General features: G+C 30.2%; 59 protein-coding genes and 2 pseudogenes (1 of these 61 running past the window's edge). 48 read left to right on the forward strand and 13 right to left on the reverse strand.

Going from position 1 to position 57,671, the window contains the following annotated elements:
• Window positions 1–84: 84 nt before the first annotated feature.
• Both JHL18_RS23580 and JHL18_RS23585 read right to left on the reverse strand, forming a co-directional pair.
• A complete protein-coding gene (locus JHL18_RS23580) occupies window positions 85–990 on the reverse strand; it encodes a carbon-nitrogen hydrolase family protein (protein WP_200273875.1) in 906 nt (301 codons plus the stop codon).
• A gap of 68 nt (window positions 991–1,058) precedes the next feature.
• A complete protein-coding gene (locus JHL18_RS23585) occupies window positions 1,059–1,571 on the reverse strand; it encodes a hypothetical protein (RefSeq protein WP_200273877.1) in 513 nt (170 codons plus the stop codon).
• Between the two features lie 403 nt (window positions 1,572–1,974).
• Here JHL18_RS23585 and JHL18_RS23590 point away from each other — a divergent pair, with 403 nt between their 5' ends.
• The 10 genes from JHL18_RS23590 (at window position 1,975) to JHL18_RS23635 (ending at window position 8,349) form a co-directional block, all read left to right on the forward strand.
• The gene (locus JHL18_RS23590) at window positions 1,975–2,478 is read left to right on the forward strand and encodes a GNAT family N-acetyltransferase (RefSeq protein WP_200273879.1); all 504 of its coding nucleotides are present in this window, start codon (window positions 1,975–1,977) and stop codon (window positions 2,476–2,478) included.
• Between the two features lie 85 nt (window positions 2,479–2,563).
• Window positions 2,564–2,740 carry a hypothetical protein gene (locus JHL18_RS23595; RefSeq protein WP_200273881.1) on the forward strand — a complete coding sequence of 59 codons (177 nt, stop codon included), beginning with the start codon at window positions 2,564–2,566 and terminating at the stop codon, window positions 2,738–2,740.
• Window positions 2,741–2,895: 155 nt separating this feature from the next.
• Complete coding sequence (locus tag JHL18_RS23600) at window positions 2,896–3,969, forward strand: GGDEF domain-containing protein (protein ID WP_200273883.1); 1,074 nt, start codon at window positions 2,896–2,898, stop codon at window positions 3,967–3,969.
• A 219-nt stretch (window positions 3,970–4,188) separates the two neighbouring features.
• Window positions 4,189–4,545 carry a hypothetical protein gene (locus tag JHL18_RS23605; protein WP_200273885.1) on the forward strand — a complete coding sequence of 119 codons (357 nt, stop codon included), beginning with the start codon at window positions 4,189–4,191 and terminating at the stop codon, window positions 4,543–4,545.
• 53 nt (window positions 4,546–4,598) lie between these two features.
• Entirely contained in the window at window positions 4,599–4,808 is a 210-nt protein-coding gene (locus JHL18_RS23610) for a hypothetical protein (protein ID WP_200273887.1), read from the forward strand.
• Window positions 4,809–4,847: 39 nt separating this feature from the next.
• Complete coding sequence (locus tag JHL18_RS23615) at window positions 4,848–5,075, forward strand: hypothetical protein (protein ID WP_207753100.1); 228 nt, start codon at window positions 4,848–4,850, stop codon at window positions 5,073–5,075.
• Window positions 5,076–5,292: 217 nt separating this feature from the next.
• Window positions 5,293–5,631, forward strand: a complete 339-nt coding sequence (locus JHL18_RS23620) for a hypothetical protein (RefSeq protein ID WP_200273891.1) — start codon at window positions 5,293–5,295, stop codon at window positions 5,629–5,631.
• A 400-nt stretch (window positions 5,632–6,031) separates the two neighbouring features.
• Window positions 6,032–6,193, forward strand: a complete 162-nt coding sequence (locus JHL18_RS23625) for a hypothetical protein (RefSeq protein WP_200273893.1) — start codon at window positions 6,032–6,034, stop codon at window positions 6,191–6,193.
• Window positions 6,194–6,290: 97 nt separating this feature from the next.
• Complete coding sequence (locus JHL18_RS23630) at window positions 6,291–6,974, forward strand: helix-turn-helix domain-containing protein (protein ID WP_200273895.1); 684 nt, start codon at window positions 6,291–6,293, stop codon at window positions 6,972–6,974.
• Between the two features lie 505 nt (window positions 6,975–7,479).
• Entirely contained in the window at window positions 7,480–8,349 is an 870-nt protein-coding gene (locus JHL18_RS23635; RefSeq protein ID WP_200273897.1) for an alpha/beta hydrolase, read from the forward strand.
• Between the two features lie 210 nt (window positions 8,350–8,559).
• On the opposite strand, the gene JHL18_RS23640 is transcribed toward JHL18_RS23635, so the two are convergent.
• Window positions 8,560–10,161 (reverse strand): recombinase family protein, encoded by a 1,602-nt coding sequence (locus JHL18_RS23640; RefSeq protein ID WP_200273899.1) that lies wholly within the window; start codon window positions 10,159–10,161, stop codon window positions 8,560–8,562.
• Between the two features lie 279 nt (window positions 10,162–10,440).
• On the opposite strand from JHL18_RS23640, the gene JHL18_RS23645 reads away from it, so the two are divergent.
• The 13 genes and pseudogenes from JHL18_RS23645 to JHL18_RS23705 all read left to right on the forward strand — a co-directional run bounded on the left by JHL18_RS23645 (window position 10,441) and on the right by JHL18_RS23705 (window position 19,833).
• The gene (locus tag JHL18_RS23645; RefSeq protein ID WP_200273901.1) at window positions 10,441–10,626 is read left to right on the forward strand and encodes a hypothetical protein; all 186 of its coding nucleotides are present in this window, start codon (window positions 10,441–10,443) and stop codon (window positions 10,624–10,626) included.
• 144 nt (window positions 10,627–10,770) lie between these two features.
• Window positions 10,771–10,974, forward strand: a complete 204-nt coding sequence (locus JHL18_RS23650) for a hypothetical protein (protein WP_200273903.1) — start codon at window positions 10,771–10,773, stop codon at window positions 10,972–10,974.
• 192 nt (window positions 10,975–11,166) lie between these two features.
• Window positions 11,167–11,427, forward strand: a complete 261-nt coding sequence (locus tag JHL18_RS23655; RefSeq protein WP_207753101.1) for a sigma factor-like helix-turn-helix DNA-binding protein — start codon at window positions 11,167–11,169, stop codon at window positions 11,425–11,427.
• 187 nt (window positions 11,428–11,614) lie between these two features.
• Window positions 11,615–11,764 (forward strand): annotated as a pseudogene (locus JHL18_RS23660) (DNA adenine methylase); the annotation flags it as partial.
• 406 nt (window positions 11,765–12,170) lie between these two features.
• Window positions 12,171–12,650, forward strand: coding sequence for a hypothetical protein (locus JHL18_RS23665; RefSeq protein WP_200273906.1), 480 nt, complete (start codon window positions 12,171–12,173; stop codon window positions 12,648–12,650).
• A gap of 87 nt (window positions 12,651–12,737) precedes the next feature.
• Entirely contained in the window at window positions 12,738–13,055 is a 318-nt protein-coding gene (locus JHL18_RS26645) for a tyrosine-type recombinase/integrase (protein ID WP_207753110.1), read from the forward strand.
• A gap of 374 nt (window positions 13,056–13,429) precedes the next feature.
• Window positions 13,430–14,023, forward strand: a complete 594-nt coding sequence (locus JHL18_RS23675) for a hypothetical protein (RefSeq protein ID WP_200273908.1) — start codon at window positions 13,430–13,432, stop codon at window positions 14,021–14,023.
• 133 nt (window positions 14,024–14,156) lie between these two features.
• Window positions 14,157–14,846 carry a hypothetical protein gene (locus tag JHL18_RS23680; protein ID WP_200273910.1) on the forward strand — a complete coding sequence of 230 codons (690 nt, stop codon included), beginning with the start codon at window positions 14,157–14,159 and terminating at the stop codon, window positions 14,844–14,846.
• Window positions 14,847–15,635: 789 nt separating this feature from the next.
• On the forward strand, window positions 15,636–15,773 hold the full coding sequence (locus tag JHL18_RS23685) for a phage holin family protein (RefSeq protein WP_200274364.1): 138 nt from the start codon (window positions 15,636–15,638) through the stop codon (window positions 15,771–15,773).
• 143 nt (window positions 15,774–15,916) lie between these two features.
• Window positions 15,917–16,615 carry an N-acetylmuramoyl-L-alanine amidase gene (locus tag JHL18_RS23690; protein WP_243278148.1) on the forward strand — a complete coding sequence of 233 codons (699 nt, stop codon included), beginning with the start codon at window positions 15,917–15,919 and terminating at the stop codon, window positions 16,613–16,615.
• Between the two features lie 199 nt (window positions 16,616–16,814).
• Window positions 16,815–17,753: a hypothetical protein gene (locus JHL18_RS23695; RefSeq protein ID WP_200273912.1), complete on the forward strand. Its 939-nt coding sequence runs from the start codon at window positions 16,815–16,817 to the stop codon at window positions 17,751–17,753.
• Between the two features lie 17 nt (window positions 17,754–17,770).
• On the forward strand, window positions 17,771–18,424 hold the full coding sequence (locus JHL18_RS23700; RefSeq protein ID WP_200273914.1) for a hypothetical protein: 654 nt from the start codon (window positions 17,771–17,773) through the stop codon (window positions 18,422–18,424).
• A gap of 53 nt (window positions 18,425–18,477) precedes the next feature.
• Window positions 18,478–19,833 carry a PD-(D/E)XK nuclease domain-containing protein gene (locus JHL18_RS23705; RefSeq protein WP_200273916.1) on the forward strand — a complete coding sequence of 452 codons (1,356 nt, stop codon included), beginning with the start codon at window positions 18,478–18,480 and terminating at the stop codon, window positions 19,831–19,833.
• A gap of 99 nt (window positions 19,834–19,932) precedes the next feature.
• On the opposite strand, the pseudogene JHL18_RS23710 reads toward JHL18_RS23705, so the two are convergent.
• Window positions 19,933–20,187 (reverse strand): annotated as a pseudogene (locus JHL18_RS23710) (ABC transporter substrate-binding protein); the annotation flags it as partial.
• A 353-nt stretch (window positions 20,188–20,540) separates the two neighbouring features.
• Here JHL18_RS23710 and JHL18_RS23715 point away from each other — a divergent pair.
• From JHL18_RS23715 to JHL18_RS23725, 3 genes are all read left to right on the forward strand, one after another.
• Window positions 20,541–20,930 (forward strand): bacteriohemerythrin, encoded by a 390-nt coding sequence (locus JHL18_RS23715; RefSeq protein ID WP_200273920.1) that lies wholly within the window; start codon window positions 20,541–20,543, stop codon window positions 20,928–20,930.
• A gap of 246 nt (window positions 20,931–21,176) precedes the next feature.
• Window positions 21,177–21,848: a manganese catalase family protein gene (locus tag JHL18_RS23720; RefSeq protein ID WP_200273922.1), complete on the forward strand. Its 672-nt coding sequence runs from the start codon at window positions 21,177–21,179 to the stop codon at window positions 21,846–21,848.
• A 228-nt stretch (window positions 21,849–22,076) separates the two neighbouring features.
• Window positions 22,077–22,274, forward strand: a complete 198-nt coding sequence (locus JHL18_RS23725; protein WP_183276670.1) for an alpha/beta-type small acid-soluble spore protein — start codon at window positions 22,077–22,079, stop codon at window positions 22,272–22,274.
• Window positions 22,275–22,607: 333 nt separating this feature from the next.
• On the opposite strand, the gene JHL18_RS23730 is transcribed toward JHL18_RS23725, so the two are convergent.
• Window positions 22,608–22,946 (reverse strand): spore coat protein, encoded by a 339-nt coding sequence (locus JHL18_RS23730; protein WP_200273924.1) that lies wholly within the window; start codon window positions 22,944–22,946, stop codon window positions 22,608–22,610.
• Between the two features lie 11 nt (window positions 22,947–22,957).
• Window positions 22,958–23,167, reverse strand: a complete 210-nt coding sequence (locus tag JHL18_RS23735; protein WP_200273926.1) for a hypothetical protein — start codon at window positions 23,165–23,167, stop codon at window positions 22,958–22,960.
• Window positions 23,168–23,362: 195 nt separating this feature from the next.
• On the opposite strand from JHL18_RS23735, the gene ppaX reads away from it, so the two are divergent.
• Window positions 23,363–24,010 carry a pyrophosphatase PpaX gene (gene ppaX / locus JHL18_RS23740; protein ID WP_200273929.1) on the forward strand — a complete coding sequence of 216 codons (648 nt, stop codon included), beginning with the start codon at window positions 23,363–23,365 and terminating at the stop codon, window positions 24,008–24,010.
• A gap of 22 nt (window positions 24,011–24,032) precedes the next feature.
• On the opposite strand, the gene JHL18_RS23745 is transcribed toward ppaX, so the two are convergent.
• A complete protein-coding gene (locus tag JHL18_RS23745; RefSeq protein ID WP_200273931.1) occupies window positions 24,033–24,611 on the reverse strand; it encodes a flavin reductase family protein in 579 nt (192 codons plus the stop codon).
• A gap of 433 nt (window positions 24,612–25,044) precedes the next feature.
• Complete coding sequence (locus JHL18_RS23750) at window positions 25,045–26,322, reverse strand: D-alanyl-D-alanine carboxypeptidase family protein (protein WP_243278150.1); 1,278 nt, start codon at window positions 26,320–26,322, stop codon at window positions 25,045–25,047.
• 308 nt (window positions 26,323–26,630) lie between these two features.
• Between JHL18_RS23750 and JHL18_RS23755 the strand changes: the two genes are divergently transcribed.
• Complete coding sequence (locus JHL18_RS23755; protein ID WP_200273933.1) at window positions 26,631–27,245, forward strand: NUDIX hydrolase; 615 nt, start codon at window positions 26,631–26,633, stop codon at window positions 27,243–27,245.
• A 96-nt stretch (window positions 27,246–27,341) separates the two neighbouring features.
• Here JHL18_RS23755 and JHL18_RS23760 read toward each other — a convergent pair whose 3' ends face one another.
• Window positions 27,342–28,310, reverse strand: a complete 969-nt coding sequence (locus JHL18_RS23760; RefSeq protein ID WP_200273935.1) for a YbgA family protein — start codon at window positions 28,308–28,310, stop codon at window positions 27,342–27,344.
• 423 nt (window positions 28,311–28,733) lie between these two features.
• Here JHL18_RS23760 and JHL18_RS23765 point away from each other — a divergent pair, with 423 nt between their 5' ends.
• Window positions 28,734–29,492, forward strand: a complete 759-nt coding sequence (locus tag JHL18_RS23765) for a polysaccharide deacetylase family protein (protein ID WP_207753102.1) — start codon at window positions 28,734–28,736, stop codon at window positions 29,490–29,492.
• 57 nt (window positions 29,493–29,549) lie between these two features.
• Here JHL18_RS23765 and JHL18_RS23770 read toward each other — a convergent pair whose 3' ends face one another.
• From JHL18_RS23770 to JHL18_RS23780, 3 genes are read right to left on the reverse strand one after another with little or no spacing between them, the layout of a single operon-like run.
• A complete protein-coding gene (locus JHL18_RS23770) occupies window positions 29,550–30,278 on the reverse strand; it encodes a type 1 glutamine amidotransferase (RefSeq protein WP_200273939.1) in 729 nt (242 codons plus the stop codon).
• 11 nt (window positions 30,279–30,289) lie between these two features.
• A complete protein-coding gene (locus JHL18_RS23775; protein ID WP_338025507.1) occupies window positions 30,290–31,636 on the reverse strand; it encodes a MurT ligase domain-containing protein in 1,347 nt (448 codons plus the stop codon).
• Between the two features lie 54 nt (window positions 31,637–31,690).
• Window positions 31,691–32,557, reverse strand: coding sequence for a hypothetical protein (locus tag JHL18_RS23780; RefSeq protein WP_200273941.1), 867 nt, complete (start codon window positions 32,555–32,557; stop codon window positions 31,691–31,693).
• Window positions 32,558–32,725: 168 nt separating this feature from the next.
• Here JHL18_RS23780 and JHL18_RS23785 point away from each other — a divergent pair, with 168 nt between their 5' ends.
• The 6 genes from JHL18_RS23785 to JHL18_RS23810 all read left to right on the forward strand — a co-directional run bounded on the left by JHL18_RS23785 (window position 32,726) and on the right by JHL18_RS23810 (window position 39,684).
• Entirely contained in the window at window positions 32,726–34,579 is a 1,854-nt protein-coding gene (locus JHL18_RS23785; protein ID WP_200273943.1) for a tetratricopeptide repeat protein, read from the forward strand.
• A gap of 232 nt (window positions 34,580–34,811) precedes the next feature.
• Entirely contained in the window at window positions 34,812–35,789 is a 978-nt protein-coding gene (gene manA / locus JHL18_RS23790; protein WP_200273945.1) for a mannose-6-phosphate isomerase, class I, read from the forward strand.
• A gap of 220 nt (window positions 35,790–36,009) precedes the next feature.
• Window positions 36,010–36,858, forward strand: a complete 849-nt coding sequence (locus JHL18_RS23795; protein WP_200273947.1) for an undecaprenyl-diphosphate phosphatase — start codon at window positions 36,010–36,012, stop codon at window positions 36,856–36,858.
• Window positions 36,859–37,065: 207 nt separating this feature from the next.
• Window positions 37,066–37,509 carry a hypothetical protein gene (locus JHL18_RS23800; RefSeq protein WP_200273949.1) on the forward strand — a complete coding sequence of 148 codons (444 nt, stop codon included), beginning with the start codon at window positions 37,066–37,068 and terminating at the stop codon, window positions 37,507–37,509.
• Between the two features lie 153 nt (window positions 37,510–37,662).
• Entirely contained in the window at window positions 37,663–38,760 is a 1,098-nt protein-coding gene (locus JHL18_RS23805) for a 6-phosphofructokinase (protein WP_200273951.1), read from the forward strand.
• Between the two features lie 144 nt (window positions 38,761–38,904).
• Window positions 38,905–39,684 carry a serine hydrolase gene (locus tag JHL18_RS23810; RefSeq protein ID WP_200273953.1) on the forward strand — a complete coding sequence of 260 codons (780 nt, stop codon included), beginning with the start codon at window positions 38,905–38,907 and terminating at the stop codon, window positions 39,682–39,684.
• A 278-nt stretch (window positions 39,685–39,962) separates the two neighbouring features.
• On the opposite strand, the gene adhE is transcribed toward JHL18_RS23810, so the two are convergent.
• Window positions 39,963–42,569, reverse strand: a complete 2,607-nt coding sequence (adhE, locus tag JHL18_RS23815) for a bifunctional acetaldehyde-CoA/alcohol dehydrogenase (protein WP_200273955.1) — start codon at window positions 42,567–42,569, stop codon at window positions 39,963–39,965.
• Window positions 42,570–43,056: 487 nt separating this feature from the next.
• On the opposite strand from adhE, the gene JHL18_RS23820 reads away from it, so the two are divergent.
• The 13 genes from JHL18_RS23820 to JHL18_RS23880 form a co-directional block, all read left to right on the forward strand.
• Window positions 43,057–45,990 (forward strand): sigma 54-interacting transcriptional regulator, encoded by a 2,934-nt coding sequence (locus JHL18_RS23820; RefSeq protein ID WP_200273957.1) that lies wholly within the window; start codon window positions 43,057–43,059, stop codon window positions 45,988–45,990.
• 75 nt (window positions 45,991–46,065) lie between these two features.
• Window positions 46,066–46,527: a PTS sugar transporter subunit IIA gene (locus JHL18_RS23825; RefSeq protein ID WP_200273959.1), complete on the forward strand. Its 462-nt coding sequence runs from the start codon at window positions 46,066–46,068 to the stop codon at window positions 46,525–46,527.
• A 36-nt stretch (window positions 46,528–46,563) separates the two neighbouring features.
• Window positions 46,564–46,842 carry a PTS sugar transporter subunit IIB gene (locus tag JHL18_RS23830; protein ID WP_200273961.1) on the forward strand — a complete coding sequence of 93 codons (279 nt, stop codon included), beginning with the start codon at window positions 46,564–46,566 and terminating at the stop codon, window positions 46,840–46,842.
• A gap of 82 nt (window positions 46,843–46,924) precedes the next feature.
• Window positions 46,925–48,196, forward strand: a complete 1,272-nt coding sequence (locus JHL18_RS23835; RefSeq protein ID WP_200273963.1) for a PTS galactitol transporter subunit IIC — start codon at window positions 46,925–46,927, stop codon at window positions 48,194–48,196.
• Between the two features lie 51 nt (window positions 48,197–48,247).
• Window positions 48,248–49,288 carry a galactitol-1-phosphate 5-dehydrogenase gene (locus JHL18_RS23840; RefSeq protein WP_200273965.1) on the forward strand — a complete coding sequence of 347 codons (1,041 nt, stop codon included), beginning with the start codon at window positions 48,248–48,250 and terminating at the stop codon, window positions 49,286–49,288.
• A gap of 15 nt (window positions 49,289–49,303) precedes the next feature.
• Window positions 49,304–50,335: an alcohol dehydrogenase catalytic domain-containing protein gene (locus tag JHL18_RS23845; protein ID WP_200273967.1), complete on the forward strand. Its 1,032-nt coding sequence runs from the start codon at window positions 49,304–49,306 to the stop codon at window positions 50,333–50,335.
• A gap of 21 nt (window positions 50,336–50,356) precedes the next feature.
• Window positions 50,357–51,175: a transketolase gene (locus tag JHL18_RS23850; protein ID WP_200273969.1), complete on the forward strand. Its 819-nt coding sequence runs from the start codon at window positions 50,357–50,359 to the stop codon at window positions 51,173–51,175.
• Window positions 51,171–52,106, forward strand: coding sequence for a transketolase C-terminal domain-containing protein (locus JHL18_RS23855; protein ID WP_200274368.1), 936 nt, complete (start codon window positions 51,171–51,173; stop codon window positions 52,104–52,106). The genes JHL18_RS23850 and JHL18_RS23855 overlap by 5 nt, the downstream gene beginning before the upstream one ends.
• Before the next feature lie 44 nt (window positions 52,107–52,150).
• On the forward strand, window positions 52,151–52,822 hold the full coding sequence (gene rpe, locus JHL18_RS23860) for a ribulose-phosphate 3-epimerase (RefSeq protein ID WP_200273971.1): 672 nt from the start codon (window positions 52,151–52,153) through the stop codon (window positions 52,820–52,822).
• A gap of 132 nt (window positions 52,823–52,954) precedes the next feature.
• Window positions 52,955–53,401: a ribose 5-phosphate isomerase B gene (gene rpiB, locus JHL18_RS23865; protein ID WP_200273973.1), complete on the forward strand. Its 447-nt coding sequence runs from the start codon at window positions 52,955–52,957 to the stop codon at window positions 53,399–53,401.
• A 153-nt stretch (window positions 53,402–53,554) separates the two neighbouring features.
• The gene (locus JHL18_RS23870; RefSeq protein WP_200273975.1) at window positions 53,555–55,099 is read left to right on the forward strand and encodes a phosphohexomutase domain-containing protein; all 1,545 of its coding nucleotides are present in this window, start codon (window positions 53,555–53,557) and stop codon (window positions 55,097–55,099) included.
• 118 nt (window positions 55,100–55,217) lie between these two features.
• The gene (locus tag JHL18_RS23875) at window positions 55,218–55,901 is read left to right on the forward strand and encodes a ribulose-phosphate 3-epimerase (protein ID WP_200273977.1); all 684 of its coding nucleotides are present in this window, start codon (window positions 55,218–55,220) and stop codon (window positions 55,899–55,901) included.
• A gap of 514 nt (window positions 55,902–56,415) precedes the next feature.
• On the forward strand, window positions 56,416–57,671 hold the 5' portion of the coding sequence (locus tag JHL18_RS23880) for a sigma 54-interacting transcriptional regulator (protein WP_200273979.1). 1,615 nt of this gene lie beyond the right edge of the window; 1,256 of the gene's 2,871 nt are visible here — the first part of the coding sequence; it begins with the start codon at window positions 56,416–56,418; its stop codon lies beyond the right edge, outside the window.

Genomic DNA, 57,671 nt, shown 5'->3' on the forward strand with positions numbered 1-57,671 from the left:
TGCAAAGATTCTACTTTTAAATGATTTCTACCCATAATTCAACCACCTTTCTCCGTATGTTTAGTATTTGAAGAAAAATTGTGGTTATTCAGTATAACTTAAACTTAGACCTAGGATACCTATAGTGGCATTCAATAATTCAGAATAGGCTTTTATCTTACGAAAAGTATTGCCCATCATTTCGTGCTTTCTATAGGTTCGTATTTTTTCTAAATCAAAGTCTGCTATAAACACATCTTCTGTTTCAGCATCTGCAAGGATGATTGTATTGTCGATAGGTATGCCGTTCTCATCCCAAGTTATTGGACTAAAAGCGCAGGAGCAGCCTGCGTTTTTTCTTGGTGGGTTTGCCATCGCAACTCCAACCATATTTTCATAAGCTCTAGTTGATAGAGTTTGGATTCTTGGCTTCATGGACTCACAATCGTTTGGCACTAGTATTAATTCTGCCCCTTTTAACATAAGTATTCTTGCACTTTCAGGATATTCTCTATCGTAGCATATCATTACCCCAAGTTTGACTCCTTCGAATTCACATACCTTAAACTCATCACCTGACTCTATCATTCTCTCATCAGCGAAATCACAGGTATGCACTTTACTGTATTTCATTATTATTTCACCATCTCTATTTATAACGAATGCTGAGTTTTGAGGCTTTTTTACCCCTTTCGTGTAGGCTGTAATTACAATGCCTATATTTAAAAGTTTAGCAGCCTTACAAAATGTTTGAATATGCTCATTGTTCTCATCGATAGCTAAGTTATTCCATTCTTTAAATTCTGAGGTTTTCATAATTTCTTTAGTGGAAAGGTTTTTATTTACTTTAGGAAACTCATATCCAGTAATCCAGCATTCAGGAAATAAAACAAGATCAGCCCCAAGCTCCTTTGCTTTTTTCACTGCGCTTAAACCCTTATTTGTATTTAAGGTAATGTTATAAGGATCACGAGTTTCTTGTACAATTGCAATTCTAAATATTTTAGTCATGTTATAGCCCCCAATATAGCAAAAAGTTTTGTCAGATAAAATACTACATGTTGTGATATTCAGTAGAACTATATTGAATTATAGTAAACTACTAAATCAGATTCTAATTTATGCATATTATTGAATTTGTATATAGATACAAAGATACTACCTACTAAGATTAAAACAAAGAGTGTAATATATACCTTTTTTTGCGATTCATTCATCTTTGATTGTTTATCCAATATATTAGGAATCATATTGAATAGAAGCACTAAAGCTATAAGAGCATTAGATATAAGTGTTATTTTAGAGAGTTTCAATAATACAATTGACTTTTGAAAACCGAGTAAAGTTTCTTCATTAATTTTATTTTGTTGTATGTTCTTTTTAGTCTCTTTTTCAGATAATGAAATATCATAGACAGGATGTTTAATGCCTGATTCCCCAACAAAGTCAAGCTTAAAGTAGTGCTTTCCAGTTTTTATTGTGGTTGCATTACCTTCTCTAGTTTCAATATGGAGTGAAAAAAAGCTGGAAGTAAAAAAAGCAACTGCAATAATAATAATTGATATTAATGATCTAATTCTAAATTTATTCATTTTTTCTCCTTAGCAATAATTATAATGTCATTTGAAAATTACCTTAGTTATTTCTTATTGGTTAATACATATACCACAATAGCAGCTATTACATTGGGTCCCCAATAACGCAATTTATTTGTAATAATTTACTTTTATGTATAAGTATATTATATAGAAGATGATGATAGTTGTACATAATAATGTTGCTTATAATATAAAAGTGATTAAAAAGACTAGGAATAATTAATATTTTTATATTTATTAGAAGCAGAATTTTAACTACATATGCTATAATTTTATATAAGATTTTAAGAAGAAAAGATAGCTATAAAAAACTTATTTTTCATATGCTCAAAATATGAAAGTTTTAGTGAGAATAGCATGGTGTAAAAATATTTGCATAAGAAAAAGGAGAATTAAAGTGGAATTTCGTAGAACGGTTGAAGCAGATATAAGCAGTATAATGAATATTATAAAACAGGCACAAACTTACTTTAAGGAAAATGGAATAGATCAATGGCAGAATGGTTATCCAAATGAAGAGGTAATAAAAAATGATATTGAAAATGAGCATAGCCATGTGCTTTTAAAGGATAATAATGTAGTTGGTACCGCAGCTATATCTTTTGATGGAGAGAAAACTTATGATAATATCCATGAAGGACAATGGTTGAGTAACGATGCTTTTGCTGTGATACATAGAATAGCAGTAGATAATGAATATAAGGGGCTTGGGCTTTCGGCTATAATAATTAAAGCTGTAGAAGAGCTTTGCATAAATAAAGGAGTTCATAGTATTAAAGTAGATACACATGAAGAGAATTTATCTATGCAGAGATTACTTAAGAAAAATGGATTTCAATATTGTGGAATAATTTATTTAGAAGATAAAAACAAACGAGTTGCTTTTGAAAAGGTGATATAATTATTTTGTAAATATATGGTCTAAACTGATGGGTGAGTTTATTAGGACAAGGTAATTTAGAAGTTATTTAAAAGGGGAGATAGTTATGAGAAAGAGAGATATTCTAGCTGTAGCAGCCACAGCATTTTCAATGGGAGTGGTTTTGGGAGTTTTGATTTCACCAGCGAAGAATGGGTTTGGCAACAACACTTGGAATACTACAAATACTACTAATAATTATGGTGGAGCTAGGGTACAGAATATAAAGAATAAAACTAAGTAGTGATAAACATAGGAGGAAGTATGGAGTTCGTAAAGTCTATTTTCTTTAGTTTATGCTTCATAAATTACGTATTATGTGATGATTGCATTAAATGTTAATCATAAGCAAATGATATTAGTATATTTACTATACTAAAGTCATTTGAGGTGCTTATTTTGTGGAGGGATTTATTTATTAATGTATGTATACTTGTTACAATACTCTTTACTGTAAGCCAAATATTTAAAGATACAGGAATTAACCCTAAATCACCAATAAAACTTAGAATTTTATTAGGACTAATAGGTGGTGGCTCTACTTATATAATAATTAATTTTAGTTTTCATGTAACAAATAAAGTTATTTTAGATTTTAGGCACTTAATAGAAATTTTGGTGGCAGTGTTTGGGGGGATTATTCCAGCGCTTATTACTGGTATAATTACTTCAACTTATAGACTTGTATATATAGGAATAAGCTATGAATCTATTATATCTTCTATTGCTATACTGATGGTTTCTATAGGTTGTGGATTTATTTCTATGAGTAAAACAAATATGCACTTGAAGCCAACTGCTATGTTTATATACTCATTAGTTGTAAGAAGTACTGTTCTTTATTTACTTATACCAAATAAAAATTATGCTTTTCAAGTAATAATAATGTTATATATATCTTCAATAATAGCAGGCCTGTTAATAGGATATCTAGTTAAATACCTAGTTACATCTCATAATATGATACTTCGATTGAAATATGAGGCTAACAGAGATTTTTTAACAGGGCTAAACAATACAAGATACTTTGATACTAAATATAATGATTTAATAAAAGAGGCTGTCAAAAAGAATAATAGCATAGCTATGTTTATTATAGATATAGATCATTTTAAAAGCGTAAATGATACCTATGGACATAATGTAGGTGACGAAGTATTGAGAAGTATTGGAACATTACTAATTAATAGATCTGAAGCCATAGATATTGTATCTAGAATCGGTGGAGAAGAGTTTGTAGTAATTATTAATAATATAAAAGTAAACAGAGCTATTGAAATTGCTGGTTATATAAGAAAATCAGTGGAAGAAACAAAATTCTTTCTATCTTGTGGGAAGTATATAAATATTACAGTTTCAATTGGCGTTGCTATTTATCCTGATACAGAGAAAAATATTGAGAATCTAAAAGATACAGCAGATACAAAACTGTATGAGGCAAAACATACTGGAAGAAACAAGGTTTGCATATAGAGAATTTCACGTTACAGTGCTATTTCATTTGAAGTACTGTAATTTTTTTATAGTCATAATTTAATGTAGCATAATAGATAAAGGAAATAAAAGTATAATTATTACAATATATGTTATAATCAATGGAGAAGTAAAAGATAGTATCTAGTAGTTTTATACACTTGATGAAACATAAGTCTAGTAGTATTAAAAATGAATAGTTAAAAGGGAGGAATATAAGTGAAAAAAAGGACAAAGTATATTTTAATTGTCTTTGCAATCGTACTTTTAATGATAGCATGTTACGTGTTTTTTATACGAATTGATAAATATACTTATAATAGGGATACAAATACAATAGAAAAGGACGGCATTGAATATGTTCGTTCTAATAGTTTACCAAGTAGATTTCTTGATAAAGAAAATAAAACAATTGGCAAAATAAAAGGTAGTGATTTTGAATCTCAAGAAAGGTGGGTAGTAAAAATAAAGGGTATTGATGAACACGAAATGTTTCTTGTAACAGGTTTAATGAATCAGGAATTATTTATTAGATCAGATAAGGTTGAGGAGTTTAACAAAACCTTACTAAAGTAATTATAAATCGTAAAATTTTTAGCGAGAAACAATTTCGGAAATGAGGAAGATAATTGAAAAAAATAAAACTTATCTTAATAGGATTTATACTAATAAGTATTTCACTTGGGATTTTTGCATACGTTAAACAAAAGAATAGTAATGATGCACAAATTAGGCTAGCAGATAGTAAGTTTAGGGACAGTCTATCATTAGCTAGCACTGGTTTTGCAATTGATTATGACAAAATAGATGACGAAAGTAAGGTGCAATACTACATATAAACATCTTCCAGTCTTTATACGGCAATAAATATTATTGATATGACATCCTATAAAGAGGCCAAAAATAGAAATGCGTTAGGAGAAGCAATATATAATTTATATTTATGTATGACACGTGATTATTCAAGAAAAGAAATACTTAGAGATAATAATATGACTATTATCTTTAAGTGTCTAGCAAAAATATCTAATGATCCTGAAGATGAAGAAGACTGTAAGAGGATTTCTAAGCTTACAGGTGATTTATATTTTAACAATAATAAGTAGGTCTCGATATGAAAATATTTCGACTTAACTTGTGAAACTTAGAATACGAACAATGCTTTTTGAAAACTTAATGATGCGGTGTAGAAAATAATATTAAACCCTTCAAGTAGCTATATAAGGCATGGAATAACTTGGTTATAGGTGGTATAATTACAAGTATTTAAGTCAAGATAAGTAAGTTACTGTTTATCAAAATAATTATGATGGAGATGATTTAATGGTACTTTTTCGCCCTGTCGGTAAAGCAGAGTTGGAATTGATAGAAAAGGCTAATTATACTGAATTTCCACCCAGATTACCTCAACAACCTATCTTTTACCCAGTTCTTAATCAGAAATATGCAGAGGAGATAGCTCAACGATGGAATACAGGAGATATAAATTCCCAATACAAGGGATATGTTCTGAAATTTGAAATTGATGATACATACATTTCTCAATTTGAAGTACAAACTGTAGGTAATAGGCATCATCAAGAACTATGGATTCCAGCAGAGGAATTAGAAAACTTTAATAACTATATTATTGGAAAAATTCAGGTTGTTAATGAATTTTAGTAACTTGTTTCAAGTGGTTCTTTATAAAAACTAATTTACAGTTCTCTTTTTTAACGTCACATAAAAAACGAATACTTAATTAAAACACTGCATTATTCACAATTGAGTTTTTGCAGTGTTTTTACGTAGCATTACAAGAATAGTTTAACATAAGTGATAAAAATAGATTGAAGTATAGATATTAAGATGTTTCTTTCAGCATGAAAGATGTATGACTTAAAAATATTGAAAATATAGATTATTATAATAGAAAGGAGCAGAGATTATAGATAAGAAATTAATATCACAAATCATAAGAAAGAATTTATATATTTTAGTTTTTACAGCAATAGTAACTTTATCTTTCATGAGAGAAATCAATCAAGCTCTTTACACTCCGATTGATATGGGAGTCTTAAGTATGAGTAGTATTAAGTACAGTATACTTTCTATGAAGACTGGTGTTGTACAGGGGAGTTTTAGTAAAATATATACTATATATAATTATCCGTTGATACCTTTGTTTTTTGGAGTAATATATAATATTTACTTTTTGATTAAGGTTTATAAAGATAAAAATTAGTGTTGCAACTGGCAGTTGCTAAGATTCAAGGTTTGTTTGGTAGCCTATAATTAGCTGCGTTGTTATGATAAGACCATAAAAATAAGGAGGTCCTATTATGAGCTTAGGCAAAAAAATACAGGAACTAAGAAAACAAAATAATTTATCACAAGAACAGTTAGCAGAAAAACTTTTAGTGTCAAGACAGGCTGTTTCTAAATGGGAGTTAGATCAATCTGTTCCAGATACGGACAAGGTAATACTATTGAGTGATTTATTTAAAATCTCAACTGATTATTTACTTCGTAAAGATATAAATATTTCTTTACCTCAAAGCTTGAAGGAAAATCTTAATGAAAAGAGCATAGTGCTGGATACCTATAAACAGTTTCTTGGGAGATGGGTAAAGATCTTTTTAGATGATAAGGTATACGAAGGTATCTACGAGACTGCAATAATTGCTATGGACAATGATTATATTATGTTCCAAGATAAGAAAAGTAAAAGAGGAATTGTAGCTATTGAAAGTATAATATCAGTTAGCGATGCAGATATATACAAAAGAAAACAAGATAATATACCAGAGGTGACTTTACAAGAAGAAACAGGCACGGCTTTACTTGAATATTTTAAAGGAAAGCGTTGTAAGATACGATTTAAGTGCAAGTCAATTTTTACTAAGCCACAAGGGTACTTTGATGTATTAGTTGAGCGAATAACATGTGATGAAGTTTGTATAGATAGTAAGGGTAGCAAAAGTATCATAAAGCTAGATAGGATTCTTTTCATTGAAGAAAGATAAAGATTTGATTATCATAGATTGAAGTTAAGTTATACATGTAAGTTAAAATCTATAAAGATACTGTAATAATAAGCATAGTTTGAAAGAACTATGCTTAAATGTTTTATATGAAAATAAAAATCACAGGACATATTAAAGCTTTTAACTTTTGTCCTGTGAATCCCAAAATTCTTAGGAGGTATTGGGATGTGCTACTAAGATTATTGGCTATTTTTTTATTGTATATTCAAATTGGTTATGAAATTTTAAAAAGAATTACGGTTGGTTATTTTGTATGTATTATGAAAAAAAGACGATGTAACTTGTGAAATTTAGAATACAATTAATGCTCTTTGAAAATTGAATAATGCGGTGAAAAGATTATTTTAAAACATTCTTCAGTCTGCGGTTTTCTTAGAGCTTATTGGCATTATATGGTATAATTAACAGTAATTAATACAGAGTAGTAATTTAAAGCGAAAGTTCCTTATATATCAAGAAACTTAAATGAGAAAGGCTGATAGTTATGAAGGAATTAGATTTGGAATATAAGATTATTGGTAAAGGCAAAACTGTACTTATAATAGAAACAGGAATAGGCAGTTCATTCTATGATTGGTTTTCTATTGTACAAAAGCTAAAAGAAGATTTTACTATTGTTTTATATCATAGATGTGGCTATGGGAATAGCCAAGTTCCCATAACCTCACGAACGACAAAGAATATTGCAGAAGAGCTAAATTGTCTTTTAGATAAGATAGAGATAAAAGAGAAATTTATATTAATTGGACATTCTTTTGGAGGATTATGTGTACAACATTATGCAAAATTGTATCCTCACAGGTTAAAAGGTATAATGTTAATTGACTCTACTTCATTTAATTTCAAACAGCTGTACAATCTTGACACACCTGTGATGAACTCTCTAATTGCATTAGATAGTATGATAGAGAGTAATATTAATTCTTCAAAGAAATCAAAAGAGGAATTAAAGCAACAGAATAGCAACATAATTTCGGCCTATGAAAATCGTTTAAGTGATACAGACATGAAATCTGTAGAAGAGTTTTTCTCGAATTCCACGCTTCATAAAACTATTGCAGACGAATTTCAAAATTGGGATAAAGATAGTGATGAAATTAAGAGTGTTACTGAGTTTCCTAATATTCCACTTATAGTAATATCAAGAGATAGTAAGGTAGCTGAAAGAGGATGGGTGAAATATGGTATTCCAGAGGGCGAAGCCATTTTATATGAAAATGAGTGGCGTAAATTACAAAGTGAGTTATCAAAACTTTCAAATCAAGGAAGATTAATAATCGCTGGAAATAGTGACCATGAGATATACATAGATAGACCTGATATTGTAAACCATTATTTAAAAACACTACTATAATACAAGGGCTTTTAAGTAATAAGTGTATATTGACTTGAATTGTTTGCTTCACATTTTTCTAATTTTACGTCACATAAATAAAAAACTAATAATTACTTAAAACACCGCATTATTCATAAATTGAGTTTTGCAGTGTTTTTAGATGGTAATACAAGAAAAATATAACATTAACTATAAAAATAATAAGCATAGTTTAAAATAAAACTATGCTTAAATACTTAATGAACTATTAGCCCCAACAAGATTAATAGTTAAAACTTCATTATCCCAAGTAATGCTTTCAATCACTTCTTTAATAACAGATCTCTTAATTTCTATATCATCAATATAATCAAAGAACTGTTTTATAGTTTTAATATTAGAGGTTATATTTCCTACCTTTTCATCTATATCTTCAGCAGTCATCTGACTTAGGGTTATTTCGCTTAGTCTTTTTTCAATAGAAAGATTCTCATTTTTCACCGTCTTTATTTCGTTTTCTATTAGCTTTAGAGTATCCCGATCTTCTAGTAATGCAAGTTTTCTTACTAAGCCTTGGATAACTTTATTATTGGAAGAGAGAGTTTTCTTTAGACTTGAAGCTTCATTTTGAAGTTCAAGTTTAGTGGTTTCTGAATTTTCATCGTTAGAGTACAGATTAACTATGCTTTTAGTATCTATATTTTTTAAAGCTGTTATTATAGCTTCTTCAGCAGCATAGGCGTTTAGCATCTTAGTGGAGCAGCGATTACTGGCTCTATTCCTAAGTTCGCATCTATAATATCTTTCAAGTTTATTAGTTCTCTTATTTAGATTGCTCCAGGTAGACATACTACTACCGCAGTTACCACATTTAACTAATCCAGATAGTAAAAAGTGTTTGCTTGTATTGGAACGTACTGCTGGATTACTTGCATTGGCATTTAAAATTTCTTGGCATTTTATCCACTGTTTAGAGGGAATAATACCTGGGTGTAGTGCAGCTGATACAATCCATTCTTCAACTGATTTATCTTTCTTGCCACCTTCACGTTTGTTATAAACCATAAGGCCATACTCTCCAGTAAAATCATTACATAAAGTAGCTCCTAGATTATTGAAATAGTTATACATATTTTCATCTGCAAAAGTGTATACAGGATTATTCAATATCTGAAGTACTGTATTTCTTGAGAATTCGCCACCATTTTTTCCTTTAACATTATTGGAGCAAAGATATCTTGAAACTGTAGATGTACTTTTCTTCTCTAAATATAAAGAAAATATGCTCTTAACTATACTAATTTCTTCTTCTACAACTTCAAGTTTATACATTTTCTTAATATTTTCTTTTCCAACATATTCAACTGGAACTGATTTAAAACCAAGTGGGGGAGTGCCACCAAGCCATCTTCCAGTTTTGGCAAGCTCAAGCATATTGTCTTTGATTCTTTCTGCAATAGTTTCTCTTTCAAGCTGTGCAAATACTGAAGAGATGTATACCATAGCTCTACCCATTGGACTTGAAGTATCAAATTGTTCTCTGATGCTTACAAATTCAATTTTGTTTTTCTGAAGCATCTCTAGAGTAGTAGAAAAATCAGCTACATTACGAGAGATTCTATCTAATCTATAGCAAATAAGATAATCAAAACGCTTTTTCTTTGCATCGCTTAGAAGCTTTTTAAATTCAGGTCTATTTATATTTCCACCAGAGAATCCTTCATCTTCGTATATTAGAAAATTAGTGATTCCTAGATTGTTACCATACTGTTTACATAATTCAATTTGGTTCTCAATAGATTCGCCTTTTTCGGAGAGTCTACTTTTTCTACTATATATTGCAGCTATCATAAATTCCCTCCAATAGTTGATTTTTTATATAATTAGAACGGTTTTCTGAAAGTGATATAGATTTAAGTTTATATTCAATGATTTCTTAAGCTAACATAGGAGCACACTACAGTTCTATGGGCCAATTTAACCTCATCAACAATTAGTACATTTCACTCTACAATATTATAGATATTATTTTGATTGTACATTTAATACCACTCTTACTTATGGGATAGAAGATTACAGTTGTCACCTATTAAATTTGCATTTCATACTATGACAATAGGAGGGATGATTATGGGGAGATTGAGAACAAAGATTAAAGTTGAAGTTAATTATCCAACTACAAAAGAAGGTATAAAGCGTTTTGAAGAAGCAAAAGCCAGAGGAGTTATTATGGCCCTTAGATCTAAACATAGTGAAGAAGAAGTAAGGCTTGTGGTAGAAAAACTTAAGAAAGAGTTAGAAGACTCGGTTAATTAGATAATAAGGAGATTTAACATGAGATTTAAAAATGATAAACATAAGCAAATTGGTAAAGCTTATATTAGTTCATAAAAAATAAACCCTTATAAAAGAGTTTATCAAAAACGCGTATCGCCAACGTCGTAGCTCCATTATATCAAAGTGAGGAGCGAACTAAATATAAATGCGAGACTTAAAGATGGTTTTGTACTACAATATTTAAATCTATATAATCCAAAAATTAAAAATGTAGCTGTTATAAAGAGCACCTTAAAGCAAATGCCAGTAGTTAATATGAGTAAAAGTTCAAATAGCAGCAAGGATTATATGAAGCTCTGTGAGAAGGCTTTGCTAAGTGTTAAGTAATCTAAAAATATATCAGATAGACTTAACCAAAGAGAAGTAGAACAAGAATTCAGACTAAAGATTATAGATGCACATCTATTTATTCCCTGTGCAAGAAATCTATATGGAATAAGAGATATTGATGAGCTAGCCGAAGATATAAAAGAAAATGACCTGTATCATAATCTAGTTTTAAGACCAGTAGTAAATGATATGTATGAGATTCTTTCTAATATCAAAGAAAATAAAGAAAGTATGAAGCAAAAGATTGACAATGCACTGCAAGTATTAAGTGAAAAGGAAAGAGAAGTTATTACTTTAAGAAATATTCAAGTAAGAGATAAGTCATGGGATTATATAGCTATGAAGAGCGATTTATCTGAGGCTTGGGTAAGAGTACTTAAAAAGAAAGCTATTAAAAAGATGGCACCTATAGTATTTCCAATAGAAAATAACGATAAGATAGCACTATAATTACGCTATTATATAGAACAATTATGCTATTTTAATATAAACTTTAAAGTGAGAAAAACGTTTTAATTCCCATTGTGTAGAACCTGTCATTATTGATGGGTTCTTTGTTTTGGTGTGAGGGCGGTGTGATATTAATCTATACCAAAATAAAAAGAGTGATAATATATTAAAACCGACTATAGTTGGAATGGGAGGAAAGTCAACATTAAGAAAAACAATAATAAGCATGATTCCAGAGCATACTTGTTATGCTGAATTATTCTTTGGAGCAGGATGGGTTTACTTCGGTAAGGAACCATTAAAAGTTGAAGTTATTAATGATATTGATAAGGAGTTAAACCTAAGATTTCATATCCAGGGTGGGGAAGCATAACAATAATGCCAGAAAAGCAAGTAGATTCTGTTAGTATACAAACTACGGTTCAAGGTTTTTAGATTTATTAATTAATAATGTATAAAAGTGTTCTTAGAAATATGAAAACTCAACTAATAGTTTGTAGTACAACATTATTAGTTGAGTTTAATTTTTGTAATTAGTATATTATTATTAAAGTGGTGATTTTATTTTGTTGAAAATATGAGCTTACGAAATATATTTAAATAAAAATTAAGTTGAAAATTGATGTTATCTTAAATAAATTAAGCTCTTGAAGAACTTTATGTAATATAATTTTAATTGGTGTGATAAGAGCATTTTTAAATAGTTTTATTTTATATAATTATTTTAGGAGGAGTATAAAAAAATGAAATATAAATTTATGCCTGTATTTATAATCACTGCAATAATAGTAATTCTATCAGTTTTAAATATTTATCAATATTTTAAATTTGAAAATTATCAAAAGAAATATAAAGAAAAGGCTGATTCTGAATTTAAACTTGATATGCAAATAATTTATGCAGGTATAGAAAATATAAGTTCTGCAGAGATTGGTCAGATACCTTCATTAACTCAATTGTCTTCAGGTACTAGTAAAGCAGATGCTATATGTGAATATACTTCTTATTATGATAAGAACAAATTATTAAAAAACACTCTTTGGGAGTTAAATAATAATATAACAAATCGTACAAATATTGAAGAGGTTGTGAAAAAGAATGATTTAACCATCTTATTACCAACCCTAAAGAAGATAATAGAAAATCCTTTAGATGAAGTATCAACAAAAGAATTATATAGATTGGTTCAGAAACATACAGTTTTAGGTTCAACAGTGCCTTAATATACGTTTAAATAGATTATGAACATTGATGTATAACAATACGTCATAAGTTAAATCTATTAGAATATTTTAATATTAAATAATGAACTGAAAAAAGAGCTGCTTAGATACTGTAAGGATAGAGAAGGCTATGAGTTTTTAATAACAAGCAGAGAAGGACAGAATGATCCAATAAGTAGAGAAAGAGCGTATCAAATTCTTATAGGTATAGGAAATACTTTTGATATACATATTAGCTACCATACTCTTAGAAAGACTTTTGGTTATTGGCATTATGATGAAAATAAAGACATAGTTAAGCTCATGGAGATTTTTAATCATAGTGATCAAAGAGTAACTTTAAGGTATATAGGAGTACTTCAGGATGAGGTAGATAAGTCGGTAAAAGAGCTAAGTTTTCTATAGCTTTTTTTATTTTTTGCTCTGAGTTTAAAATATTGAGATAATAATAAACTGCTAATTGAGAATGGTCTATGATGGCTTAAAGGTGCTACTTTGATATAGGTATATGAATTTAACACAATTACCTGTTATTAAACTCAGAGTGTACTGTGAGTAGACTGGATTATGTAGTTTGTAATGAAATGTAGATTGATATTATGGTGCTAAAAATAGAACCATTATTTGTAATAAATAAAGGTATCATTTGGAGAACAGCGTATGATATAATTTTTTTACTAATAGCAATTAAAGTTCTTCATATATAATGAAGTTAATATGTAGTTTTCTTGTTGAGTTCATAATTATTTAAATCAATATAAATTTCATGGAGGATTGAAATGATAGATATCAGTGACCAACTAAGCGTAAAAGAAATTAGAATAAGTTCACATATTACCAAACATCCAGAAGGGGTGTTAAAGGACGGTAACTGGTATTTCACTGAAGCTAAAAATCATGAATGGCAAATACATGTTGAATTTGATAAAGTTAAAATTAATAATTATGAGTTTTTATGTAGCACCACAATAGATAATATTAATCTTGGAGAAAAGGAATGGACGTCTTTTCAGAATGAAATCTTTGATATTGATTCACAAGAACAATCTGAGGCAACGTTCTGCGTAGAAGAACATCATGATGTTGATTATTATGAAGGTAGCCTCACGTATGTAGGGAAGAATATATTTAATGTTTTTCTAAAGTTTGATGTTATGATTAAGAACTTTTTTGAAGAGCCTATCATGGCAAAGTACAAAATACAGGCAGAAGGGTATTATAATGGGTTAGAAATTCAGATTAGTTCTATTGAACATAAGCCTGTTAGTATTGATCAAATAAAGGAATGTGTTGGGAAATGTGTAAATGTAGAACTTTATGAAGAACCCAAGATAGAAAGCCAGTATCTAGGTACTTTTAAGCCGAAGTTTTAGTTTGTAATTGCACATAAACGTAATCAAGAACAATAAGTGCTTATGTATAGCAAATAAGTAGCTGATAAAGTTGTAAGTTATTAATTTATTTGTTAAATGAGTACTTAATACAAATATAAAGGTAGGAATAGGTATGGAAAGAATGGAGTTATCAGAAGCTTCTTATGATATGCTACGTGCAGGTAAGAAGGTAAAAACTATTAAAGATAGAGATGAAATGGAAAAAGTATTTATAGAACATGGGATACCAGTTTTCGATGAAGTTATTTCCTTTCAAGAACAATTTGGTGGTATTTGGTATAAAATTGGAGAGAAATTCTACAGAGGTTTTAGAATGGACATGTTTTCGTTCAATGAATTCAAGGATAAGTATGAGCTTCTATACTTCACAAAGGAAGGTGGGAAATATTTTTTTCAATGTATGGATTATCACTATGCAGGTGATATAGGACCTTGTATTGATGAAGATGGTAAAGTATATTACTTTGGCATGGGACAGTTTTTTATTAGTGCTGATACTATAGAAGAATTTTTAGATGATGAAGCCATAAGGTTTTCTTTTGTTAATAAATATCCATCTTGGCTGACTCGCGGTTCTAATTTAGACGAAATCAATAAATTTAAAAAAGATAACATCTTCATTAAAATTAAAAGAGATTCTTTCTCAGATAAATATTTTGAGTGGTGGTGTAATAAAGAAGAAACTATTTTTATAAGGATTGATTTAAAAAGTAAGTATAACTATGCTATTGTATTTTGCAAAAATCAAGAAATATTAAATGAGTTATATGAATCAGAAGTTTCAGCACGTATCTACCCTTAGTACAATTATTTATTTCAGTAAGATAGAACTATCTTATTTAATAACCACTCAACTATAAAGCATATAATTCATTAGTTAACGATAAGAAATACAATCGCGTGATTTAATTTCTCTAACGTTATTTTTATGCCTTTCTTTACTTCATATGAAAGGAATTGATCCATACCAAAGATAATATGTAAGAATGTCAATAGAAATTAAATTAAGTAATCAATGCTTTGAAATGCTAAGGTCTAAGATTTATTATAAAATCATTTATAAATAGTAAAGTTGTGGCAAGGCTTATAAAAGTCATGCTGATAGTAGCGATGCAGATGAAAAAGCTATATCTCCATCTAATTTCATCAGAGAATAGGCCATGTTTCGAATAGCATGTAAAATACCTAGTTAAAAGTTTAATGATTAGCTCTAAAAATATAAAAAATAAACTAATTATAAAAAGTAAGAAATAAAAATTATTTGATCCAAATAATTGATTAAATTTAATTAATTTTACTAGTGATAGTATTAAAAGAATAGGAGTAATAATTTTGTATTGGAGTCTAAGAAATCTTTTTGTTGCAGAAAAGTATCTACCCATAATATAAAGTAGTCCTAATAATATAATCATGTAAATACCAAAAATTATATAAACTTTAATTCTATCCATTTTGAGCCTCTTTAAATAATAAATAATTAATTCATAAATTAGTTTTATCATATCAAATATGGATGATATTGTATATGAATTTACAATATTAAAGATAGCGATATAAATTTCATAACGCTAAGTTAGTTTGTTATTAGTATATAGCAAATGATGGGATAAGCCTACTAGAAAACTGTGTAGGGTTAGGACTTCCTATACCAGAGCAGCTACAAAATGCTTTAGTACAACTTAAACAAGGAAATAAGAAAGAAATAAAAATTGATAAAGGAGAAGCTTAGTAGGGCTTCTTTTTGTATATAAATTTTAAGGAGGAATGAGTTATGAAAATAGCAATAAGAGGTAGACACAACTTTAAAGCTATAGGAGCTTCTGGGTTAATAGATGAAACGACAGAAAGGTAAAAGATGCAGTAATAAAGTATTTGAATCAAGTAGGACAAACTGTGCTTGATGTTACTCCAGGTAATTGTGATGTAAATATAGATTTAGCTTATGGAGTAGATAAAGCTAACTCCTGGGGAACAGAACTATTTGCTTCAATACATTTCAATAAAGCCTATGATAGCTATAACGGAGCTATCGGCACCGAGGGTTGGATATATGGAACTGGTGGCAAGGCAGAACCAGTAGCTCATAGAGTAGTAGACAAAATATCTTCAGCAACAGGCCTAATAAATAGAGGTGTTAAAGTAAGCACAGGATTGTACGAATTAAGAAAAACAAATATGCCAGCAATGATCATAGAAGTATGCTTTGTAGAAGCTTCTGAAGATGTAAGAATATATAAAGAAAAAGGAGCTGACTTTATAGGTAAATGTATAGCTGAAGCTATAATAAATAATTCAATAAATGCTGCACCAGTAGTAGCTGCACCACAACAATCATCAAATAATAATGTTAAAAGCGAGGGAGATTATATGAGTAAAAGATATCAAAACGGAAAGACACCAGAACCAGTATATGCAGATGAGAAGTTAACTATTAAGGTTGGAAGCTTAGATCCATTTGAAGTTTGTGAGGCTATAGCTGATATAAATAATAAGATAGTCGTTTTATATAATACACCGAATGGAAAGAAAGCTGGATTTGTGGGGTATAGGGGAGGAGTATATTTTTCTTAATAGATTAACAATATAGAAATAAAAAATATAATAATATGTAATAACTTGTCTGATTTGGTAAAACATATTACAATTAAATATAGGAAACCATTAGACGGTCAATCTTAAATGGTTTCCTAAAGTTTAATATGTATTTATTGAACACTATTATCAATTATAAACATGTGTTCTCTAAAATACAAGTATTTGGAGGATAACTATGAGCAAAAAAGCATCAACTATTGCAAATTTTAACTGTACATTTGGTAATGAAAATAAGCCAATGCTTGAGTATTTTAGCGAATCTATTTTTCCTGCCTTGAAAAGTGGGATAAAGAGAGTTGTTGGTGAAGACGAATACTTTTTTCAGGATGTAAGTATAGTAAAAACAAACCTGGGAAGATTTATTCTTAGAGGAATTCTAGTAAGAAAAACTAAGTTAGAAGTTAAAACTGAATATGATGAAACAAATGGTGTGACATTCACTAATAAATTTTATGATTCGGCTCCAATTTCCTTGTTTAATATTTATTTGGATAATCATAGAATGATTTATACAACTAACCAAAAAGGTAGCCCTAATATTAGAAGTTTTAACGCAACAATAAAATATGTTGTAGCTGAATATATTAAAGCTTACAATTACAAGGCAGCAGAAGAGAAAGAAGAGTTTCTTCCTTTTCCTAAAATAGATGTTATTAACATACCATCTAAAAAAACTATTAGCGAAAAACTTAAAAAAGTAAAAAAAATAAAAAAGTTAACTTTTAAATTATTTAATCCAAATGGTGATTTTAATATCAGTGAAACTTATGATGGCTTACTTGATCAACTAGAATTACTTGGTTCTAAGAGAGGGGCTGTTACAATAAACTCTCCTTCAAAATTTGAAAATGTTGCAATACAGATAAATGATACTAAAGGATTGGCAGAAGCAAAGCTTGAAGTAGAGTTTAACGATGGAGGAAAAGGAACGATAGACCATAGTTCAATGGGAGAAAAGATATTTATAGATTTACCTGAGTCTGCATCAATAGCTGCGGTATCAGAAACTGTGACGAATACATTAAGTGATAAAGAGGAATTAAATATAGTAAGTGAAGAGAATGAATATATCTATAACAGAAATAAAGCCAAGATTATACCACTATTTAAGTAAAAAAGGAGAGGGTGTTATTGAATAAAGATATATTTGTAGAGAATCTTAAAGACTTAATAAGTGAAAAAAACTTTAATGAAGTCTTTAAAAAATCAGTTAAATTAATAAAACCCTCAAAAAGTAGAGTAATAATTCTATTAGCATTATTTTGTATATTAATAGGACCAATATTTTATTTAGTAATACAAGATGAAACTAGTACAAAGGTTATTGAATTGGTTGATATGTCAAATGATATATTGATGGGGATATTCGGTATATCATTTACAGGATATGCACTCTTTCAAGCACTTTTAGGAGCGAATGCATTAAAACAGATGTTATTACAAAAAATCGGAAAGTCGAGCAATTTAAAAACTTATAATATGTATTTTTTTATATGCAGTACATTATATCTTTTTTTGATTGTTTGCAATTATGTAATAAAGATAATAATCGAAACTAATATAAATTTATTGGTGAAGCTATATATACCTGAATTATATTATAATATTCTGATTACTTTCTTTCTGATGATATATATATTATTAAATATATTTTCGATGTTAGAAACTAAAAGCCTAGTTTTAAATATGTATTTTTGCTTTAACACAAGTGTATTCTCAGAAGGATTAGAAATTATATCAAATGAGAATCAACAGGAAGAATCTAAAGGTAATAATGACAATTAATTATATTTTATTTGAGTAATATATATTATATTAAAGCGAGGAGCGCTTATTAAGTGAAAAAGGTATTGAATGAATTAGAATATTGTAGTATTGAATTTAGAGAAGGTATAAGTTTTTTAGAAGTGTGCTTACAAGAAGAGATAGATAAATTTCAATTGTCTAATGACATAGATCTCTTAGCATACACATGTGAGTTTTATGTTATGTTTAAAATAGGACATACTATTGCAGATAAGTTTATAAGTATTTTAAAGGAAATCGATTTAGATAGTGATTGGTTGTTTGATGATCCTCACAATTTGTATTACCTCCATAAAATGGGGGTGGGTGACTCAGATAATTATAAAGAGGCATTTGAAATATACATAAAAAATGAGCAAAGAAGAAGTGGATATATACTCTGCAATCAGTATAATCATGTAGGTCCAATGAGGGCGTTAGTACAATATGAACATGACTCAGATTACGCAACATTAGCCATTAAGTATTTTATAAACAATTACAATAGAGAAGATTGGAAGAACAATTCTATAGGTATACTGACATTATTTGAATATGATTATAATAAGTATAAAGATTTAATATTAGCTTATATAATTGACCTAAAAGAAGTTTTACAACATTATCCTTACAAAAACGAGGAGTATGCTTCTTTATATGTAATATATGTATCATTTGCAGTACAGGCAATTTCTTGCGTTTGCGGAAATGATGATCCATTCATAAAAGAAGCTATAGAGTGGATAAAGGAAAATCATTATTTTGAAGGATATTATGGGAAAAGAATAGTTGGAGAATCAATGCTTGCGTTGATAAGTGTTGGTGAAGGTATAAAAGTACCAAAAGAAGAAATTGAAACTTTACATCTGTTACATAGACAAGAGATAAAGAAGTTAGAAAATAGAATTTCATCTAATAATCCGAATGGTATAGTCAATTATGAAAATAGAAATATTTCAGTTCTTGAAGAAGTTTTATCAAGATTTCATATTTTTGCAAATCAGTTGAAAAAAAGATATAATTCAAGAAATACAATACAAATTAATGATGAATATGATGTTCAAGACTTACTTCACTCTGTTATAAAAATGTTTTATGATGATATAAGACCAGAAGAATGGACTCCTAGTTATGCAGGAAAAAGCTCAAGGGTAGACTTTCTTTTAAAGAAGGAAGAAATAGTAATTGAGGTGAAAAAAACTCGACCTAGTCTTGGAGCAAAAGAAATAGGAGACCAGTTGATTATAGATATTTCTAGATATAAAGTTCATCCAAACTGTAAAATACTGTACTGTTTTGTGTATGATCCAGATTATTTGATAAACAACCCGGTAGGATTAGAAGCTGATTTGAGTTCTGTTGATAATGATTTTTCAGTTATTGTAAAAGTAGTACCAAAGGGCTTGTAATTATATATCTTTAATATAAAGTGTTAGGAGATATAATGTAGTTTTTTAAGTTTAGGATAAAAAGATAAAGGTAATATTTTTTATTTGCCTTTCTGTACATGTTGCTTCTGCTCCTTGACCGGTAGATAAATCTATGTCAAGGCCTTCTTCCTTGAAGAAACCTTGATTTATTGCTGCATACATTGGTGCATAAAATACAGAACGAGCTACTTCGTTTAGTTTCACCTTTACCAGTGGTTTTTCTCCTGAAGGAGTAGGTGTAGTAGACTTGGTATTACCGCAACTAATAGCTGTTATAGATAGTGCTGCTACTAATGCTGTTACTAAAAAGGTTTTGATTTTTTTTATTTTCATCATGTTACCTCCTAAAAATTTTTCCATGAATTCGGACTCAAAAAACTCTAGTATATTTCTACCAGAGCAAATATCCGTATATGTTATATAACTTTGTAAGTAAAAATAACAATCTCATAGTTTATAATATGTAAATGACATATTAAATGTTAATTAATATGGTATATTTTAGTAATAGGTTCATTTTAAAAGTGAAATTAGCAGATTAGCAATTTAGTGTTCTTTTTATGAACATTATTCAATAAAAGGTACAAATAAAGGAAATTTATAATTTATTTATTGAACTCGCAAAAAGTCAATGATATATTGTTTAGTGTGAATAGTAATAGTATGGATTTAGAGGAGTGAATATAATGATAACTTGGAAAGATGAGTATACCGTTGGTGTTGAGTTAATAGATAGCCAGCATAAAAGGCTTCTTGAGATAGCTAATAATGTTTATGAATTAACTAAAAACAGCTTTATTACAGATAAGTATGATAGAATTGTAGAAGTTATAGAAGAATTAAGAGATTATACGGTTTTTCATTTTAAATCAGAAGAAGAATATATGCTTAGTATAGGATATAAAAAGTTCTTATCTCATAAAGTTGAGCATGATGATTTTGTAAATAAGGTAAATAGTCTAGATTTAAGTCAGATTGATGAAAGTCAACAAAAGCACTTATTAGAAATATTAGAATTTATAATTAAGTGGATTGATGAACATATATTGCAGAAGGACAAGTTAATAACCGCATAATTACATATATCGCATATTTAAAGGCCAATCAAAGTGAAAATATTTTGATTAGGCCTTTATTTATTTATTTATTTATTTATTTATTTATTTATTTATCATAGGCTGAACTTATAATTTAATTGGATTTGTGAATAAGAATACGTAACTGGCTTAAAAAATAATATAACTTAAACAAGTAAAAATAGAATAAATGTGCTAATAAAAGAAAAAAATAAACATTGAAGAAAATATTGGAGGTGTTTCATTTTGTTTAAACATGAAAAACAATTATTAAGAGAAGTTAAGGTGGAAAGAATTAATCCACAATATGCTGTTTTGATGCAAGAGCAGCTTGGAGGAGCAAATGGAGAACTTAAAGCTGCACTTCAGTACATATCACAAAGCTTTAGAATTGAAGATCCTACAATAAAAGATCTATTTTTAGATATTGGTGCTGAAGAGTTAAGCCATATGGAAATGGTATCACAAACTATAAATTTATTAAACGGACATGAGGTGGATTTTAAAACAGTAGAGGCAGGAGAAATTGAAACCCATGTGCTTTCAGGCTTGAGTCCAGTACTTATTAATTCTTCAGGTGATCCATGGACAGCACATTATGTAAATGTTACTGGTGATATATGTGCTGATCTTCTTTCAAATATTGCAGCAGAACAAAGGGCTAAAGTAGTGTATGAGTACTTATACAGACAAATCAAAGATAAATATGTAAGAGAAACTATAGATTTCTTATTAAATAGAGAAGAAGCTCATAATGCCTTATTTAGAGAAGCTCTAAATAAGGTTAAATTAGATGGTTCAAATAAAGATTTTGGTGTAACAGAGGATTCTAAATTGTATTTTGACTTATCTACACCAGGTAGATACTTTGAGAATCCAAATCCTACACCACCTGAGTTTGTAAATCCTAGAAAATAATATTGGTTATAAAAAATAAAAGATACTTAAAATGGATAATCAGTAAAAAAGATAATTACTTTCCACAACTCCTCTAATATAATAAATCGAAAATGGCGCAAAATACTATTACGATAACCAATCAAGTAATTAAAAGCTAAGTAGTTAGATATTTTCTAACACACTTAGAGATTGATTATGAGAAAGGATTATCGAAAAAAATACTTTATTTTAAAGGAGGAATTCGTCATGGCAAGTAACAGAAATAGAGTTTTAGTTCCAGAAGCAAAGGAAGCATTAAGCAAATTCAAATTTGAAACTGCAAGAGAACTTGGTGTTGACTTAAAGCAAGGTTACAATGGAGATTTAACTTCAAGAGAAAATGGTTCAGTAGGCGGATACATGGTTAAGAAAATGATCGAAAGCTATGAAAATGGCCTAAAGTAATACATATAAAGGCTCTGCATTTATGCAGAGTCTTTTTTTGTGTAGAAAAATATAAGTTTTTTAACTTAGCTAACCTTGATATTTCAATAATTTTATGAGTTTTTTATTGATATATAGTAAAAAGTTTATTTGTCTGATAGATTTTTCTAACGTATATTTGGAAAGATAGATACGTAAAAAAACTTAGCTCACTTGAGCATTTACTCAAGTGAGCCTATATATTTAGGGATGTAAGTGGTATATCTTTATATTGTTATACTAAACTTTGAATTATACTGTTTTATTGCAGATACGAAAATCATCATTAAATGTTATAAAGATTTATTTAAAATCTTAGCATTGTTGTTGTAACACTTGATTTGCAGAATCAATATCTTGCTTTATTTGTTCTTGTGGTGTGCCGTAAGCATTATACCAACCTTTAGTTATTAGCATATCTGATAATTTAAAGTGGCTTGCTATACATCCATTAAGTTGGGTAGTTAATAACTGCCTAACCTCTGGATTAGTTGTTTCTGGAATTACCTTTGAAAGCATTCCTATATCTGTTTTAGACATTGCTAACATATCTAAAGCTATATCTTTTTCGGATAAGTTACTTCCATCTTGAGAGCTATTTTGATTTTCGCTTTCGCTTTGATCTGGTCCTAATACTGAATCTATCCAAGACATTTTACTTCACCTCACACGTTTTGTATTTTACTTACTGTAGCTTGAATATCATTTACGCTAGATTTCTTTGTATTTAATGTTGTCTGCATGAATTGTTTTAGTTCTTCATCTTGAACCATACCCATAGAGGCACTTAGTTTTTTTACACCAAGAACTCCTGTATTTAATAGTTCATGAAGCTCTAGAGTTTCATGAGGAGTAAATTTAGTTACATCATTCATTATTATCACCTCCAAAGATATTATCTAATTAAACGTAGTTAGGTATGCAAATAATCATTAAGTTTTTATAGTAAAATGAAGGAAAGACTTTCAAATAGAGATTTGAGTTGACTTACCACCAATATAGTAATCTTTACATATAGACTAGCCATGTTTATAATATTAATAAAAAGTAGAAAAGGACATAGATAAAATATGATAAAAGCTGTACTCTTCGATTTAGATGGAACTTTACTTGATACAAACGAACTTATAATAAATTCTTTTAAACATGTATTTGAAAATATACTAAGGATTCATGTAAGTGAGGTTGAAATTACAAAGTACTTTGGTATGCCATTAAATAGCTCTTTTAAAGATTATACCGATAGTAGAATAGATGAATTGGTAGTTGCTTATAGAGAATATAATGAAGAACGTCATGATACTATGTGCGATGCCTTTAATGGGGTAAAAGAACTTTTGGACAAACTAAAAGATATGGGAATAAAAATAGGGATAGTTACTTCAAAGAGAAAATTATTGGCTGAAAGAGGAATGAGAATAGCAGGAATATTAGAGTATATGGATGTGATAATAACTCCAGAATGTACTGAAAATCATAAACCACATGGTGAACCAGCTTTAAAAGCTTGTAGCGAACTAAATGTACTTCCAAGTGAAGCTATTATGGTTGGAGATTCTCATTTTGACATTATGTGTGGAAAAAATGCTGGTTGTCAAACCTGTGCTGTAGAGTATACAGTTCTTCCTATTGAAACACTAGTTAGTCAGAAGCCAGATTATTTTATTAAGACACCTGAGCAACTAGTGGAGATTGTTAAAAATATAAATGTTGCTTAAATAGGAAAAATAGGACTAAGTCCTATTTTTTTCTTTTCTTCTTTTGAACAGAATATCCGAACTTACCTATTGGTTTGCTTGGAAGAGGATAATATTCTCCATGGCAATATGAAATAAGATTGGCATCTTCAAAGTGGATCTTACCACCGTCATCTAGTAAATCAGAGTTTACTAGTGAACCTACAACATCGGCAATAAACATATGGTGAGAGCCTAATTCTATTATGTCTTTAACTTTACATTCAATGTTAACTGGACATTCTTGTATATGAGGAGTTTCTATGTTTTCACCATCACCAAGTGTAAATCCCATTTCTTTAATTTTATCTACTTGTCTCCCAGATCTAACACCACAGAAATCAACCTTTTTTGTAAGGTTTGAGGAAGGTAAATTCACTACAAATTCCATAGATTCTTTTATATATTCGTAGGATAATCTTTCAGGTCTGATTGAAATTGAAAGCATTGGTGGGCGAGTACACACAGTTGCAGTCCAACCTACAGTAAAGACATTAACTTTTCCTTCTTTGTTTTTTGAAGTTATCAGTACGGCAGGTACTGGATTTAATATAGCACTACCTTTAAATTTTACTTTATTCATCTACATACTCCTGCTTCTAATATATATTGTGTTTTTTACAATTAATAGTTCATAAATAGTGATTAAATTATTGTTTAGATTCTATATAATTTACTTTACACTTATACCACTTTTCTTAGATATTTTCAATAATATTTAGAGTATTATATAGAAAAAAGCTACATAAAATGTAATTCAGCTCATTTTATGTAGCTTTAATTATTTATATTTAATACTATTATTGAAATTTATGTGTTGCTACGTAGATACTATATGAGCAAATAATTAGAATTAAATGATTTTCGGAGATGAAATAGCGTTAAAAAACTGTATTGTCCGAACGTAGTGAGTTATACAGTTTTAGCTATGTAATTGTAGAAAATCATATTAATTCTTTGTGAAGCTCATTAAAGTATAGGAGGTAGCGATATCTAAATTTCACAGCAGTACTTAATTAAAATATATTCTTATTTCTTCTACGTTTTCTTTTTAATCTATTTACTACAGATATAACAACACCTAATAAAACTAATACAACTATTACTGCAGCTGCTATACCGAAGTATAAACCTAAACTAGCTTTAACTAATTCAGAAGTTGATATATTTGCCTTTACTGCGTAGTCTTTGCTATAGTTTCTTTCTGCAACAGTAAGTTTAACCGATGAATTATCTTTAGCTAAACTCCAAGCATCAGTATTTGAAAGCTTAACATTTTCAGTAACTTCTTTTTTATTTATATCATTTTCGTAATAAGTAACATCTTCTTGTAACACAAGAGGTACTTGAACTGTCTTAGTAGGACCAAAGAATTTAAGTGGCTTGTAGCTTACATCTACTTTTTTAATCTCACTGCCAGATTTAAGAAGTGTAGATTTCTTAGCAGCAAAGCTATAATCCATGATTTTAGTCATATCGTTGAATACAGTTTGATCTTGTGCGTCATAATAAGATTTAAGAACAACTCCTACTATTTTACGACCGTCTCTCTCATAAATCGTAGCAAGACATCTACCAGACTGTGAAGTATAGCCAGTCTTTCCTCCAACATTACCATTTTTACCTAGTTCTTTATTTCTGTTTTCTAAGTTAATAATAGTACTGTTGCTTATTTTAATTGATGATTTAGCTGTAGTCATAACTTCTTCAACCCAAGGCTGCTTGTATGCTTCACGAGCTATAACTGATAAATCATAAGCGGTTGTATAGTGATCTGGGTCATGCAATCCATTTGGATTAGCAAAGTGAGTGTTTTTTAGATTTAACTCTTTTGCTTTGTCATTCATCATATCTACAAATTTATGATAGTCACCACCGCCTAAGAAGTCTGATATCATGTAAGCTGAATCATTAGCAGAGTACATAAGTAGAGCTTTCATAACATCTTCTGCAGTCATTGTATCATTTACAGTCATTGGCTTATAGTTGATATTTAATGAATACTCAGGTTGCTTTTTTGCATCTTCATTATATGGTATTTCATCTGACTTTTTCGCTTTTTCACTAAAAAGCAAAGCAGTCATCATTTTTGTTGTACTAGCAGGGTATCTTTTTGTATCACCATTCTTATAATAGATTATCTCGCCAGTGTTATAATCTATGGTTATTGCTGATTCACCTACAATAGTTGGAAGTTTTGAAGTTGTATTTTCCGCAGCTTTTGCAGTAAGTGGCGAAAACATGCTGATGGAAAATGCCAGTAAAAGTGAAGTAATTAATCCTTTGCGTTTCAAATCTCATCTCTCCTGTTTTTAGGGATATATCAAACTGATAGTTTATATATGCGCGAAAATATTTAATGCATTATCTTATTAATAGCCTTTCTACAAAGATCTAATACATTAAAGTAATAGTTTTACTACACAGATTTTTAGGTTATTAACTGTTTAAGCTTTAATCAATAATATTTTTGTACATGTATAAACTAAGTTGGAAAATATAACCCTCGTAATATTTTTTTATAACATTTTAAGTATAACATTAATAGTTTATAATAACAATTAAGATAAAGTTACATTTATGGCAGATAGGAGGGGCTTTTATGAGTTTTCATAATCTTAAACAACAATTTTCTACACATAAGGAAAAACCCTTAGGAACTTATAGAGAAAGTTCAGTACTTGTACCTTTGTATGAGGAGAACGATGAAAAGTTTTTTATATTTGAAAAAAGAGCTCTTACACTTAGAAGTCAACCTGGCGATATATGTTTTCCGGGAGGAAGGGTGGAACCTGGAGAGGATAGAAGAGTGACAGCTATTCGAGAAACTATAGAAGAACTTAACATAAAAGAGGAGGACATAGATTATTTTGGACCAATGGATTTTTTTATTTCTCCTTATGGAGCTATTATTTATCCTTTTGTTGCACAGCTTAAGGTATTTCCGAGGAACCCTAGTATTGATGAAGTCGATCACATATTTAAAGTGCCTATAAAGTTTTTTATAGAAAATGAACCTTTAAGGCATGAGATTGCAGTTGTACCTAAAATAAGCGAAGACTTTCCTTATGATTTGATAAATGGAGGGAAGAACTATAATTTTGCTAAAGGAAAAATGGAACAGTATTTTTATAAATATGAGGATTATGTTATATGGGGATTTACAGCAAGAATAATAAAAGAATTTGTGGATTTTATCAGAGAAGATAAATCTTAGGAGTAATACCTAAGTGATTTCATAAATAACAATTATAAAACTCGCAGCACTGAAACTTTAGTCAGTTTGGCGAGTTTTATATAGTTAAATAATCTGCTACCTACTAATACCTTTTCCTGAGTCAGAAATATCTATCAATTCTTCAGGATAGGGTTCTAAAAAGCTCTGTTCTAAAAGATATTGATTATTGAACCGTATAGCATGTGATTTTACTACATTAATAGGAACGCTTAAAGGTATTTTTCCTATTCTATATTTGTCTATGACTGAAAGCATAAACTCTTTCTCTTTAGAATTTAGATATTCACTAAAATATCCTAATGCATGCATTAATACATTTATGTTTGAGGTATACCTTGGAGTTCTTGAAAGAAGTTTTAATAACCCTATATTATAGGAGTCAATAAGCTGATCTATATTTAACAAATCATGATTTGCAACTATTCTACCAAGTTTTTTTAATTCAGTTTGATTATAGGACATGAAAAGCAACTTATGTCTACTATGGTATTTAACTAATGACGATAAATCTCTATTAGCTTTTACTTCAGAAAATTCTGCAAGAGTAAAGATACTAGATAGAAAGTGATTACGAATGGAGAAATTCTTTAATCTACCTTCTTCTTCAATAGGTAGATAATCAAATTCGTTTTGTATCATTCCGCCAAATATCCCTTTTCCTTTTGAACTAGAGGCTCCTTTTTCAGGGCCGTTATATATTTTAACGTCTCTAGTACCGCATGATGGTGAACGACCTTTTAAAATAAAACCATCTACTCCATCTAAGTCATTGATAAAGCCTTCGGAGAACTTTATCATATCCTCTGTATAGTCCTTTTCAGTAGAATATTCAATTAGTTTAATATTACCATTGCTATTAACTAATCTTATAACTTCTCTAGGAGTTGGGAGTCCTATAGCGCTTTCAGGACATACCTCTTTGAATTCTATAAAGGGTTGAAGTCTTATATATAAATCAAAGGTAGATGCCTCGCCGTTATATCTACAGGGAGTAGTACCAAGACACTTACTTACAACTATTCTGGGTTTTGACCATTTAAACATATATATGCCTCCATTTAATTTGTGTATACAGATAAACTACTTCAGTCATTTAACTCCAAATAAAGATTTCGATGGTTTTACGAATCTTTATTTGGATAAATTCTAATATGAAGTAGTTTATCTACATTATATTTTAATCTTTAAATATAAATATATACGAATGATTTTAAGATGATGGTAACCACAAATATTCTTTATCATTTGGTTAATATTAAAAATAGGATTAGGCATAAATAACCTATTGGATTTAAATGGCTACCTTGTATGAAGAAATATAGCAAAATTTAACTGAAATATTATATCGAATGGCGGATAAACTAATTGTAGATACAAACGGTAGAATTTTAATATAAAGTTTTATAAGGAGGTAGTTAATATGGGAAATCAGGGGTGAGCGTTGTAAGGAGAAGTTTAATAACAATAGTGTTTTTTGTTATTGTATTTTGTAAATCAGTATTGGCTGTTCCGCTGAATAATAAAATAATGAATTGTGATAGAGATGAGTTATATGTAGGTGATACAGATAAAAAGGTTGTTTTTTTGACCTTTGATGATGGGCCAGGACATTCTAGTAGTAAGAAAATTCTTAGTATACTTCAGCAAAAAGATGTAAAGGCTAGTTTCTTTATTGTTGGTGAAAACATAAAGAATGATACTGTTGAAGTTGTTGAAGGTTTATATCAAAGTGGTATGGATATATACCCGCATTGTTATGATCACCATTATGACACTCTATATAAAAGTGAAGATAGCTATTTTGAAGATCTCAATAAGTACATGAATAATACTAAAGGACTAATTTATAGAAATAAAAGGGCTTTTGTGAGACTTCCAGGTGGATCACTGAATACATATTGCAGCCCGCATATATTAAACAATATAAAAAATAGGTTGGAAAAAAGCAATATTGATTATATAGATTGGAATGTTAGCATAGGAGATGCAGTTGGATCAAACATAAGTAAGGAACAACTTATTGATAATATAAAAAACCAAGGGGACATTTATAGAGTTACAGTGGTTTTAATGCATGATGCGGATTATAAAAGTTCAACTATTGATGCTTTGCCAGAAATAATTGACTTTTATAAAGGAAAGGGCTATAGCTTTAAATTGTTAAGTGAAATGACCACTAAAGAGTATGAGTATCTAAAAAAAGTAAGAGTTATAAATAAAAAATAATCAGTAAATACTGATTATTTTTTATTTATAAGGAAGTATAAAATTTATCTGCTTTTATTAATTGTTTTTATTTAGTCTGCTTAAAATTGCATTTTTTGCGTTATATTCTAAAGAATCATCTAAAGAATCCAAGGCAATTTCTCCATAGCGTATATCTAAAGCGGTTTTTATCATCCTATCAGCAAACTCGGGGTTTTTTGATAAAAGTGATCCATGAAAGTATGAACCATAAGTATTTTTATAAATACAACCTTCATTACCATCTTCGCCGTTATTGCCATAACCGTGTAGGCATTTGCCTAAAGGCTTGTGATTGTTTATATAAGTACGGCCAGAATGGTTTTCAAAACCAACATAGGTTTCACCAAATTCCTCGTTAATTATTGCCGTATTTCCTATGAATCTAGTGCTACCAGGTTCAGTATATATATCTAGAATTCCTAATCCTTCAAGCTTTTCACCTTCTGGGGTAGTATAATATTTTCCGAGTAGTTGGTAACCGCCACAGATAGCAATAAAGACTTTTCCGCTCTCTATATACTTTTGAATAGCATCTTTTTTCGTATTTATAAGATCATCGGACACTATAGATTGTTCGTAATCTTGACCACCACCGAAAAACACAATATCATATTTATCTTCTTCAAATGGGTCATTAATAGAGACATTAATGATGTTTGTTTTTATACCTCTACTTTCAGCTCTATGCTTAAGTATAAGAATGTTTCCCATATCTCCGTAGACGTTCAATAGATCAGGATATAAATGGCATATATTTAATTCCATAGTATCACCTCTTACCATAATTTTTTTATATAACCTTTAGAATGCAAGTGTTTTCTATAGTTTATCATAGCTGTATAAGTTGCAAGAATATATATCTTTTCCCCACTACAAGCTTTGATATAATCAGTTATGTTTGAGAATTCAGAGCTTATTTTAAATTTATCAGTTGGTATACCAGCAGTCTTTAATCTAACGGCCATATCGTACATTCTTTCACCAGATATAAGAATATCTTTTAAATCTAATGTAGCAAGTTTTTCGAAGTTTACATCCCATATCCAAGATACGTCTCTTCCGTCTGCATAATTATCATTTAAGAAGAAGGACACTGATAAACTATCTTTACTAAGGCAAAGTGTGTCAATAGCTTGATTATAACCTGCTGGATTTTTAACTAAGATTATCTTAACTTCCTTACCATCAATATTAATAACTTCTTGACGGCCAAAACTTGATTCTTGTTTATTAAAGGAAGTATTTATTATTTTATCATCAATGCCAAGTTCTTTAGTTATTGCATATGCACAAAGAGCATTATAAATATTATATACTCCAGATTGCGTTACGTTGAACTCATGATCATTAAATTCAACTAAAGAGTTGTCGGAAGTTATATCAAGTACATTTGTAAGAGTGTATTTAAGTTCTGGTCTCTTATAGCCACAGCTTGGGCAATAAAAATCTCCAAGATGATTATATGATACAAAATTATATTCGTAATTTGTTTTACAAAACTTGCAGAACTTTGCATCTGAATTAATATCTATAACCTTTTCGTTGGTAGGGGATAGACCAAAACCAAAATAAGTTATAGGATTTGGAACTTTTAAATCACCTAAAAGTGATTCGTCACCATTTAATATTAGTTTTGTATCTGGAACAAGATTAACACCCTCCATTATCTTTGAAAGCGTTGTGTAAACTTCTCCATAGCGGTCAAGTTGATCTCTAAATAAATTTGTTATTGTTATAGACCAAGGCGTTAAATGCTTGGTTATAAATTTTAGATTAGCTTCATCAACTTCAATTATTGCGTATCTTTCCTTTGAACTTCCAAATTTATAGTTATCTATAAAACATGAAGTAATTCCAGGTAACATATTTGCACCTGTATTATTTGTTATTACATCATATCCAGCTTCTTTTATAATGTTGTAGATCATACTTGTGGTAGTTGTCTTCCCGTTAGTTCCAGTGATCATTATGACTTTATAATTAGTTGTTATTGTCTTTAGGATAGAACTATCAAATTTTAATGCTATCTTGCCAGGAAAATTACTGCCGCCTTTAAATAATTTTTTTGAAAAGAATAATGTTATTTTTGCTGCTATTATACTAATTAAAGATTTAATTTTAATTTAAGACACCACCTTTATAATTAATTATATACTTATGAAATGATTACTAATCAATTAGTAATCAATATAGTTGAACTTTTCGCTAATCTTAAATGGAATGTTATAAGACCTGTCATTTAAATCTTTAATTACAGAATCTCTTTTTTCGTAATCAGTTATTATAAGCTTTATACCTATAGATACTGAATGGTTCTTATAAAATATAAAAGAAAATTGGGGTATATAGTTAATTTCTGTATTGTTACAATTATTGACAAAAACAGTCTTGTTTATAAGCTTAAATTTATATTTATCATAGCTACTTGTTAGAACTAAATTTGCTCCAGTTCTTGAAAGAACCTTTATATATTCATCCTTTAATGGTTTGGATGAATCGACATAAATTACAACTGGTAAGTTGTTTTTTTTCAAATCTTCAACGGCATTCATCATCCTATTGAAATTATCGGTAGATTCATTGTCAACGTCTATATAGATAAAGTTAATTCTTTTACCCTGATAATTTGCTTGAAAATATGATTTAGATGAACAAAGGTTAACTCCAAGTTTAGAAAAGATACCAAACTGGTTATCTTTTGCAAAAATCAAGTTTACGGCTTTATCATTCACGAATTTTTTTAGGAAATCAATATCTACGTCTTCAGACTTATCTAAATATCCAAATGTTAAATCGCTGGTAGATAGAAGAGTAGATACAAGTTGAAGATTCTTTGTTATTGGCACAGGAGTTAAATATATTTCATTAACCTCGCCACTGTTTTTATCTTTTTTATATTCAATTTTATTAGCAGTATTATTAAACAAGATGCTATTCATTGTTAAGTTTATATTTGGAACATAGAAGTATACTATGATTCCAATAATAGCAAAAAGTAAGAATAGCAATGTTAAATCAACAAGTCTTTTCTTGGAAAAGTGCATTTTAATCACAACCTACCCTATAAACTAAAATATAGTATATCACAATATTAATTTTGCACCAATATATAAATGCCAATTGAGTTTAATCAATTTAAATATAATGATGAAAGTAGATTTTTTTTAGTGTTTTTGCTAGAATAAGAAGAGAATTTAAAATTTGGAGGAATTATGAGTAAGTTTACTGAATCCCTAAAAAATATTTTTGACAACGTTTTAACTGGTTTAAGAAAGTTAGATTTAAGTTTTATTAAAAAGTTTTACAAGAATAAATTAATTCCCATGTTATCAAGTATAAGAAAAATAGATTTAAAAAATTTAAACTTTAAAGATAGAAAAGTTAAAATAGCAGCAATAATAATAGCAGCCATAGTAGTTATCGCTGCTCCAACTTCATATTATTTTTATAGACAAGCTCAAGACCAGACTGTAAAGATAGCTACAAATAAAGCTGAGCAGTATTTCTATAAAAATGAATATGGAAAAGCAATAGAGGAGTATAACAAACTTAATGAGAAGGAAACATGGCCTCTTTGGGATGTAAAAATAGCTGAAATTTATTCGGTTCAAGGAAATATTGAAAAATCAAGAGAGGTACTTCAAAGTTCTTTAGATAAGAGAAAAAGATACATAGAAAAGAATGGCGAAAAAAAGAAGGACTTTAAAGAAAAAGATGAAGCTCTCCTTAATTACATAGTTTTTACTGATTTTATGAATAAAGATTTTGACGAGGCATTAAAACAAGGAGAATTAGCTTTATCCAAATATAAAGACTATAAGCCCTTGATAAAAACTATGTTTTCTACCTACATGTCAAACAATAAGGTTGATAAAGCAAAGACTTTAATTGATACATATCCAGTAGATGAAAAATCTGCGTATGATATGGCTGACTACTCAAGAATGAAAATCCTTGTTGATAAATGGGATGATGGATTTAAATATCTTGAAAAGGCTTGGAATTTAGATAAAGATGAATATAAAGTTTACGATGTTCTTGCGCAGATTTCATCATACAATAGAGATACATTACTAGAAAAGCTAATAGCATTAAAAGAAAAGAATAAAGATAATGTGGCATACAACATGTGGTTAGCAAAAGTATATTCTATGACTAATGAAACTGCTGAAGATGCTATTAAGTCTTTAGATTCAATGAAGGACAAGGATACCGGGAAAATTGTAGTTAATCTAATAAGAGCTTCAGCTCTCCAAGATACAAATAAAACAAAGGAAGCTGATGAGCTACTTGACAAAGTTATTGATAGTAATAAAGAAGATTATAGAGTTTATCACACAGCTGGATGGTACTATCTAGACAAAGGTGATTATAAAAAGGCACTAGAGTATTGTAACAATAGTATTTTGAAGAATAAGGATTACCCTGATAATTATGGTTTCCTAATGCCCGAAATTCTAAAGAAAATGAATAAAAATAAAGAAGCAGAACCTTTCTTTAGAACAGCATTGCTTAAAGAACCATATAATTATAATATACTTTTAAACATAGCTAATTATTATTGGTATACAGAACAAGATCTAAGTAAAGCATATGAGTTTTTCTATAAAGCTTCACTAATAAAACCTAATGATAGTGAAATAGTTTATAATATGGCTATCATAAAACTTAAGCAAGATAAAAAGGATGATTGTGTAGAATTGCTTAGAAAAGCAATTACATTAAACGAATCTGAACCAAAGTATCATAGAACTCTTGGGACTATATACTTAGGAGATAATAAAAACACAGATGCTATAAAAGAAATAAGATTTGCTTATGCAGCAGACAAAAATGATATTCTTACTTTAAATAATGCTGGCTGTTTCTATATTTCTATAAATGGAGATCTTGAAAGAGGTATGGTTAATTTGAAGGCTGCGTATACTGGAATATTAGAGTCAACTGACGAATATACTAAAAAAACAATTACTGAAAATTATGAAAAAGCAAAAAAGGTTTATGATGATTATAATAAGGAAGATGGTTCTAGTATAAAGGTTCCAGACTTTACATTGTTTTATTAATTTATTATATAAAGCATAGCATGACATTGAAATCTTTGTTTTAAAACTTGTATATACAAAACTAGCACTTTTCAATATTATAATATATCATTTATTTATTAAAGATGTAACAGTTCGAACCTAAATCTATTTTTAAAACTCTCACGGTTTCTGGTGAGAGAATTTAAAAATAATAAATTTTATTACGAAGTGGTACATCAATATATTAAGTAATACAAAGGAGGAATACTTTATGTATCCAATTATTTTTGACAATATCTATTATGATAAGATATGGGGAGGAAGAGATTTCGAACTTTTTAGAAATAATCTTCCAGAAGGAGAAATAGGTGAAAGCTGGGATATAGCATGCCATCCAAATGGAACAGGTATAGTTTCCAATGGTGAATATAAAGGAACTTCTTTTAAGGAACTTATTGAAAGATTGGGAAGCGAATTAGTTGGTACTAAAATCGATAAGGAGAGATTTCCTCTTTTAGTTAAACTTATAAATGCCAAAGATAAACTTTCTGTTCAAGTTCATCCAGATGATGAATATGGTTTGAGAGTTGAAGGGGATTTAGGAAAGACTGAATGCTGGTATGTACTTGAAGCTTTTGAAGGAGCTAATTTAGTTGTAGGAACTAAAAATTGTACAAAAGAACAATTTGTTAATGCGATTAACACTGGGAACTTTGATGAATACTTAAACAAGATTGAAGTTAAGAAAGGCGACTTTTTCTTTGTTAAAAGCGGACTAGTTCATGCTATAGGAGAAGGTGTAGTAATAGCTGAAATACAACAAAATAGTGATACAACTTATAGAGTGTACGATTATAATAGAGGAAGAGAAATTCATGTTGAAAAGGCTTTGGATGTTATTGATTTCAGCTTAAAGGGTGAAAACAGTAACGGATTAAAAGTAGATTTGGACGGGGTTTCTAAGACCTACTTAGCTCTTTGCGATTATTTTACTATAATAAAGTACGATGTGGAGAAGTCAGTAAAGGAATCCAGTGACGCAGAAAGATTCTACATATTTACTTGTGTAGAAGGTAAAGGTACAATTAAGTACTCAGCTGGTGAAGTTTCTGTTAAAAAAGGTGACAGCGTATTTATTCCTGCAAATCTTGGAGAATACGAAATTTCAGGAAGTATTTCATTATTAAAGAGCTTTGTACCAGATGTAGCAAAGGTTGAAGGTGAAATACTAGAAGTAGTTAAAAAATAGAGATCATAGAGTTTAGAGTTATTGATTCCAGGAGTAAAGAATTGATAGGGCTTAGCTTCAAGTTTTAGCTTTATCTCTTCATTAATCTTGGAATTTTTTGTTCATATATGAAAGTTCACAATAATGTAAACTAAATTTAATTAATTTTTAATGGACAAAGTAACTACCAAATTTTATAATTAAGTGGTATGTCAAATAACAAGTGAAAGAGAGTGAGCTTATGGCGTTAGATTTTTTATTTATTTTTAAAGCTATAATAATTGCGATAGTAGAAGGAATAACTGAATTCATTCCGGTTTCATCTACTGGGCATATGATAATAGTTGGTGAATTGATTAATTTTAAAGATAGTGAATTTATAAAGATGTTTGAGATAGTAATACAACTTGGAGCTATACTTGCAGTAGTTGTGTTATATTGGAATAAGATCTGGACTATGATAAAGTCTTTCTTCAAGTTTGAGCAGAAAGGAATTAAGTTTTGGCTAGTAATAATAGTTGGAACAATTCCAGCGGTAATTTTTGGATTAGCGCTTGATGATATAATTGATAAGTATTTATTTAGTTATAAAACTGTTGCAGTTGGATTTATTGTAGGTGGTATTCTATTAATATTGATTGAAAATAACTTTAGAAAAAAGACAAGGCGTTTAAAATATTCAAATAACCTAAATATTGAAGAAATAACATATGGTCAAGCTATAAAGGTTGGATTGTTTCAGTGTTTAGCAATGTGGCCAGGTATGTCAAGAAGTGCGTCTACAATAATGGGAGGTTGGATTTCAGGGTTAAGTACTCCTCTTGCTGCTGAATTTTCATTTTTCTTAGCAATTCCTGCAATGATAGGAGCATCTGGCTTAAAGCTTAGAAAATTCGATTATTCAACTATTACAAATACAGAAGTTATTTCTCTTGTATTAGGATTTATAGTAGCGTTTATAGTAGCACTTGTTGTAATTGATGGTTTTATTGCTTTCTTAAAGAAAAAACCAATGAGAGTATTTGCTATATACAGAATATTTGCAGGTGTAGTACTTGTTGCGTTGATGTTAACAAAGGTAATAAAATAAAATATATATAATAATTTTTAATAACAAAAGATTTAACACAAAAGATGATTTAATATTTGTGTTAAGTCTTTATTTTTTTGTACTAAACTTATTATTCTGAGATTATATATAAAGATACCTATTTTAAAAATTTCCTCTTTTGTTATTGAATCTTTGAATGTTTATTATTTATTAAGAGAACAATATTATAAAAAGGAGGAGTGAAATATGTCTGTTAGTGATAAAGTCAAAAAGATACTTGCAGAGAAAAAATGGAGTGAAAATGATTTAGATGTATCATGGGTGCAGCTAAGTAAATTACTTGTAATTAAAAATCAACTTATTGTTATAATTAAGGGCAATACTATTGACGAGCCAGTTTGGGCAAAAGTAGAAAATTTGAAGGAAATGAATGGGGAATTAATATTATATTACGATGGTGAATTTGAGACAGTACTAACAAAGGACGAATATGATGAATACAAAGAATATATAAGTGAAGATGAATGGGAAGCTATATTTTCTGTAGATAGTCTCAAGAAATTGTCAGAAATGAATATGATTGACGACAAGGGTTTTTATTTACAAATGCATGCAAATATGAGTAAAACAGAGAATAATGGAGATATGCTAAAATATGAAGAGGTATATAAAGAATTAATGATGAAATAAATTTAATTTTGAGAATATTTTATAAAATTTTCAATATTAAAAAAATATACTTTTCACAAAGATTTTAATGTGATATCATTAAATAGAAATTAATGTACACATTTACACAAAAATATATAAAAGAATGAACATTCGGGTAGAGGGGGATATGAGATGGCAGAAAAAGTAAAAAAAATCGCATTATTAACTGGTGGAGGAGATTGCCCAGGGCTAAACGCAGTGATAAGGGCAGTTACTAGAACTGCTATATTACAGTATGGTTATGAGGTTTATGGTTACAAGTTTGGATATAGGGGTCTTTATAATAATGATTTAGTCCCTCTAACACTTGAGTCAGTATCTGGAATTCTTCATAGAGGAGGTACTATTTTATATAGTTCTAACAAAGATAATCTATTTGATTATCAAGTTGAAGAAGATGGAAAGATTGTGAAAAAAGATGTATCTGATGTTGGAGTTGAAAACTTGAAAAAAGAAGGCATAGATACATTAGTAGTAATTGGTGGAGATGGTACTCTTACTTCTGCAAGAGATTTTGCAAGAAAGGGTGTTAATGTTATAGGTGTTCCAAAAACAATTGATAATGACTTAGAAGCTACAGATGTAACTTTTGGATTTAATACTGCAATTGAAATTGCAACTGAAGCTCTTGATAGATTGCATACTACTGCTGAATCACATCATAGAATAATGCTTTTAGAAGTAATGGGAAGAAATGCAGGTTGGATAGCTTTAGAATCAGGAATTGCTGGTTCTGCTGATGTTATATTAATACCTGAGATTCCATATGATATTAATAAAATAGTAGATAAAATAAGGCAAAGAGAATCTGAAGGTAAACCATTCTCAATAATCGTAGTAGCTGAAGGTGCTAAGCCATTAAATGGTGAGGTAGTTGTTTCTAAAGTAGTTGCTGATTCACCAGATCCAATAAGACTTGGTGGAATTGCAAATAAATTAGCAATAGATTTAGAAAACTTAATAAAAAATCATGAAGTAAGAAGTACTGTTCTTGGACATATACAAAGAGGTGGAAATACTTCTACTTATGATAGAATATTATCAACTAGATATGGTGTAGCTGCTGTTGAATTGATTAATGAAGGAAAGTTCGGAAATATGGTTTGCTTAAAAGGTGATACTATTTCTTATGAAAGCTTAGAAAATGTTATTGGAAAGACTAAGGATGTAAATCCAGATGGAGAACTAGTAACTGTTGCTAAAAAAATAGGAATTTCCTTTGGCGATTAATATCAAAAGCACTAATTCATATGAATTAGTGCTTTTATAAAGCTTAAAGTAGAAATAATAAGAATATTTATAAAATACTTCTAAATATTCTGAAAATATGCTATAATTAGTATAGACATCAAACATAGAAAGCTGGAGGGTATTATGAAGGAGATAAAAAAATATTTAGAGACAAGGATCGGAACATATGGATTTTTCTTCGAGGATTTGGTGAGTGGTTATACTTATGGTTATAATGAAAACGTTAAGATGACAGCGGCTGGGTGTATGAAATTACCAATTGCTATAGCTTTAATTAAAGAAGTTGAGCTTGAGAAACTTAACTTTTTGGATAAAATAAAGATAGAAAAACAAGATAAAGTTTATGGCACCGGAATTATTCATGAATTTAATGATAGAGACTATACAGTGTTTGAACTTTTAGTTGCAATGCTTATACAAAGCGATAATACTGCTGCAAATAAGATAATTGATATCATTGGAATGGACAGAATAAATGAAATATTAAGAGAAATGGACTTAAAGAATACTGAACTTAATAGGAAAACTACTGATGAGAGACACAAACACTCTGATGTAGAAAATATGACTAGTGCATATGATTTATCTCTTCTATGGAAGCATCTTTATAAAGCTACTTATTTGAGTAAAGAAAATAGCACAATGCTTGTAGATATCTTGAGAAGACAGCAAATAAAAAATAAATTAGCACTTTATATTCCAGAAGATTTAAAATATGATATTTCAAGTAAAACTGGAGATAAGAGTGGTGTTGAAAATGATACTGAGCTTATAGAATTAAACAAAGGTAGCTTTGCATTTTCAGTATTGTCTATGGATATACCAAACAGTGTTTACGGAACAATAACTCTTGCCAAATGTGGTAAGATGATGTGGGATAACTTAATGAATAATTGGCATTGAGCCTTAAGCTCTTGATAACTCCTAGGTTTCTAGGAGTTATAATTTTGCTAAAATATAGATGAACCACTTCATAATTGGATTTATATTTTCAAATTCTCCACTCAGAACCCAGAGGAGTTTTGAAAATAGATTTCGGATTGAAGTGGTTCATCTTTATAAATAATACATATAAAGAAATCAGTAAATCAACTTAAATTGTTGATTTACTGATTTTGTATTATAAGGAGAATTGTAAGTGAGCAATTAATGCATTGTTTAGTCTTTGCAGATAAGATGAACTATTTTGAAGAATTAGGTACCTTAGCTTCTTCAAATGCATTTATATACATTTCTTTAATTTCGCTTATTAATGGATATCTTGGGTTTGCACCAGTGCATTGATCATCAAAAGCTTGTTCGCACATATCATCTAAATTTCTATAGAAGGCAACTTCTGAAACTCCAGTCTCTTTAATAGACATTGGAATATTAATTTTCAATTTTAGATTATCTATTGCATTTATTAATAATTGAAGCTTTTCATCTTCAGTGTTTCCTCCAAGCTTTACATGATCTGCTATATTAGCATATCTGCTCTTTATATTTGGATACTTGTATTGTGGGAAACCAGCTTGTTTTTTTGGATTGTCAACAGCATTAAACTTAATAACTTCATTAATTAATAAAGCATTTGCAATTCCATGTGGTATATGATGTTCTGCTCCAAGCTTATGAGCCATTGAATGGCAAACGCCTAAGAATGCATTTGCAAAAGCCATACCAGCCATTGTGGAAGCGTGAGCCATTTTTTCTCTAGCTTTTATATTTGTTGTACCTTCGTTGTATGCAGCTGGTAGATACTTGAATATTAATCTAATTGCTTCTAAAGCAAGCCCGTTTGTATATTCTGATGCTTGTATAGAAGTATAAGCTTCAATTGCATGTGTTAATGCATCTATTCCAGAAGCGGCAGTTAAACCTCTAGGCATATTCATCATAAGTTCTGCATCTATTATTGACATATCAGGAGTTAGTTCGTAATCAGCAAGTGGATATTTTATGCCAGATTTTTCATCAGTAATAACGGCGAATGGAGTAACCTCAGAGCCTGTACCAGCTGAAGTTGCTATAGCCACCATCATTGCTTTAGTTCCTAACTTAGGGAATGGGCATATTCTCTTTCTTATGTCCATAAATCTCATAGCAACATCTTCAAATTTTATCTCTGGATGTTCGTATAAAACTCTCATTATTTTAGCTGCATCCATAGGGGAACCACCACCAAGAGCTATAACCACGTCTGGCTCATAGCTTAGCATTTCTTTAGCGCCTTTTATTGCAGTAGAAAGAGTTGGATCAGGTTCTACTTCAGTAAATACTTTATAATCAACACCTATTTCTGATAAAACTGATGTTACTTTATCAGTATATCCTAGATCGTTTAGTATTTTATCAGTAACTATGAATGCCTTCTTCTTATTCATGTCTTTTAGTTCTCTAATAGCAAAAGGTAAAGAACCGTATTTAAAATAAATTTTTTGAGGAACCTTAAACCAAAGCATGTTTTCTCTCCTTTCAGCCACGTTCTTAATGTTTAATAAATGCTTAGGACCTATATTGTCTGATACAGAATTTCCACCCCAAGGACCACAGCCAAGTGTTAGAGAAGGAGTTAATCTAAAGTTAAACACATCTCCCATAGCTCCATGAGTTGCTGGTACGTTTATAAGAGTTCTTACTGTCTTCATAGCAAAGGTGAATTTATCAACCTTTTCTTGTTGAGTTAAAGTATCGATATATAGTATTGAGGTATGTCCAAGACCACCTTGTTCTATAAGATACTCAGCCTTTTCTACTGCTTCATCGAAGGTTTGTACTTTATAAAGAGCAAGAATTGGAGAAAGTTTTTCGTGAGCAAAAGGTTCGGAAAAATCTACCGATTCAGTTTCAACTACTAAAACTCTTGTGTTTTCAGGAACTTTAATTTCTGCTAGTTCAGCTATCTTTATAGCAGATTGACCTACAATATTAGGATTGATGTTTCCATTTACCAGTAATATTTTTCTTAATTTATCAGCCTCAGAAGTCTTTAGTACATAGCCACCACGGTCTGAAAATTCGTTTCTTACCTCATCATATATTGAGTCAAGAACTAAAACAGATTGTTCGGACGCACAGATAACACCGTTGTCGAAAGATTTTGATAATAATATGGAGCTGACAGCCATTTTTATATGTGCGCTTTCATCTATAATAGCAGGAGTATTACCAGCTCCAACTCCAATAGCAGGTTTTCCTGAAGAGTAAGCAGCCTTCACCATAGCAGGACCACCAGTGGCTAATATCATATCTGCTTCTCTCATTACGGTTTGAGAAAGTTCTATACTTGGCTCGTCTATCCAACCTATTATTCCTTCTGGTGCACCAGCTTTAACTGCTGCATCTAAAACAATTCGTGCAGCTTCAATAGTGGCATTTTTTGCTCTAGGATGTGGTGAGAAAACAATTCCGTTTCTTGTTTTCAAAGCAATTAAAGCTTTGAAAATTGCAGTAGAAGTAGGATTTGTAGTTGGAATAACAGCAGCTATTACTCCGATTGGTGCTGCAATTCTCTTAAAACCAGCAGCTTCATCGTACTCAATAACCCCACAAGTTTTTTCGTCTTTGTATTTGTTGTATATATATTCAGCTGCAAAATGGTTTTTCATAACTTTATCTTCAAGAACTCCCATTCTGCTTTCAGAAACTGCCATCTTAGCTAATTTGATTCTTGCATTATTTGCAGCGATTGCTGCGCTTCTAAATATCTCGTCTACTTTTTCTTGGGAGTAAGTGGCAAATATTTTTTGTGCTTTTCTTACCTCGTCGAGTTTTTTTAATAGATCTTCATTGTTTACAACTTTCATTATAGATCCCCTCTTTCAAAAAAGTTTGTTAAAAATTTAATTATCATGTTAATAATATAACAAACTTTTTTATAAGGCAAGTAGAATTTTTAGAAAATTCAAGAAAAATATTTTATTAATACCAACTTGTTTAGTTATAATAACCAAAAATGCATATAAAAAAAGTAATAATAGACAATGATATATGTTATAATACACAAATAAGGTTTAGATTAAGCAAGTATGGATTGTCAAACAATTAACCCAATGTTGGTTTATAATGTATTGGCACAGTTATTGCTTAAATTATAATATGGCATAAATTGTTTTATTACATAATTAGTTTCTTATTATTACAAATTTACCAAACCAATATTGAACTAAAATCATAACTAAATATGCCAGTTTGCTGATAAAATAAAAATACATATATTTAAAGTAAAAATTAGAGATGAGGTGTAATAAAGTCTGTCATTCTTAGTAGAGAAATGTATTGGAGGAGTAATTTATGGACAAATTGATTGAAATTATTAAAACTGAGGATAAAAAGAATCCATATACTGATCAAGAACTTAGTGAAATGCTATGTATGCCAAGAGCAAAGATTATTGCTGAAAGAAATAAACTAAATATTCCAGATTCAAGGGATAGAAGAAAAGATATATTATTAAAGGATCTAAAAGAAATTTTAAAAATACATCCTAATGCATCTGAGAGAAAACTAACAGAGTTAATGGTTGAAAGAGGATACGAAATTTCTAGAAACATAATATCTAGAGTGATGAAAGATAATGTTGAAGAATTGATACAAGTTGAAAAAGAGATAATAAATGCTGGAGAATTTATTGAGAAACAAACTAATAGAAGAGATACTTGTTTTAATAGATTAATAGGAGTCAATGGAAGTCTTAAGAACAAGATTGACTTAGCTAAGGCAGCAATATTATACCCTCCTCACGGGCTTCATACACTTATTTATGGGGGCACGGGAGTTGGAAAAAGTGAACTTGCAGAATGCATGTATGAATTTGCTATTCATAGCAAGGCCAAGCCTAAAGACGCTCCGCTGGTCATATTTAACTGTGCAGATTATGCTGAAAATGCTAATTTGCTTATATCTCAACTATTTGGTGTAGTAAAAGGAGCCTATACTGGAGCAAACGCAGATAGAGAAGGATTAGTTGATAAAGCTGATGGTGGAATACTGTTTTTAGATGAAATACACAGACTGCCGCCTGAAGGACAAGAAATATTATTTTATCTTATAGATAAAGGTAAATATAGAAGACTTGGAGAGACAAATACTGAAAGAAACGTAAACGTTTTAATTTTAGCAGCTACTACAGAAAACCCAGAGTCTAATCTACTATTAACCTTTAGAAGAAGAATTCCTATGCTTATTGAACTTCCTAAGTTAAATGATAGACCTTTATCGGAGAGACTAGAAATAATAATTATGTTTCTAATAAGAGAAGCCAATAGAATAAATAAAAACCTTGTGGTTTCAAAAGATGTACTAATGAGCCTAATGTTATATAACTGTCAAGGAAATATTGGACAATTAAAAAGTGATATTCAAGTAATATGTGCTAAGAGTTATGTAAAATATATGTCTAAAAATACTGATGAAGTATTAATAGAAATGGAAGATTTAAATAATTTCATTAAAAGTCCATTTTTAAAAGGTGGAGCAATTAATAAAACTTTAATGAACTTAGTTACGGATGATTTATATATAGATATAAAAAATATGGAGAGTTCTAAGAGTAAAATAAATGAATATGTCAATGAAAATGAGATTTATCAGTACATTGAAAATGAATTCCAATTACTTGAAAAGCAGGGGTTAAAGGTTGAAGAAATTGATGAAATTCTTCATGAAAAGGTAGAAGACAAGCTTGGTAAGATAATGAACAACAAGAATATAGCCAAGTTACTTAATATTAATGAACTTAAAACCATCGTTATGCCAGAAGTGATAGATATTACAGAAGGTATACTTGAGCTTGTAAGAGGAAAATACAAAGTTATCAATAAAGGCTTTTTTATAGCATTAGCGATACACATTAATTTTACTATAGAAAGAATTTTGACTGGGAAAAAGATTATAAAATCAAATATTAATAGAAATAAGAACAAATTAACTCAAGAGTTTGAAATTGCGGAAAAGATCAGAAAGATGATTGAAAAAGCTACAAAACTAAAGATACCAGAGGATGAATCCGGATATATAGCTCTATATATTAATAAGTTTTGTTCTGATGAGTTAATTCTAGAACCAAAGGTAAGAGTTATAGTAATTACCCATGGTCATGTAGCAGAAGGTATGGCTGAAGTTGCAAATCAGCTACTCGGAGTAGATGACGCTGTAGGGATTGAGATAGAACTAGATGAATCGCCTGAAGATGCATTGGAAAGAACTATTAGGGTTGTAAAACAAGTTGATGAAGGCAGAGGATGTCTGTTACTCGTAGATATGGGGTCGCTAGGTGGATTTGCTTCAACAGTAGAAAAGGTAACTGGGATTAAAACAAGGACAATTGGTAGAGTGGACACGCTTTTAGCTTTAGAGGCAGTGAGGAAGGCTTCAATTGAAGGAGCTGATTTGGATAATATTGTTGAAGAATTAAACCAATCTAAAATGTATAAAGGAACTTTTAAAGATGAGACATCTAATGATAATTTCTTGAAGAACAGAAAAAAGGCACTAGTGACTGTTTGCTTGACTGGACAGGGAAATGCCTTAAGTATTAAAAAGTTCCTTCAGAATCATCTGAAAAAGATGAATTCTGGAGTTGAGATATTTCCTATAGGATTTATTGACAAGCATGATGTAGAAGATGAAGTAAACAAAATTTCTTCGGAATATGAGATTTTAGCAGTTTGCGGAACTATTAATCCAAAACTAAAAAGAGTACCTTTTATCTCTTATGAAAGTCTTCTTAATGGGCAAGGCATTTTGAGACTAGAAAAGTTAATGGATATATATAGTGAAGTTGAAAAAGAAGAAGAAGTGAAGGAAGGAACACTGGAAGCTTTAATACAGGAAGACTTAATATATTTAGAGCTAGATGCATTATCTAAAGAAGATGTACTCGACAAGATGACGCAAGAACTTGAAAGTAATGGCTATGTAAATAATAAATTTGCTTTAAGTGTATATAAAAGAGAAGGAATGGGTAGTGGCATATTTAATAATAAAGTTGCAATACCTCATGGACTTCCTGAAAATGTTATAAAACCAGTAATTTCTATAGCCAAACTAAAAAATCCAGTTCAGTGGGATGGAGATGTAATGGTAGATTTAGTTTTTATGTTGGCACTAAAAGAAAATAATAGAGAAGAAATTAAAAAGTTGTTTAACATGATAAGAGATGAAAACCTTTTAAATGAGCTGTCTGCGAAGAGTTCAAGTATAGAAGTAAAGAAAATGTTTTCATAAAAACAAAAGGTGCCAAAAACTTGGCACGAAGATTGCTAAGTAATATAGTGACTGGAGTAGGAAAGGAGAATTGAAATGGAGATAAGCAGTTATATTAAGAAAGAATTAATAAAACTAAATTTACCATGTAAAAGTAGAAATGAATTGTTTCAACTGATGCACCAAGAAGCTTATAAGTATGGATATGTTAAAGAAGATTTTTTGCAAGGATTGATGTCTAGAGAAGAAGTTTTCCCAACAGGAATAAAATTATCTAATTATAGTGTAGCCATTCCTCATACTGAAGCAGAGTATGTTAATAATCAGTTTATATCAGTAGTGGTACCAGAAAGACCAATCTGTTTTAAGCAGATGGATGATGAAACTATAGAAACTGAAGTAAGTCTAATTTTCATGTTGGGGTTAAATAAGCCACATAGTCAATTAGAGGCTCTAAAAGAATTAATGAATTTGATTCAACAAGAGGAGGTGATTAATAAAATTATAGCAGCTAAGAATGAAGAAGAAGTAATTAATTTGTTAGATACAATGAATTAAGTAAACGTATAAATAAAAAATTAGGAGGAATTTAATATGAAAAAACGTATATTAGTAGCTTGTGGAGCAGGTATTGCAACTTCAACGGTGGTTTGTGACAGAGTTGAGAATTTAGTAAAAGAACATGGTATAGATGCAGAAATAAGACAATGTAAGATAGCTGAAGTTGGATCATTACAAGACCAGGCAGATTTAATAGTTTCAACTACAATTTTACCAACAACTTATAGTATACCAGCTATTAAAGCAACAGCATATATAACTGGAATTGGTACAGAAAAGTTAGATCAACAAATACTAGATCAACTAAAGTAAAAAGCTTTAAATCTGTCTTTTTATATAAAAGTAAAAAGACAGTTTAAATAAAAATAAAATCTAATTTATGGGGGTATGTATAATGGATAAACTTATGGGAATTGTTCAGTACATCTTAGGAATTGGGCCAACGGCAATATTGCCAATCGCAATCTTAGTAATCGGATTAATATTTGGAACAGGTTTCAAAAAAGCTTTTAAATCAGGAATAATAATTGGTATTGGTTTCGTAGGTATAAATCTAGTAGCTGGTCTTTTAACAGGAACATTAGGACCTGTAGCACAAGACATGGTTTCAAGATTTGGTTTAAATCTAACAGTAATTGATGCTGGATGGCCAGCAGCAGCAGCAGCAGCTTGGGCTTCACCAGTTGCAGCAATATTAATACCAATATGTTTAGGTGTTAACTTAATAATGATTTTCTTTAAATTAACAAACACTCTTGATATTGATATCTGGAACTATTGGCACTTTGTTGCAGCAGGAGCAACTGGATATATAGTAACTGGTAGCTGGTGGTTTGCAATACTTTGTGCAGTATTATATGAAGTTATCGTTCTAATTGTAGCAGATAAAACTGCTCCTATGGTTAAAAACTTCTATGACCTAGATGGTATATCACTTCCAACTGGATCAACTGCAGCTTTTGCACCTTTAGGATATTTAATAGGTAATGTTGTAGAAAAAATACCTGGAATAAGTAAATTACATGCAGATCCTGAATCAATTCAAAAAAGATTTGGTATCTTCGGAGAACCTATGATGATGGGGTTAATACTTGGATGTGTACTTGGTGCACTTGCAGGACAAGATCCAGGAGCTATATTTAAAACAGGTATATCAATGGCCGGTGTTATGCTTTTAATGCCAAGAATGGTAAAGATATTAATGGAAGGTTTAATTCCTATATCAGAAGCAGTTAAAAAGATGCTTCAAAAGAAATATGCAGGAAGAGAATTATATATCGGTATAGATGCAGCTGTATCAGTTGGACATCCATCAGTTATGGCAACTGCATTAATATTAGTTCCTATTACATTATTCTTAGCAGTAATACTACCAGGAAACAAAGTATTACCTTTCGGAGATTTAGCAACTATACCTTTCTATATGGCATTTATCGTTGGATTTAGAAAAGGAAACATAGTTCACTCAGTAATCACTGGAACTATATTAATAGCTATATCACTATTCATGGCTACAAACTTTGCAGATGTTCATACATCAATGATGGCAAATGCAAACTTCCATATGCCAAATGGTGCAACTCAAATTTCAAGTTTAGATATGGGTGGTAACTTATTTAACTGGTTAATATTAAAGTTTGCAGAATTAGCTAAAGCTATATTCTAAAAATTAAAATATATAAAATAATAAAAATAATGAAAGTAGGAGGAGGAAATTATGAAGGCAGCAGTATTGCACTCAGTAGGAGATATAAGGTATGAAAATATCGAAATAAAGCCTTATGGAGATGATGAAGTTAAGATAAAAGTTAAGGCAGCAGGGATATGTGGGTCAGATCCTCCAAGAGCATTAAAGAAATGGAAATATCCTGTACCAGCTATACTAGGACATGAATTTTCAGGTTATATAGTTGAAGTAGGTAAGAATGTTAAAGGTTTTGAAGTTGGAGATAGAGTTGTTGCAGTTCCATTAGAACCATGTCATCAATGTGAGTATTGTAAAAAAGGACAATTTTCACTTTGTGAGAGTTACGATATGCTAGGTGCTACTTCTTTTGGAGGATTTGCAGAATATGCAAATGTAAAAGCAACTAATGTGTTAAAGATAGATGATATTGACTATGAAGAAGCTGCTATGATTGAACCTTTGGCAGTAGCACTACATGGGGTGTTAAATATAAATCCTCAACTTGGGGACACGGTAGCTGTTCTAGGAGCAGGAACTATCGGACAACTTACAATTCAATGGCTTAAAGTATCTGGAGTTGAAAGAATCATTGCTGTAGATATATCAGATAAGAAAATATCTGAGGCTATGAGTTTAGGTGCAGATATCGGAATAAATGCATTAAAAGAAAATCCAGTTGAAAAAATAATGGAATTGACTAATGGATTTGGAGTAGATATCTGTATAGAGTGTGCAGGTTCAAAAATTACTCAAGAACAATGTTTACTTGTTACTAAGAAAAAAGGAAAGATTGGTTATCAAGGTATAGGTCATGCTGGTATTGAGTTATCAGAAGCAGCATTTGAAGGTATTTTTAGAAGAGAATTGACTATCCAAGGTTTCTGGAATTCATATTCTGCACCATTCCCAGGACAAGAATGGTTTAAAAGTATCGAGTATGTAAAACAAAAGAAGATCAAATTAAAACAACTTATATCACATAGATTTTCTCTAGAAGATACAGCAAAAGCTTTCGAAATGATTGGAGAAAGAAAAGAAGAATATAACAAAATAATGATAGTACAAGACTAGAGGGGGGATTTTCAAGTGAAAGCATTAACAAAAACTAAACCAGGTTATGACAACATGGAGTTATTAGACATAGTTGAACCAGTAGCTGAAAAAAACTTAGTTAAAATAAAGGTTGAGTTTAGCGGAATATGTGGTTCAGATCTTCATTCCTTTAAGGGAGAGTATGCTAATATAAAAACTCCAGTAGTTTTAGGTCATGAGTTTTCTGGTGTGGTTGTAGAAGTAGGCTCAGAAGTAAAAAAAGTTAAGGTTGGAGATAGAGTTACAAGTGAAACGACTTTTGAAACTTGTGGGGAATGTGATTTCTGCAAGAGCAAGGATTATAACTTGTGTTCATCAAGAAAAGGAATAGGTACTCAAGTAAATGGTAGTTTTGCTGAATACGTACTTTCAAGAGAAGAAAGTGTTCATGTATTACCAGAGGAAGTATCATCACTTTCAGCATCTTTAACAGAACCGCTTGCTTGCTGTGTACATGCTGCCTTGGAAAAGACAACAGTAGTAAAAGATGATGTAGTTCTAGTTTTTGGTCCAGGACCTATAGGATTACTAGTAAGCCAAGTAGCAAAATCTCAAGGAGCTTATGTAATCTTAGCAGGTGTAACAAAAGATAAAGAAAGAATGAACTTGGCTACTGAACTTGGAATCGACAGAGTAGTGGATATACTACAAGAAGATTTAGAGAAAGTAGTTATGGAAAAAACAAATAATTATGGAGTTAATAAGGCATTTGATTGTTCAGGTGTAATCCATGCGGTTAATCAAGGATTGAAGCTTGTAAAGAAAAAAGGTGACTTTGTTCAAATTGGTATATTTGCAAAAAGCATGAATGAAATGAATCAAGAAGTCATAGTTCAAAGAGAAATAAACTATATAGGCTGTAGATCACAAAAACCAAGCTCATGGGTAACTTCATTAGAATTATTAAAAAATAAAAAAGTAGATACAGAAAAGCTTGTAACTAAGATAGTTCCACTTGATGACTGGAGAGATGGAATCGATGCAGCAATGCAAGGAACTGAAATAAAAGTAGTTATTAGATCTTAATTTGTAGAAGGAAGTGTTGTTATGAATGCAGATTTATTGAAGGTACATTCAGAAAAAATAAGAGAAAAAATATTAGTGATGATAACAGAAGCTCAGTCAGGACATCCAGGTGGATCTTTATCAATAGCTGACATACTTACAGTTTTGTATTTTGAGCAAATGAATGTAAACATTAATGATTTAAGAAATCCAGATAGAGATAGATTCGTTTTAGCAAAGGGTCATGCGGCTCCTGCACTATATGCGACTTTAATGGAAAAAGGAGTAATAGCAGAAGAATGGCTTGGTAAGCTTAGACAAATAAATTCAATATTGCAAGGACATCCAGATATGAAAGCAATCCCAGGGATAGATATGTCAACAGGATCGCTAGGTCAAGGTTTGTCAGCTGCAAATGGAATGGCTTTAGCTGGCAAAGTTATGAGTAAAGAATATAGAGTTTACACAATTTTAGGTGACGGTGAGTGCCAAGAAGGACAGGTTTGGGAAGCAGCAATGGCAGCAGCTCATTATAAATTAGACAATTTAACTGCTTTTCTTGATTTCAATGGTCTACAAATCGATGGTAAAAACTCAGAAGTTATGAACATCAATCCGATAGATGAAAAGTTTAAAGCTTTCGGTTGGAATGTAATATGCATAGATGGACATGATTTTGAACAAATAAACAATGCCATTGAAGAAGCTAAAACTGTAAAAGGAAAACCAACAATGATTATCGCTAAAACTCATAAAGGAAAAGGCGTATCATTTATGGAAGACAATGCAGGATGGCATGGAGTAGCACCAACTAAAGAACAACTAAATGCAGCATTGAAGGAAATCAAGGGAGGTAATTAATATGAAGATGGCTACTAGAGAAGCATACGGTCAAGCTATATCAGAATTAGGAAAAGTTAATGAAAATATAGTAGTGCTAGATGCTGATTTATCTAAATCAACTAAAAGTGCAGATTTTAAAAAGGTTGCACCAGAAAGATTTTTTAATATGGGAATAGCTGAAGCAAACATGGTTGGAACGGCAGCAGGCCTTTCTACTTGTGGACTTATACCATTTGCATCAACTTTTGCGATGTTTGCTGCAGGAAGAGCTTTTGAACAAATTAGAAATTCTGTTGCTTATCCTAAATTAAATGTAAAGATAGTTGCAAGTCATGCAGGTATAACTGTTGGAGAAGATGGAGCGTCTCACCAAGCTATTGAAGATTTATCTTTAATGAGAAGTATTCCTGGTATGGTAGTAATTAATCCTAGTGATGGAGAAGAAACTAAACAAGCTATAAAAGCAGCTGCTGAATACTATGGACCAGTATATATAAGAGTAGGAAGAATGGCTGTAGAAGATATACATCCAAATGGCTGTGACTTTAAGATCGGTAAGGGAGAGTTACTAAGATCTGGAAGCAAAGCAACTATAATTGCAACAGGAATAACTGTTGAAATGGCTTTAGAAGTTAGCAAGGAATTAGAAGTAGATGGTATAGATGTTTCAGTTATCAATATGGCAACATTAAAGCCAATAGATAGTGAATTAATCATATCAGAAGCTAAAAAGACAGGAAAGATAATAACTATAGAAGAACATAGCATAATAGGCGGACTTGGTTCAGCTGTATGTGAAGTTGTTAGTGAACAAAATCTTGCTTCTGTTAAGAGATTAGGAATGAATGATACCTTCGGTCAGTCTGGAAAGCCAAAAGATTTAATGGAATTCTATGGACTAACTAAGGAACATTTAAAAGAAGTAGTTGTAGCAACAATCTTAGGTTAATAAGAATATTAGATTTATAAAATTAAAAAGTGGGGGAGTAAGTTATGGAAACAATAATTTCACCATCATTGTTGTCAGCCAATGCATGTAATTACGGAGAAGACTTTAAGGCTTTTAATAACAAAGAGATCAAATCAATACACATAGACATTATGGATGGTCATTATGTTCCGAATCTATCCTTTGGAATAGACCAAGTAGCAGCACTTAGGAAACTAACAGATATTGAGTTTGATGTTCACTTGATGGTAACAGAACCAGATAAGTTTGTAGAAGCACTAGTGGAAGCTGGAGCAAACAGCATTACAATACATGCTGAAGCAGCACTACATCTGTATAAGAGCATACATTACTTAAAAAGCTTTGGTATAAAAGCAGGAGTAGCAATTAATCCAGCAACACCAATAGGTTGCTTAGAACACATTTATCCAATAGCTAATAGAATATTGGTAATGTCAGTAGAGCCAGGCTTTGGAGGACAATCATTTATACCATTCACCTTAGAAAAGATAAAGGCACTTAATGAAATCAAGAAGAGAAATAATTATGACTTTACGATTCAGGTAGATGGGGGCATTACACTTGGCAACATTAAAGACGTTATTGATTGTGGAGCTAGAGACATTGTCATAGGATCATCACTATTTAAACAAGATTTAGCTGAAAACATAGACTTGTTTAACAAGGTAATTAATGAAATTAAAAACATCCCTTAGCCCCCACAGTGTTAATAAAAAAAAGTAGGAGAATATTGCGAGTATTCTCCTATTCTTTTATAAATTATACTACGAGATTAATGGATTTACAATAATGAAGAATTTAGTAATTAGTGAAAGGTTGATATAGATATGAAAATTGCAATAGGTTGTGATCACGGAGGAATAAATCTAAAAAATAAAATAAGGCAACATTTATTGTCAAAGAATATTGAAGTTCAAGATTGTGGAGCTTTCAATGATGCAAGCGTAGATTACCCTGAATACTGTATTAAAGTGTCAAAAGCAGTAGTATCAAAAGAATGTGAACTTGGAATATTGTGCTGTGGAACTGGAATAGGTATGTCTATAGCAGCAAATAAATTTAAAGGGATAAGAGCAGCTGTTGTAGGAGATACTTTCTCAGCAAAAGCTACTAGAGAGCATAATAATACAAACATATTATGTTTAGGTGAGAGAGTTATTGGAGAAGGTTTAGCTCTTGATATAGTTGATGCTTGGATTAATGCTGAGTTCTTAGGTGGAAGACACAGCAATAGATTGGCTATGATTGACAATATTGAGCGCGGTGAAGTTTAAACTATTTATATTAGAAAAAGTAAGTGTTCTGATTGAAAAATTGTATGTTTTCAATCAGTAATATGATGTATTAGGAAGAGTTTTTAAAACATAAGATATTATCTAAGCTTGAAATTAAACGTTATTATATTTAAGTAGCTAGGGGGAATTTTTATGATCGAAAAATTAAAGATGCTTCAAAACGGGACAGATATAAGAGGAATAGCTATTGAAAATTCAGAGCATAGCGTAAATTTTACACCTAGAGTAGCAAGGTTTATAGGACATGGATTCTTTAATTGGTTAAGAAATAAAAGTACTGATAATAAGAAAATTAGTATAGCTGTTGGAATTGATTCCAGGCTATCAGGTCCTTCCATTAAGGAAGAGGTAATAGATTTGCTAATTAATGTTGGGTGTGATGTTTACGATTGTGGTATGTGTACTACTCCTGCTATGTTTATGACTACAATACATGAAAGTTATAAATGTGATGGAGCTATAATGATTACTGCAAGTCATCTGCCATACTATTATAATGGCCTTAAGTTTTTCACTCCACAAGGTGGCTGTGAAAAAGAGGATGTAAGCGAGATTTTGAATATTGCTTGTGAAACTGAGCTTATTTTTACTGCAAAAGGTAGCTTAAATAAAATTGATTTTATAGAAGAATACTCAAATATTCTAGTAAATAAGATAAGAAAAGAAGTTAATTCGCAAGTTAATTATAATAAACCATTGCAAGGACTAAAGATAATCGTGGATGCAGGAAACGGTGCTGGTGGTTTTTTTGCAACTAAAGTACTTACAAGATTAGGGGCAGATACTGAAGGAAGTCAATTCTTAAATCCTGATGGAATGTTCCCAAATCATATACCAAATCCAGAAAACAAAGAAGCAATGAAATCCATAAGTAATGCTGTGATAAAATCAAGAGCAGATTTAGGAATAATATTTGATACTGATGTAGACAGAGCTGCAGTAGTTAGTGGTGATGGAACTGAGATAAACAGAAACTCACTTATTGCATTGATTTCAGCTATAATTCTAGAAGAACATCCGGGTTCAATAATAGTTACAGATTCAGTGACTTCTAATGGACTTAGAGATTTTATTACAGAGCTAGGCGGAAGTCATCATAGATTTAAAAGAGGATATAGAAATGTTATAAATGAATCTAAAAGAATAAATGAAGAAGGTTTAGACAGCCAGCTTGCTATTGAAACCTCAGGACATGCAGCTTTAAAGGAAAACTATTTCCTTGATGATGGAGCTTATCTTATTGCTAAAATACTTATTAAGATGGCAAAGTTAAAGGAACAAGGAAAGAAGATAGAAAGCTTAATAAGTAATCTGAAAAAACCTTTGGAAAGTATGGAAGTTAGAGTTAAAATAAAAACTGAAGAGTTTGGTAGTTATGGAAGTCAAGTTATTAGTGGTCTAAGAAATTATGTTCCGAATATTCCAGGTTGGAGTATTGAGGAGAAAAATTATGAAGGAATAAAAATCAATTGTGATAAATCTAACGGTGACGGATGGATTTTATTAAGAATGTCACTACATGAACCAGTGTTACCTATAAATATTGAGTCAGATTGTAATGATGGCACTAGTATTATATTAGATACTTTAACTTCATTTTTGAAGAAGTACGAGCAATTAGATTTGTCAGAAGTGAATGGGATGGAGAAAAAAGATAAGGAACCTATATTATCTTAGACTTAAATATATGGCATCTTTATAAACAAAGTTCTTTATATACTTCCTGAAGGTCCTATAAGTTATCAAGTGTCCCTACAAGATAACAAACTGTTGTGAATCATGGAGGTGTAAATAAATGAAACTAGCGGCATCAATAATGTGTGGAAATCAGTTGAATTTAGATAGAGAGTTAAAAGCTTTAGAAGAAGCAAAAGTAGATCTGTTACACTGTGATGTAATGGATGGAGTTTTTGTTAATAATTTAGCTATGGGTCCTTATGTATTAGAAGCCATAAAAAATGCTACTAACATCCCTTTGGATATCCATTTAGCTACTATAAATCCTGAAAAATATATAAAGATGTATTCTTACTTAAAGCCAGAATACATGTCTTTTCAAATTGAGACAAGTAATAATGTTGAAAGAGATATATATTTGTTAAGAGAACAAGGAATCAAGCCTGTACTCGCAATAAGTCCAGAAACTCCTATTGAAAATATTGAAAAGTACCTGCTAGAGGTAGAAATGATTTTAGCTATGACTGTGAATCCAGGCTTTGCTGGTCAAAAGTTTAGATATGAAGTAATAGAGAAAATAGCTAGAATTAATAAATTGCTTAAAGATAATCCTAGGAGACCAATGATAGAAGTTGATGGATGTATCAATAAAACTACGATGGAAGCTTTGGGGGATCAAGAAGTGGACGTATTTGTCTTAGGGACTTCAGCTTTGTTTAAAAACGATGGGAAAACATATAAGACAAAGATAGAAGAAATAAGAGAATCATATAACAATTGCTTTAAAGTTAATCAGAGATAATAACTATTAAAAATTTATCATAAAGTTAGTTTACCTACAATAGACTAAGTTTTATCTTAATATATATTTTATTATAGATATATAATAAAAATCCTTTGTAATTCATTAAACATTTGAATTGCAAAGGATTTTTTGCTTTCTTACACCATTTAGTAGAAATATGTACATATGAACAAATAAAGAATTTAAAATTGTAAAGAAATACAAACTTTTAGGGCTTATAATTACTGTGGTACAATAATTGCAACAATGAAAAGGAGTTTACTACGTTTTAACTATATGGATATGTATTAATGAAAACTATCTAAGATAATAACCAAGTAAAAATGTATATAAAGTTTTATTAAATTAGGAAAATTTTAAGAAAATGTATATACAAAAACGTAAGTACTTTTTTGAAAATGTATACATGAGTATATTATTGAGGCTATAAGCCAATTGGAAGGAGTGATTAATATTAGAAATATGGTTGGCACGACAATTGCTAAATAGTATAAGCGTAGGGGGACTTGATATGAGTTTGAAGGAAAAGTTTTTAAATCTAATAAAAAATGAAAATAAGAAAGATCCTTATACGGATGTTAAGCTTGCTAAACTCTTAGCTACCTCGAGAGAAAACATTACAGCTTTAAGAAAAGAGCTTAATATTGGAAATTCAAGAGAACGAAGAAAGCCATATCTCGAGAACACCATAGATGAAATATTAAAGAAGGATCCAAAAGTCAATATAAGTAAGATAACAAGACTACTTTTACAAGAAGGATTCGATATATCAAGACATGTTGTAGAGGAGATCTTAGAGGAAAGTGGCAAAAATCTTGAAGCAGTAAGTGACATTGAAGAAAGCTTAGATCCTTTTGAAAGCTTAACTGGATATAATGGCAGTCTTAATAGAGCTGTTGCACAAGCAAAGTCAGCGATCTTATACCCTCCATTTGGTCTTCCAACTTTAATAACGGGAGAAAGTGGAGTAGGAAAGACTCAGTTTGCAGAGTGTATGTATAATTTTGCAAGGGGCTTTAGAAGTGAAGCAGGTGACATGCCTTTTGTTATATTCAACTGTGCTGATTATGGTGATAATCCTCAACTTATACTATCTCTGTTATATGGCTATAAAAAGGGTGCCTTTACTGGAGCTGATTGTGATAGTGAAGGACTAGTAGAGCAAGCAGATAATGGAATACTTTTCTTAGATGAAATTCATAGATTGCCGCCTAAAGGTCAGGAAATATTATTCTCTATTTTAGATAGAGGAACCTTTAGAAGGCTGGGAGAGACAAAGAATGAAAGAAAAGTAAACATTATGTTCATAGGTGCAACAACGGAAAATATTGAATCAGAGCTTTTACTAACCTTTAGAAGAAGAATTCCTATGGTTATATCAATACCTTCTCTGAGAGATAGGTTTTTTGTTGAAAAAATCGATCTAATAAAGCAGTTTCTTCAACAAGAGTGCGACAGGATAAACTATAAGATCTACGTAGAAGGAAGAGTAATTGAAATTTTATCTTTAAAAAGATTTAGCGGTAATATAGGACAGTTAAAGAGTCTTGTAAAAGTTATCTGTGCAAGAGCTTTTATGAAACACATTAATAAAGAGGAAGACATAATCAATATAGGTTACGATGAAGTTCTTGAATCTAATATTGTTGATAATGGCTTGATGCTGGAGGATATAAATATCGTTGAGGTTAGAAAGTATATAAAGGACATAATATTTATACCTCATTCAGGAAATAAGCTTGAAATCATAAATAGAGAAGTGAAAGA

The organism is Clostridium yunnanense, from assembly GCF_016595795.1.
GTDB classification, from domain to species: domain Bacteria; phylum Bacillota; class Clostridia; order Clostridiales; family Clostridiaceae; genus Clostridium_AR; species Clostridium_AR yunnanense.

Coding starts and splice junctions, on each gene's coding strand:
- JHL18_RS23580 (WP_200273875.1), bottom strand. CDS start 990: ATGACTAAAATATTTAGAATTGCAATTGTACAAGAAACTCGTGATCCT.
- JHL18_RS23585 (WP_200273877.1), bottom strand. CDS start 1,571: ATGAATAAATTTAGAATTAGATCATTAATATCAATTATTATTATTGCA.
- JHL18_RS23595 (WP_200273881.1), top strand. CDS start 2,564: ATGAGAAAGAGAGATATTCTAGCTGTAGCAGCCACAGCATTTTCAATG.
- JHL18_RS23615 (WP_207753100.1), top strand. CDS start 4,848: ATGACATCCTATAAAGAGGCCAAAAATAGAAATGCGTTAGGAGAAGCA.
- JHL18_RS23620 (WP_200273891.1), top strand. CDS start 5,293: ATGGTACTTTTTCGCCCTGTCGGTAAAGCAGAGTTGGAATTGATAGAA.
- JHL18_RS23625 (WP_200273893.1), top strand. CDS start 6,032: ATGAGTAGTATTAAGTACAGTATACTTTCTATGAAGACTGGTGTTGTA.
- JHL18_RS23630 (WP_200273895.1), top strand. CDS start 6,291: ATGAGCTTAGGCAAAAAAATACAGGAACTAAGAAAACAAAATAATTTA.
- JHL18_RS23635 (WP_200273897.1), top strand. CDS start 7,480: ATGAAGGAATTAGATTTGGAATATAAGATTATTGGTAAAGGCAAAACT.
- JHL18_RS23640 (WP_200273899.1), bottom strand. CDS start 10,161: ATGATAGCTGCAATATATAGTAGAAAAAGTAGACTCTCCGAAAAAGGC.
- JHL18_RS23645 (WP_200273901.1), top strand. CDS start 10,441: ATGGGGAGATTGAGAACAAAGATTAAAGTTGAAGTTAATTATCCAACT.
- JHL18_RS23655 (WP_207753101.1), top strand. CDS start 11,167: ATGTATGAGATTCTTTCTAATATCAAAGAAAATAAAGAAAGTATGAAG.
- JHL18_RS23665 (WP_200273906.1), top strand. CDS start 12,171: ATGAAATATAAATTTATGCCTGTATTTATAATCACTGCAATAATAGTA.
- JHL18_RS23675 (WP_200273908.1), top strand. CDS start 13,430: ATGATAGATATCAGTGACCAACTAAGCGTAAAAGAAATTAGAATAAGT.
- JHL18_RS23680 (WP_200273910.1), top strand. CDS start 14,157: ATGGAAAGAATGGAGTTATCAGAAGCTTCTTATGATATGCTACGTGCA.
- JHL18_RS23695 (WP_200273912.1), top strand. CDS start 16,815: ATGAGCAAAAAAGCATCAACTATTGCAAATTTTAACTGTACATTTGGT.
- JHL18_RS23715 (WP_200273920.1), top strand. CDS start 20,541: ATGATAACTTGGAAAGATGAGTATACCGTTGGTGTTGAGTTAATAGAT.
- JHL18_RS23725 (WP_183276670.1), top strand. CDS start 22,077: ATGGCAAGTAACAGAAATAGAGTTTTAGTTCCAGAAGCAAAGGAAGCA.
- JHL18_RS23730 (WP_200273924.1), bottom strand. CDS start 22,946: ATGTCTTGGATAGATTCAGTATTAGGACCAGATCAAAGCGAAAGCGAA.
- JHL18_RS23735 (WP_200273926.1), bottom strand. CDS start 23,167: ATGAATGATGTAACTAAATTTACTCCTCATGAAACTCTAGAGCTTCAT.
- ppaX (WP_200273929.1), top strand. CDS start 23,363: ATGATAAAAGCTGTACTCTTCGATTTAGATGGAACTTTACTTGATACA.
- JHL18_RS23745 (WP_200273931.1), bottom strand. CDS start 24,611: ATGAATAAAGTAAAATTTAAAGGTAGTGCTATATTAAATCCAGTACCT.
- JHL18_RS23755 (WP_200273933.1), top strand. CDS start 26,631: ATGAGTTTTCATAATCTTAAACAACAATTTTCTACACATAAGGAAAAA.
- JHL18_RS23760 (WP_200273935.1), bottom strand. CDS start 28,310: ATGTTTAAATGGTCAAAACCCAGAATAGTTGTAAGTAAGTGTCTTGGT.
- JHL18_RS23770 (WP_200273939.1), bottom strand. CDS start 30,278: ATGGAATTAAATATATGCCATTTATATCCTGATCTATTGAACGTCTAC.
- JHL18_RS23780 (WP_200273941.1), bottom strand. CDS start 32,557: ATGCACTTTTCCAAGAAAAGACTTGTTGATTTAACATTGCTATTCTTA.
- JHL18_RS23785 (WP_200273943.1), top strand. CDS start 32,726: ATGAGTAAGTTTACTGAATCCCTAAAAAATATTTTTGACAACGTTTTA.
- manA (WP_200273945.1), top strand. CDS start 34,812: ATGTATCCAATTATTTTTGACAATATCTATTATGATAAGATATGGGGA.
- JHL18_RS23795 (WP_200273947.1), top strand. CDS start 36,010: ATGGCGTTAGATTTTTTATTTATTTTTAAAGCTATAATAATTGCGATA.
- JHL18_RS23800 (WP_200273949.1), top strand. CDS start 37,066: ATGTCTGTTAGTGATAAAGTCAAAAAGATACTTGCAGAGAAAAAATGG.
- JHL18_RS23805 (WP_200273951.1), top strand. CDS start 37,663: ATGGCAGAAAAAGTAAAAAAAATCGCATTATTAACTGGTGGAGGAGAT.
- JHL18_RS23810 (WP_200273953.1), top strand. CDS start 38,905: ATGAAGGAGATAAAAAAATATTTAGAGACAAGGATCGGAACATATGGA.
- adhE (WP_200273955.1), bottom strand. CDS start 42,569: ATGAAAGTTGTAAACAATGAAGATCTATTAAAAAAACTCGACGAGGTA.
- JHL18_RS23820 (WP_200273957.1), top strand. CDS start 43,057: ATGGACAAATTGATTGAAATTATTAAAACTGAGGATAAAAAGAATCCA.
- JHL18_RS23825 (WP_200273959.1), top strand. CDS start 46,066: ATGGAGATAAGCAGTTATATTAAGAAAGAATTAATAAAACTAAATTTA.
- JHL18_RS23830 (WP_200273961.1), top strand. CDS start 46,564: ATGAAAAAACGTATATTAGTAGCTTGTGGAGCAGGTATTGCAACTTCA.
- JHL18_RS23835 (WP_200273963.1), top strand. CDS start 46,925: ATGGATAAACTTATGGGAATTGTTCAGTACATCTTAGGAATTGGGCCA.
- JHL18_RS23840 (WP_200273965.1), top strand. CDS start 48,248: ATGAAGGCAGCAGTATTGCACTCAGTAGGAGATATAAGGTATGAAAAT.
- JHL18_RS23850 (WP_200273969.1), top strand. CDS start 50,357: ATGAATGCAGATTTATTGAAGGTACATTCAGAAAAAATAAGAGAAAAA.
- rpe (WP_200273971.1), top strand. CDS start 52,151: ATGGAAACAATAATTTCACCATCATTGTTGTCAGCCAATGCATGTAAT.
- rpiB (WP_200273973.1), top strand. CDS start 52,955: ATGAAAATTGCAATAGGTTGTGATCACGGAGGAATAAATCTAAAAAAT.
- JHL18_RS23870 (WP_200273975.1), top strand. CDS start 53,555: ATGATCGAAAAATTAAAGATGCTTCAAAACGGGACAGATATAAGAGGA.
- JHL18_RS23875 (WP_200273977.1), top strand. CDS start 55,218: ATGAAACTAGCGGCATCAATAATGTGTGGAAATCAGTTGAATTTAGAT.